This window comes from Acinetobacter sp. YH1901141, from assembly GCF_013416935.1.
GTDB classification, from domain to species: Bacteria; Pseudomonadota; Gammaproteobacteria; order Pseudomonadales; family Moraxellaceae; genus Acinetobacter; species Acinetobacter towneri.
Genome location: NZ_VPEY01000011.1, coordinates 1 through 57671, shown reverse-complemented (window position 1 = coordinate 57671; position 57671 = coordinate 1). Strand labels below are relative to the sequence as shown.

Below are 57671 nucleotides of genomic sequence, written 5' to 3'. Positions count from 1 at the left end.
GCACGTACCTGTGACTGCTCAGGGCCATGATAATGTGGAGAAACATCACCCGCTGCGGCTTGGGCAAAAATTGCCACAGGATTTTTGACCCCACGTTGTTGCAGTGCACGCTCGGTACAAAGTGCGGCATAACCTTTGTTATCACCATCATGAGCGCTTAAACGACTGCTTAAACAGGTAGCATGCACCCCAAATAAAGAAAAAACTGCCTGTAAATTACCTTCGCGATAAAAACCAAGCAATTGCATATCACTATCTAAGGCCAAATGTGCCTGTTCCAGCGTTCTACGAGATACATCAGGATTACGGTTATACGCTGTTAAAGAGCGATTCCATGCCACTGGCGTTTCTTCTGCAAAACGACCATTGCTCATATAAATATCGGTTTTTTCTGGGTCGCCAAAGCTTTGAGCACACTGCCCACAATCGCATCGACCACTGCATTTAAATGTTCAGGCACAAAACCAGGTGTGGGCATATTGTACAACGCTTCATGTGCACAACCGCCAGGTGCAGAATGAGTATGCGTTGCCATCAATACCAAACGCTGCGGCTGAAAACGCTCCCCCAGTTTACGCTGTAAACGCTGTATCGCTAAATGACGCATGGCATAGGTCACACACCCCATATCCAGACAGCAAAAAATTAATAAGTCATTGTCTAAGGTTTGAATACAAATACTGCGGGCAAATAAAGCTGTTCGTTGTTCATAGGCACGATGTTTCCAGTTGCCATAACCAAACATGGCAAGCCCTTTTGGCTGAATATGAATTTCCTGTTTATCCCAACCCACCAAATACATTGCAATCGTATTCCTTTTCATCTATACAATCAGTCATGACGCTGATCAACGCCATTAAACAAAATTGCATCACGGCAAATAAGGGTCAAAGCGACAATGGCATGGGGGGATAATCGGACTTATGTCAGCAACTTCAAACTACTTGCTGCAGCACGTGCCGCCTGCCTTATTGTCAGGTCTGATTCATTACGCCAAAGAACAACAGATCCCCTATCAACCATGGTTTCAGGGAATTTCTCAAGATCTTGATCAAATCGTCCAAGGCAATGGTTTTGTTTCATTTCAAGATATTTGCAAAGTGGTGACACGCGCCCTGCAAGACACTCAATGTGCACATTTAGGCTTAGAAATTGGACGTGACAAGGGGCTGATTTCCATGGGCATGCTCGGTTTTGCCATGGTGTCCAGTCAAAATGTTGTAGAAGCCTCACAGACAGGACTGCAGTACCATCCCATTTCAGGCAGTGTGATGGATTTGGAGTACGATTTTTCCTCGACCTCTCCTACACTGGTGATGAAAGAGCGTTATCCCACGGGGAACTTACTGCGCTTTTTTTGCGATGAAGTCCTCTCCAGTATTGTTAGCTGCTTAGACGTCATGCTTGGCAATCATCAAGATTTGGTCGAAGTGCATTTTAGTTTTGCCCAACCCGACTATTTAGAGGCTTATCAGGTGCATTATCAATGTCCTCTGCACTTTTCATCATACATGAATGCTTTGGTGTTCCGACCAGAGATTTTAGGACGCCAAATTAAAACCTCTAGTGCCGCCAATTACAGCACCGCCCTGCGTGTCTGCCAACAAGCGTATCAGGATATGCAGGCGATTAATCAACAGCAATATGCACACGTGTTGAGTTATCTAATCGAACAGCATTTACCTCAGCACTTTGATATGCACCAAGCGGCACAACATTTTCAAATGAGCGAAAGACATTTACGCAGACAATTACTTGCCGAAGGCTGCAACTTCCAAAACCTGCGCCAACACGTTTTGGAAAATAAAGCCAAACAACTGCTACAACAGCCTTTGAGCATGACTGAAATTAGCCAACAACTTGGCTTTAGTGAATTACGCGAATTTCGACGTGCATTTAAGCGTTGGACAGGTCTCAGCCCATCACTCTATAAAAGCCAAATGACAGAATAAGTTAATATTTTCCAATAAGCTACTATTTTTATTGAATAAAAAATAGCTGCTAAATTTTACTTAAACTATTTTTTAAATTTACTTACAAGCGATTCAAAACAAAAACAACAGATTTTCGACTAAAGCATAACTGCAAAGCTGCCATAAAATCCCTATCTTTTTAAGTTGGATAAAATAACGACACATATTATGGAGAATAACAATGGTCAGCGCATACGATGAATTACCGCGTACCCCTGCGAACTTTGTCGCCTTGTCCCCATTACGTTACTTAGAACGGGCAGCTTATATTTACCCTCACCAAAACGCAATTATTCACGGTTCCCGTCAAATTACCTGGCGCGAAACTTATTTGCGCTGCTGCCAATTTGCGCATCAACTTCAAAATTTAGGCATCAGCAAAAATGATACTGTTTCGGTGCTGCTCCCTAATGTTCCCGCCATGCTAGAAGCACACTTTGCCGTACCAATGGCAGGTGCAGTGCTGAATACCTTAAATACTCGTCTAGATGCTAAAACACTGGCATTTATGCTTGATCACGCAGAATCCAAAGTGCTTTTGGTGGACCCTGAATTTGCAGCTTTAGCACAAGAAGCGTTGGAGATGGTCAATCATGAAATTTATGTGATTGATGTCAACGATACAGAATATGAACATGCCGCCAACGCTCTCAGCATCGGACAGATTGAATATGAAACTTGGCTGGCTGCAGGTGACCCCAATTTTGAATGGCATTTACCTAAAGATGAATGGGATGCAATTAGCCTGAACTATACGTCTGGCACGACAGGCAACCCGAAAGGCGTGGTCTATCATCATCGCGGTGCTTACATTAATGCAGCCAGCAATATTATTGCCTGCGGGATGACACCCCGTGCGACCTACTTATGGACACTGCCCCTATTTCACTGTAATGGCTGGTGTTTTGCATGGACGATGGCAGCCAACGGTGGCACCAATATCTGCTTGCGTAAAGTCGACCCTGAACTGATTTTTAAATTAATCGCAGAGCACAAAGTCGATTATTTCTGCGGTGCGCCAATTGTCTTGTCGATGCTCATCAACACCCCTGAGGAGAAAAAGACCCAGTTTGATCACCGTGTTGAAGTGATGGTTGCGGGTGCTGCACCGCCAGCAGCAATTATTGAAGGTATGCGCAATATTGGCATTAACGTAACTCACGTTTATGGCTTAACTGAAACCTATGGCCCATCTGCGCTGTGTGCTTCTCAAGCAGGCTGGAGCGACCTATCCATTCAAGAACAAGCACAATTACATTCGCGTCAAGGCGTGCCTTATCCGCTGCAAGATGGCATGAAAGTTTTAGACCCAGAAACCATGCAACCTGTACCAAAAGACGGCAAAACCATGGGCGAAATTATGTTCCGTGGCAATATCGTGATGAAAGGTTATTTGAAAAACCCAGAAGCCACCGCAGAAGCATTTGCAGGTGGCTGGTTCCATACGGGCGATTTAGCTGTCTGCCAACCCGATGGCTACGCCAAAATTACTGACCGCTCTAAAGATGTGATTATTTCAGGTGGTGAAAATATTTCTTCACTCGAAGTGGAAGAGGTGTTGTATCAACATCCTGCAATTTTGACTGCTGCAGTGGTGGCAAAACCAGATCCACGTTGGCAGGAAGTCCCGTGTGCCTTTATTGAACTGAAAGAAGGCAAGCAGGTCAGCCCTGAAGAAATTATTGCCTATTGCAGTCAACATTTGGCGCGTTTTAAAGTACCAAAGGATGTGGTGATTACTGAAATTCCAAAAACATCGACAGGTAAATTACAAAAATTTGTACTGCGTGAATGGGCCAAAGAGCGTTCAGTCGGTGAGTTCGGCTAAAATTTGAAAATCCTTACACATAAAAGACAATAAAAAACGACTCGTTATGAGTCGTTTTTTATTGCAATCAGACAAGCTCGCGTTTGATCACTTGGTTCTCTGATAGCTTAGTTTTCTGACAGCAAAGCCACTTGCTGCACATAGTTAAACAACTTGAGCTTAGATGCTTCAAGTTCTTCCGCAGACACTTCCTGTTTCATATCACGGTGGATACGCAACACATGCTGACGCAGCGTATGACGCTCAGCTGCTTTATAGGTTTTACTAAAATCATTAATCACAGGGTCGCCGTCTTTAATAATTCGCTCTACCCAACGCTGTAACTGTGCGGTTTTTTTCGCACCTTGTTGCGGTGTCAAATAAGACAAAATTACGCTTTCATCTTCATTACGCAACAATTTACCAATACGCTGACACTGACGACGACGTGCTTCATGTGAAGTAATGCTTTGCAATTCCAGTAAAGCATCAATTAAACGCTCTTCTACTGGAAGTTTCTGAATTTGTTTGGCGCTTAACTGCGCCAATTGTTCGCCCAGTGCAGCCATACGTTGTACGGCTTTTTTCTGTTCGGTTTTACTTGCACGCCCTTCTAAAGATTCAAAGTCATCTTCGGTAAAACGTTGCGGTCGACGTGCCACGATTAATCTGCCTCGTAAAATTTTGCTGCAAACAGTGCTTGAATATCAGATAAAGCTTTTTCTTCATCTGCACCATCAATCACCAAGCGTAAAGTAGTTCCCTTGCCTGCACCTAACATGAGCAAGGACATAATATTTTTGGCATCAACCAATTTGTCGCCTTTACCAATTTGGATTGACGAACGGAATTTGGTGGTCACTTCAATCAGTTTCCCAGATGCCCGTGCATGTAAACCTAGTTTATTAATTACGTCAACAGTTGTGTCAATCATGACCAGTGCTTCATTTCTCGGTGTAAGACTTGAATAGACCATTTTGCCTCAAGTGCTTTTTTTAGTCTATCTACGATATAAACGGAACGGTGTTGCCCACCCGTACAGCCAATTGAAATGGTGATGTAGTGACGATGCCCTTCGGCAAAGGCTGGCAACCATTTTTCTAAAAACTGGTGGATGTCCTGAAACATTTCATGGGTTTGCGGACTTTGTTGCAAGAATTCCTGCACAGGTGCATCTAAGCCTGAATGTTTTCTTAGCTCCAAATCCCAATGGGGATTGGGCAAATGACGCACATCAAACACATAATCGGCATCTAAGGGAATTCCGTGCTTATAGCCAAAGGATTGTAAAATCACAATCAGGTTGTCGGTTTGCCCAAGTTTAGACAACAACACATGTTTTAAATCATGCACGCTTTTGTCCGTGGTATCAATATGCACCGTAGAGCGGAACTGAATCGGCATCAACAAGTTTTTTTCTTCTTGAATACATTCATTCAAGCTTTTAAAACGGCTAGAGAGTGGATGCGGACGGCGTGATGCGCTAAAACGGGCAATCAATTCCTGATCTTGCGTGGTCAGATAAATAATATCGACTGAACCATGCTTTTGCAGTTGCTCAAATACCAAATCAAACTCTTGCAAGTCGGCACGGGTGCTGCGTACATCTACCCCCAATGCCAACTGTTCCAAGTTATTTTCCTGATCCAGTTTATCCACAATTTCGGGAAGCAATGCCAAAGGTAAATTATCAATACAGTAATAACCCAAATCTTCCAACACTTGTAATGCCGAAGATTTTCCTGAACCCGATTGACCTGTCACGATCAAAATACGTTTCATGGCATGCAACCCTTCTATTGCCAGCTATGCAGAATGTTTGACCTGCAAATTATCAATTAAACGTGTATTGCCCAATTTTGCTGCAACGAACAACACCAGATCTTCACTAAATGCTTCAATTTTCTGCAATTCTGTTGTACGCGCCTCTACATAGTCCACAACAAAGCCTGCTGCTGTCAATGTTGCTTTAATATTCGCTAACACTTGTGACAAAGTTTCACCTTGCTGTAATGCTTGTGCAGCGGCCTTTAAACTTTGATAGATTGTCGGTGCAATTTGACGCTGTTCAGCGCTCAAATACCCATTGCGTGAACTAAGTGCCAAACCATCTGCTGCACGTACAATTGGCACACCAATCACTTCTAGCGGAATATTCAAGTCACGTACAAACTGACGAATGACTGCCAGTTGTTGATAGTCTTTTTCACCAAAGAAAGCATAGTTTGGCTGTACCATATTGAATAACTTGGTCACGACCACCGCAACACCATCAAAGTGTCCAGGACGCTGCAAGCCACATAAGTCTGCCGTAATCTCGCTCACTGAAATATTGGTCAAACGTGGTTTGCTGCCATACATTTGCTCAACTGAAGGCGCAAAAATAATGTCACAACCGACTTCTGCCAACAATTGACTGTCTTGGTCTAAAGTTCGCGGATAACTGTCAAAGTCTTCATTAGGGCCAAATTGAATTGGATTGACAAAAATACTGACCACCACCACATCACATATTTTTTTCGCTTCGCGCACCAAGGTCAAATGCCCTTCGTGCAAATTGCCCATGGTCGGAACAAAACCAATGGTTTTACGCGCAGCGCGTGCAGGCTGTAATGAAGCCGCTAAGCCTTGAATTGTGGTTTCAGTTTTCATATTACAACTCGACTTGGAAAGTTTGTTCACGTGCAGGGAAAGAACCATCTTGAACTGCAGCATGATAGTCTTTAAATGCATCCAAAATGGCAGTTTCACCCGCTTGTTCTTTCATAAAGTTACGTACAAATTTTGCGACACGACCAAAAGTCAGCCCCAGCATGTCTTGCACCACTAGTACCTGACCGTCAGTGTCTGCACCTGCACCAATCCCAATCACTGGAATTTCAGGGAACAAGGCAGAAATTTCTTGACCTAGCTGTGCTGGCACACATTCTAGTAACAGAATCGCCGCGCCTGCTTCTACCACAGCTTTACAGTCAGCAATCAGTTTATCTGCAGCTTCGCGGGTACGTGCCTGTAATTTATAACCGCCAAATACATGCACCGATTGTGGCGTTAAACCTAAATGTACACAGACAGGAATACCATTACGGGTCAGTGTTGCAACGGTTTCGCTGAGCCATGCACCACCTTCCATTTTGACCATTTGTGCACCCGCTTGCATCACCTCTTTCGAGCTTTGCAATGCATCATTTAAGGTGGCATAACTCATAAATGGCAAGTCAGTCAAAATAAAAGCATGTTGATTACCACGACGCACCGCCGCAGTATGATAAGCCATATCCGCCACGCTGACAGGCAAGGTTGAGTCACGCCCCTGAATGGACATCCCCAAAGAATCGCCAATTAAAATCGTATCAATTTCAGCAATTTCCATTGCTTTCGCCATGCTTGCATCATAGCAAGTCAGGCAGGAGAATTTTCGACCTTCCGCTTTAAATTTTCTTAGGTCACTTAAACTAATCATGAAAATATTCCTCTATGGAAAAAGCATCACGCATGCTTAATTTAAAACTTTATAGCCCTGCCCAATTGCTGGCATCTACAACAGTTAAGCTCGGATGTTCAAGCAATGGCGAGTGTTTTAATAATTGTCCCTTAACGCTTAAGTTAGCATCCAAATCTAACAACGGGATGACGACAAAATCACGTTCTAACACCCCCACATGCGGTACAGTCAGACGTTCATTTTGAATGTTGGCATCAGCATAAATCAACAAGTCTAAATCTAGCGTACGCTCACCCCAATGACGTAAACGCACCCGACCCGACTCTTGTTCAAAACGCTGTAATTCATCTAACAATGCCAAGGCTTCAAGTTCGGTATCTAAACGTACCACAGCATTCAAATAATTAGGCTGATCTTGTGGCCCCATTGGTGGGCTTTGATACAGTTTAGAAGTCTGCACTTGCCCCAAAGTTGCCAGTTTTTGCACCGCTTCAGTCAAAATTTGACGCGAATCGCCCAAATTACTGCCTAAACCAATATAGGTGATGTTGCTCATTGTGTTGGCCCAAAAATCACTTGGCTTAAATCACGTTGCACACGTTTACGTTTTAAAATCGGATGATCTGCACCAATACCTGAACCGTTTGCTGTAGCAGTCAATTGCGCCCGATTTTCTTCATACTGTTTGGCTTTACGCGCACGTCGACTACGAGGCTCAGGCTCATTCACCAAGGGTTCAATCTGCATATCGGCAGCATGTGTTGCTGGTGCCACATCAACAGGTTCTTGCGCTGTTTTACGGCGGCTCTTGGCACGTAATCGGTTATATTGGGCAATCGCACGTTCTTTTTCATCGGTGCTCATAAGCTGGTAGGCATCCCACCACTGACCCATTCCTAAAGTCGAGCTATCGCCTGCTTTTTCACGCAGTAATAAAAAGTCAAAACCTGCACGGAAACGCGCATGCCCAGACAATGCTTCAATTTGCTGTGGTTTCGGTTGCAATAAACGGGTTTGCATTTCCCAAACTTCACGAATAAAAGTTTCAGCAAAACGAGGAATAATGGTACGTGTCGCCTGACGTTTCAGTACATCTAAACCTGCTTGGGCTCGCGCTTCGGCTGCCACCACACCTTTAGAAAGATAAAAGTCACAACGCTCTAAAAACGGTTGCCACAACAGCACCGCATAGAAAAATGCAGGGTTGATGGTTTTACCAATCGCAATCCGTTGATCGGTATTTTTTGCTGCACGTTCAATAAATGAGTTGATGTCTGGCTTGATGTCGGCAAATAACTGACGCCAAATACCAAACTCAATCAACATCGGCAGGACTTTATTTAAATGTCCCATCGTAAAGAGTTTTTGCGACTCATCATATAAACGGTGTGGCGATACATCACGCAATAACTGCGTCATTTCAGGCGTAAAAATTTTAAGAATTTTTGGATCAATATTGAAATTTAATTTGGCAGCAAAACGCAAAGTACGCAGCATACGCACTGGGTCTTCTTCAAAACGTAAAGTTGGATCGCCCAATAAACGCAAGTTTCTGTGCTTTATATCATCTACGGCATTGCAAAAATCTAACACGATGCCTTTGCGTGGCTGGTAATACAACGCATTGATTGAAAAGTCACGACGGGCAAAATCTTGCTCGATTGTGCCCCAGTTATTATCGCGCAGAATCATCCCCGCCGCAGAAGTCACAGCTTTTTTCGGTGGCGCACGGAAAGTGGCCACTTCAATTAGTTCACGCCCTGCATAGACATGCGCCAGCTCAAAACGTCGTCCAATAATTCGGCAACGTCGTCCGAAAACTTCTTTCACTTGTGAGGGTGTGGCATTGGTTACGGCATCAAAATCCTTCGGATTTAGCCCTAACATTAAGTCACGAACTCCACCACCGACGATATAAGCTTCATAGCCTGCTTTGGTTAAAGCATCTAGAATATCTAAAATGGAAGAAGGTAATTGAGCGGTAGATAAACCACATTTTGACGCGCGCAAAGTTTGCAAAAGACGCTGTCTCCTACGTCTGAACGTAAAACAGATAAGATGTCGCTAATCATATCTCTAACACAATCAAAGGGCAATTTGATTCACATGCTAATTTTGCAATGTGCAGTGCTAAAATTCTGCTTGCAGCTACAATGCCAACTTGTGTTTATTCTTGGCAAATAAGGCAGACCCAATCCCTTTGACTTGCTGAAGTTCTTCAATACTTTGGAATTTTCCATTTTGTTTTCGATATTCCACAATCGCTTGTGCTTTTTTCATGCCCACCCCAGACAATTGCTGCAATTGTTCTAGTGAAGCGCTATTTAAACGCACTTGATTTGTATGCGCACTTTGCTGAGTAGGACGTGCTAAATAATGTTCTGCGCTTGATGATGTGGTTTGAGCCGCACTTAAACGCTGATCTTGCGCGGCTTGCTGCGCTTTCCATTTTAAATAGTTTTGATCATAGCTGTGCCCACCCACCTGCGCAGGCTTAGATTGCACATTTTGTGCTGTAGTCCATACACTGATACTGCATAACAGCAATGCAAGCCAGTACTGCCATCCGAAAGAAAAAAAGCGAAAAGAAACTTTTAATTGCTGCGATATATTCATGTTGCCGCAAAACCTGTCATTTTAATTGTTGTTTTGCCTGCTCCCAAAGTTGATCCATTTCTTCTAAAGTCATATCTTCTATTGTTTTTTGTTGTAATTCGGCCTGATCTTCAATGTAAGCAAAGCGTGTTCTAAATTTATGAATTGTGCCCAATAATGCCAACTCACTGGACACGCCAAGTTTACGCCCAACATTGATTAAAGAAAACAAACAATCCCCTAACTCATCCTGTATTTCATCGGATTGTTGCTGTTGAATCGCCTGTTGTAATTCTTGCAATTCTTCTTCTAACTTGCCATACGCACCTTGCACGGTATGAAAGTCAAAGCCCAATTGTGCCGCATGTTGTTGAATTTGTTGTGCTTGCACCAAGGCGGGTGCATGTTTCACCTCATCTAAACGTGACTTTGCTTTACCCTGTTTTTCTTGTTGTTTGATGGTTTTCCATAAAGCAGCGACATCTTCTGCGCTGAGCTGCGCAAACTGTTCTGCCTGAAACACATGTGGATGCCGACGAATCAATTTATCGCAAATGGCTTGCACCACATCCTGAAAATCAAATGCGCCTTGTTCGCTATACATTTGTGCCTGAAACACCACTTGCAACAACAAATCACCCAGTTCATCACGTACATCATCCACCTTGCCTGAACGCACTGCTGCTTCAACTTCATAAGCTTCTTCAATTGCGTATTGAGTCAAACTTTCTGGGGTTTGTTTTTGATCCCACGGGCATTGTTGACGTAACTGTTGCATGATTGAAAGCAATTGCTGCATGGGTTGTTCCTTATTTCAATTTATTGCACGAATGCACCATTTTTTTGTTATGCTCAGACGGCAAGGACGATATGCACAACAAAAATAACATCAGGGAGCAAGTTCAAATGCACAGTATCTTGATTAGTGGCGCTGCACAAGGCATTGGTGCGGCAATCGCACAATTGTTTTATCGGCAAGGTTACCGTGTCGGTATTTATGATATTCATCTCACACAAGCACAGCAATTGGCAGAACAATTGGGTGAGCGTGCGCATGCAGGTTTGCTTGATGTAGCAGACTATGCCAGTTGGCAAGCTGCATTATCCGATTTTTGCCAATGGGCAGGTGAATTGAATATTTTGGTGAATAATGCAGGAATTCTCTACTCAGGCGCATTTGAAGACACACCCATAGAAGCGCATCATCGGACTATGGCAGTGAATGTGAATGGTGTATTAAACGGTTGTCATGCGGCTTTGCCTTATTTAAAACAAGCAAGTTTTGCACGGGTGATTAACCTGTCTTCGGCATCTGCGATTTATGGACAAGCCGATTTAATTTCTTATTCTGCTTCCAAATTTGCAGTACGTGGCATTACGGAAGGTTTAGATATAGAGTGGCAAAAATACGGCACTCGGGTCTTAGATGTGATGCCGCTATTTGTACAAACTGCAATGGTGAAAGATATGGATGCAGCCACCATTCAAAACATGGGCGTGCATTTATCGACAGAAGATGTCGCCCAGGTGGTGTATCAACAAGCGACGGTTAAAGATTCGATTCTGACCAATACGCATCGTGCGGTCGGTTTAAAAGCCAAAACCCTAATGCAACTTTCGAGTATTAGCCCACAATGGTTAAATCGTCTGTCGAATAGCTTGTTGGCGAAGCGTCATTAATTCTACATCTATCTATATTTAAATTAAGTTGCTCAAAAAAAATCCCGAATTCACATTCGGGATTTTTTAATCAAACGCGTCAAAATTTAAGCCTTAGCCTCGCTTAAACTTCTTCTCGGCTTTCTTAAACTTCTGCACATAACGACGACGACGTGCCGCAGTACGCTCATCCACTTGTGACTTACGCCCTTCAAATGGGTTTTCAGAGGTTTTAAATTCAATTTTTACAGGTGTACCTTCCAGCTTATAGACTTTACGGAACACGTTTTCTAAATAGCGACGGTAATCTGCAGGAGTTTTATCGACCTTATTACCATGAATCACGATGGTTGGCGGGTTCTGTCCACCCATGTGTGCATAACGCATTTTAATAGCACGACCTTGCACTTTAGGTGGATGGTGTGCATCTGTTGCGTCATTCAAAATTTGCGTCAATTTGGCAGGTGACACTTTTAAGTGTGATGATTCATAAGCACGATGAATAGAAGGATATAAATCGCCCACGCCTGTACCATGCAAGGCAGAAATTAGGTGGATTTTTGCCCATGGAATAAAGTCAAAACGACGCTCAACATCTAACTTACATTGTTTGCGATCATATTCGGACATATTGTCCCATTTGTTAATCGCAATCACCATGGCACGCCCTGCTTCAAGTGCGTAACCAATCAAGTGTAAATCTTGCTCGACAATACCATCACGTGCATCGACTACAATCACCACCACGTGTGCATCTTTCATGGCTTGCAAGGTTTTCACAATCGAGAATTTCTCGATCATTTCATCGACCTTACCTTTACGACGCACACCTGCAGTATCAATTAAGGTGTATTTACGTTCGTTGCGCTCAAACGGAATATAGACAGAGTCACGTGTCGTACCCGGCTGATCGTATGCCACCACACGTTCTTCGCCCAATAAACGGTTAACCAGTGTCGATTTACCCACGTTTGGACGTCCAATGATGGCTAAACGCAAACCTGTGTCTTGATCATGTGCATCTGGGTTTTCATCTTCAGGAACATCCGCCAAAACGTCTTCCAGCATTTGCTGAACGCCTCGACCATGACTGGCAGCCACTTGCAATGGCTCGCCCATACCTAGTTTAAAGAACTCAACCAAAGCGGCTTCGGCATGTACGCCATCTACTTTGTTCGCCACCAAGAATACTTTTTTGCCCAAAGTACGCAATTCACGCGCAATTTGCTCATCCGATGCCAACAAGCCTGCACGTGCATCGACCACAAAAATGATCATATCGGCTTCATGGATGGCTGTTTTAGATTGTTCAGCCATGTAAGAGTCGATGCCACCTTCACTTTCGCCAATACCGCCAGTATCGACCACAATGAAAGATTTATTTTGATAGGTTGCATCACCATATTTGCGGTCACGTGTCAGACCTGCAAAGTCAGCAACAAGTGCATCACGGCTCTTGGTAATCTGGTTAAACAGCGTTGATTTTCCGACGTTCGGACGACCAATGAGCGCAATTACGGGTTTCATAGATTAACCTTTATTCAAGATCAGTCAGTTTCAATGGTCTGTACATCCGAAACTGTGGAAGAAAGAACAGAGTATGGATGTTGGGTTCAGCGTTGCGACCACGCAAACGACAGAGAGAACATCGACCACTCTATTAAATAAAAACACGGGGCATTGATGATTCAATTACCCCGCGTAAAAATACGGACAACTATTTTAGCATAAAAGTCAGAACAAAATTAGCGGTTCTGCCAAACGCTTAATGCGCCCTTTTGCGTTGCGACATAGAGTTGATTGTCAATTACACGCAATGAACGGACTTCGCCATTGGTTTTTGAACGTCCAACCAGTTGCCCTGAGCTTGGATCAATGAGGTGTAAAACACCATCTAAATCACCGACCACTAAATATTGTCCAAACAACACAGGATTAGATAAACGACGGTTGAGCAAACTGTCATTTTCCCAAAGTGCTTGTCCTGATGTGATTTCGTAAGCTGCAATTTTACCATCTGCAGTGCTGACAAATACACCATTCCCCGCAACTTCTGGACGTTTGGTACTGCTTGCATCTTCACTCCAAATCACTTGTTGTGAAGCCAAGTCCAATACGGTGACCTGACCTTGGTAGCTTGTGGTCACCAAGAATTGACCAGCAACCACTGGGTCGCCATCAATGTCATTTAAGCGTTGAATGTCTGAACGGCCTTCACTAATGGCAACGCGGCGCTGCATACGTGGTACGCCTGTAACAATATCCAGTGCATAGACATAGGCATTTGCAGAAGCAATCAGTACAGTACGTGAATCGAGCGCCACAGGTGCAGCCATACCACGCAAACTAAATTGCACGTTTGGCAAGTTGTAAGTCCACACCAACTGACCTGTTTCGGCATTGTGTGCATATACCGTGCCGTCATTACTTACAGTCACCACACGACCCGCCTGAATTAACGATGGCGCAAGAATTGCACCTGTTAACTGTGCAACCCACTTTTGCTCACCTGTTTGCTGATCTAAAGCAAACAATTGTCCTTTACTGTTTCCTGCAACCACAATGCCATCAGCAGCATTGACACCTGCAGTTAAGCCTTGCTTAGACACTTGTTTTTGCCAAAGACGTTGCTTGCCTTGATAGGCTGCCATCTCACCTTTAGGATCAACAGTATAAATTACCCCGTTTTCGGCATCTAATTGCAGGCGTAGTGGATCGGCTGATGTAGTCGATGCAACGCTTTGTGAAAATACAGGAACTAGACTTTGTGCTTGCTCAAGTTTTGGCAGTGGATTTGGCTTAACTTCTGCAACTTTAATTTTATTGGTAGAACACCCCACTAAAGCGAGGGTTAAAACGGTCAGTGCAAACGGTATTTTATACTTTCTATTCATTAGCTCTCATCCACTTGTGTTTCTAATACTGGGCGTTCAATTTCAGGATCATCCACCAAAACACCAACACTTTCGAGTTTTATTTGTAAAATTTGACGTTCTTGTTTACGTTCCACCAAAGTATCCCATGCACTTTGATAGGCTTTTTTGGCATTTTCACGGTCATTTTTCGCGACATAAACATCGCCACGCGCTTCATCTGCAGTCGCTTTAAATGCAGGATCAGTCACCGCGGCCAAACTTTGAATAGCTTCATCGTATTTCTTTTGCGCCAACTGTGCATAAGCCAAACGCAACTTAACCAATTGCACTAAGCCTTGGTCTTTTACTTTAGAGTTTTCAACTTTCTTTAAGGCTTTTTCTGCGGCAGCAAAATCTTGCTGATCGTAAGCGAGTTTAGCCATTAAGAATTGAGTTTGAATAGCTTGCGCAGAATCAGGGGCTTCTTTCACAATTTTATCGGCAGTTGCAGACAATTGACTGAAGGCATCTGGATTGCCTTCTGCTGTACGTGCATCATCCATCAGTTGTTGCACTTTAGCAGTATTCATTTGCTGCTCTGCCAAGGTTTTTTTCTGCCAATATTGCCATCCGAAAAAGGCAATCAACGCAATTAAAATCCCGCTAATCATGGCTGAACCATATTTTTTCGCAAACGATTTTAAACTATCAAGTTGTTCGTCATCACTCAATGCGCTCATTGGATTACCCTTTTCCTTATGTTATTTGGCTTATTGTGAAGAAAATTTTTCAATGATGAAAGGCACAATTTTGGTCACTGCAACAGTCGTTTGCTCAGCAGTTGCCAAGGTTTTCACTGCCAATTGCTGTGCTTCCGCTTCGCGCTCACCAAAAATCAAGGCATAGATTGCACCTGATTGATCGGCTTTTTTCATTTGGCTTTTCATTGAGCCTTGTGAACCAACTTTTAAGCGAATCTGGCTGCCCGCTTGTTCGAATTGGTCACGAATTTGCTCAGCTAAAACCAACGCCTTGCCTTGAGTTGTTGGATCTGCCAACAAGAATACTTCACAATCACGTACAGGCGTATTGTCTTCGACTTGTTCAAGCAACAACAATAAACGCTCAATGCCCATGGCGAAGCCCACGGCAGGTACGGACTGATCTGCCTTACCCTTCAACTGCCCAACCAAACCATCATAGCGCCCGCCTGCACAAACTGTGCCTTGCGAACCTAAATGCGTGGTTGTCCATTCAAAAACGGTTTTATTGTAATAATCTAAACCACGTACCAGTTTTTGATTAATCACAAACTCAATGCCTGCATCGGTTAAATATTGCTGTAATTGGGCAAAGTGATTCAGCGTATCTTCGCCCATAAAATCATGCAATTTTGGTGCATTTTCTAGGATGCTTTGTGTTTTAGCATCTTTCGAGTCCAAAATACGCAGTGGATTGGTACTTAAACGACGCTGTGAATCTTCGTCTAAATCGGCTTTGTGCGCTTCCAAAAACTCAACCAAAGCGGCACGATACGCTGCGCGCTCATCCGACTCACCTAAGGTATTCAACTCTAAGCGGACTTTATCGGCAACGCCCATACGTTTCCATAAACGCGCAGTCATTAAAATAAGTTCGGCATCCATATCTGGTGTTGCAACACCAAAAGTTTCCACACCAAATTGATGGAATTGACGATAACGACCTTTTTGCGGTTTTTCATAACGGAACATTGGTCCGATATACCACACGCGCGGTGTCGCACCACGTAGCAAATTGTGCTCTAACATGGCACGTACACAACCTGCAGTTCCTTCAGGACGCAAAGTCAAAGACTCAGGCGGATTGCCCTTGTCTAAGAATGTGTACATTTCTTTTTCGACGATATCGGTCGCATCACCAATTGAACGCTTAAACAAATTGGTTTGCTCAACCATTGGCAAACGAATTTGTTGATAACCATAAGCATCCATTAAAGATGCTAAATGTTGCTCTAGACGTCTCCACGCAGGTGTTTGCGTTGGAAGAATGTCATTAAAACCTTTAATTGCAACAATTGAACTCATGACTTACTCAGAAAAATTTGTACGAATAATCTCTTTAGATTTAGCTTCTTCAAGCTCTGTAACACGCTGACGAACCATGCTTTCGATTTCATCAACGAGTTGATTGGTATCAATTAAATGGCTCTTTTCACCATTACGATAAACCAATGAACGCGGACTTGCGCCCACCACACCAATATCTGCTTCTTTGGCTTCGCCTGGACCATTTACCTTACAACCAATGACCGATACATCCATTGGAGTACGAATATCTTCTAAACGCTCCTCCAATGCCTGCATTACAGAAATGACGTTAAATTCCTGACGTGAACAGCTTGGGCAGGCAATAAAGTTAATCCCGTTAGAGCGTAAACCTAAAGATTTTAGAATATCAAAACCGATTTTAACTTCATCTTCAGGTTCTGCCGCAAGTGAAATACGCATGGTATCGCCAATGCCTTCCATGAGCAGACCGCCCAAAGCAATTGCAGATTTTACGGTACCTGTACGGTAAATACCTGCTTCAGTTACGCCCAAATGTAATGGATTATCAATTTGTTGTGATAACAAACGATAAGCATCCATGGTTAAAAACACATTCGATGCTTTGACTGAAACTTTAAATTCCTGAAAATCTAGACGGTCTAAAATATCAATATGACGCATGGCAGATTCCAGCAATGCTGCGCCTGTCGGCTCGCCATATTTTTTCTGAATATCTTTTTCTAGCGATCCCGCATTCACACCAATCCGCATAGAAATATCATGATGTTTGGCAGCAGCTACGACTTCACGAATTTTAGCTTCCGAACCAATATTACCCGGGTTAATCCGCAAACAGTCTGCACCCGCATCAGCAACTGCCAACGCAATTTTATAGTCAAAGTGAATGTCTGCCACCAACGGCACAGATACTTGCTTACGAATTTCACCAAATGCAGCTGCGGCTTCCATGGTCGGTACAGAAACACGCATGATGTCTACGCCCGCATCTACACAACGCTGAATTTGCGCCACGGTTGCAGCAACATCGCAGGTTTCCGTATTGGTCATACTTTGGATGCTAATGGGCGCATCACCACCCACATAGACAGAACCCACACGAATTTTACGGGTCGGACGGCGTTGAATTGGATTTACAATCATGATATCGCTCTACCTTGCTGCATTATCGAGATAAACGGAATTCTGCTTTTCCGTTCACAGTATATGGCGATAATGAAATCGACTCATTGTTCAAACTTAATGACACAGCAGTCGCATCATCTAAGCGAATTTGAAATGGGGCTTCGCCTTGTAAATTTAAAGTAGAGGCTTGACGTCCTGTCGCTAAAACATTGCCAGCAGAGTCAACAATATGCACTGAAGTTGGACGAGCAAATTGCAAATTCAGCTGATCGCCCGAAGCAAGTGCAGGCGTGCTGCCTGTCGCATTGTCAGAAATGATTTGCACATCGGATTGCAGTACTGCAATTTCAGGTTCTGCACCCTCTTGACCAGACGACATCCAGTTTTGAATTAGCGCGACCAATGCCCACAACAACAGCAATACCGCCACAATCACAGCGATACGTGTGAGCCACTTTTTATTGCGATCGCGGTTAGAGCCTGGCAGTTTTCCCATAATTTTGATGGGTGAATTGTTCAAGGCGTGATTTGGCAACAACCCTGTATCGTTGGCATAAATTTCATCAAAACGCTGAATAATGGCTGAAGCATCGACCTGTAAATATTTGGCATAGGTACGATAATAACCTTTAATAAAGGTCGCTTCAGGCAAAGCGGTATATTCGTCTTGCTCTAGCGCCATCAGCGTTTTTAATGGAATTTTCAAATCTTTTGAAACATCATCCAGTTCGCGTTTTTGATTGACGCGAATTTGACGAAGGTACTCACCTGGACGTTGAACATTTCCTAATGCATGGGGTACAGGCGTTGTCCCCTGTGTGGGTTGCGGTGAATTAGGATTTACTTCCATACGGCCTCAGTACTGTACTGTAATTGCAAATAACGTTGGTATTCTTGGCTATTGGGAAATAATGCACGCAGCTGGTTCACTAAAACCTGAGTTCCCAATTGATCGCCATTGGCACGTGCTAAACGAATCCCAATCCATAAGGCACGCGCACCCTGATTTTTTTGCCCCACAGCACGTACAAATTGTTCATACAATTGTCGCGCGGGTGCAAATTGTTGTCTTAAATATAAAATTTCCGACAACTCTAACATTGAAACATAAGAATCGCGATTGGCTTGCAAGGCTTGTTTGAATGACTTTTCGGCATTCTCTATATCGCCTAATTTCAAGTAAATACGACCTACATTTTCCAATGCTCTAAAGCGTTGATCATAACCCAGTGTTGCACCTGCAATACTGAGCTGCTCAATCGCATCATTATAGCGTTCTACTTGATATAAATACGTACCATAGTTGTTACGCGCTTGTGCATTTTTTGGGTCAGCGGCAATGGCACGCTTAAAATACGCATCGGCTTTTTCTAAATTCAGCTTGCTGCCTTCTTGTTGCAGCAACACGCCCATCATCATATTAGCGGTGGAATCACGTGAATCGCTTTCCAAAGCTTGATCAAGTGCGCGTTTGGCTGAGTCTAAATCGCCATTTTTTAAGTATTCTGCTGCCAACTGCGTACGTACTTGCACCGCTTTTTCAGGGTCTTTTTGCCCTAAGGTTGGAGCTGTGGTTTGACAAGCTGCAGCAAAAATTGCCGAAATACAAACAGTTGTAATTTGTGCGATTTTAAATACAGGCTTATTCAATGGACATCCCCTTTGCGTCTTCGTTCGATGCAAGTTAGTTATCTATACAAGTCATTATCCTTGCGAGCGTATGATTTCATTTTGCGCTGCAACTTTCTTTTTCCACTGTTCGGCACGGCGGGTGCGGTCTGCCACTTGTCCGACCAATTGCCCACACGCGGCATCAATATCATCACCACGTGTCTGACGAATCGTACACACAAAACCTGCATCAGACAAAGTTTTTTGGAAAGAAATAATTCGATTTCGGCTTGAACGTCCATACGGCGCGTGCGGAAATGGGTTAAATGGAATCAAATTAATCTTGCTTGGCAGGTTCTTGAGTAGCTTAATCATTTGCTGCGCATGTTCAGGATGGTCATTTACACCATCTAACATGACATATTCAATGGTCACGTGTTTACGCGCACTTTCGTTGCCATCTTTGCCAATATAACGCTGACAAGCTGCGATTAATTGTTCCAATGGATATTTTTTATTGATTGGAACAAGTTCATCACGCAGTTCGTTATTGGTGGCGTGCAAAGAAATTGCCAAAGCCACATCAATATCTTGTGCCAATTGGTCAATTTTAGGTACAACACCCGAAGTCGATAAAGTCACACGACGCTTAGACATGCCATAAGCAAAGTCATCTAGCATAATGCGCATGGCGTTCAAGACGGCATCGTAATTCAACAACGGTTCGCCCATACCCATCATCACCACGTTGGTCACAGAACGCTCACGTTCAATCACAGGCACATCTTCCATATAGGAATAGTTTGCCATCCACAACTGACCAATAATTTCGGCTTGGGTTAGGTCACGCTGAAAACCTTGTTTACCCGTAGAACAAAATGAACAGTCCAGTGCACAACCTACTTGCGATGAAATACACAGGGTTTTACGTGAGCCAGTTTTGTCTTCGGCAGGAATCAGAACGGTTTCGACCAATGAGCCTTCACCATCACCGACACGGAATACCCACTTACGAGTACCGTCTTTAGAATAATTTTTATGCACCACTTCAGGCGCTTTAATTTCACAAATCTTTTCCAGTTTTTCACGTAACTTGCCTGAAATATTGGTCATTTCAGCAAAATCTGTAACAAAAAACTGGTGAATCCATTTCATCACCTGCCCTGCACGGAATTTCTTCTCGCCTAAATCTTCAAAGAATTTTTCCATTTGTGGACGTGACATGCCAAGGAGATTCACTTTCTCTGCAGTCGCAGACTGTGCAGGAGCGGACGCAGATGCTTGCTGAACATCTGTCGCAGATGCAGCGAGGACTTCTGTACTCATGTGTGTATACCTAAACCATGTCTAAAGATGAAAGGAGAAGCTCAAGAGGTGAGCAAAGGTTTATTCAGAAAATAAAAATCGGAGAATAAAAAACCAGATAAGCATAATAACACTTATCTGGTTTGAATACTGCGTATTAACGAGTACGTGGGCAAACTTCAGTTTGAGCAAAGAAGTAGTTTACTTCACGCTCTGCAGATGCAACTGAGTCTGAACCGTGAGCAGCGTTTTCATCGATGCTTACAGCGAAATCTGCACGGATTGTACCAGGTGCAGCTTCTTTAGGGTTTGTTGCACCTAAAATTTCACGGTGAGCAAGAACTGCGTTTTCACCTTCAAGAACTGAAACAACGACTGGACCAGAAGTCATGAACGCAACTAGGTCACCAAAGAAACCACGTTCTTTGTGCTCAGCGTAGAAGCCTTCAGCTTCAGCTTGAGAAAGGTGTTTCATTTTAGTCGCAACGATTTTAAGACCAGCTTTTTCGAAACGAGCAAAGATGTCACCGATGTGGTTTTTAGCAACTGCATCTGGTTTTACGATAGATAAAGTACGTTCAATAGCCATGATTGGCTCCTTAAGTCAATGTTGACGCGAAAATTTTGCCGCATTATACCGAATAATGGGCTATTTTCTGCTTTTGATGTGTAAAAAAATTGCTTTTTTCGATATGAAGCGCATTGTGCAGGACCTTGATCGGCAAATCAATCTTGCTTCACACCGCTAGATTAACGTGCTTCGTCAATCCACGCCATTTGAATGGCTTCTAAGATGCCTTCAGTCGATTTTTCGGGATCATCTTGAAACTCTGGCAAAGCACAGACCCAAGCGTGCAAATCGGTAAAACGAATCCATTGCGGATCGACATCGGGATGCGCCTCATATAACTCAATGGCAATGTCGATGCTGTCCGTCCAACGTAAACCCATGTGTATTCCCTATTCTAGTCAAGACAGCGACTACTTTAACAAATTTCGCATGGGCTGCCTGCCATTACTGCACTGAATTTTCGATTTGGTTTTATCCAAGCTTATAAAACAATATTTACATAAGGTGCAGCCAAAATAATCGCACTCGCCACTGAACCGCCAATCATCGCCCCGACTGCCACATCACTCGGATAGTGCAAGCCTAAAATCATACGGGAAACGGCCACCAAAATCGTAAAGGGCAACATCAACATCAACAATACTGGCTGGATATAACCCAAAACCGTTGTGGTCATGACTGCATGCAAAGTGTGACCTGATGGGAAGCTAAAATGATCTAAGGGACGTTCACCCAAACGGATCACTTGGTGTACCTGATACGGACGTGGACGGACGGTTTTTTGTTTTAAATATTTATAAATACCTGTGCCGACAGATCCGCCTAACAACAGATAAATAATTTGTAAACTATAACCAATGCCCTGCATCATCCATGCACTTGCGAGCATGACATACCAGAACACACCATCGCCCAAACGGCTAATAACTTTAAAAAATTGTGCCACCCGCTGAGAGTGGGAAAAATGGTTAAGATACAAACAGCCTTTTAAGTCGAGATCCAGCATTCTTATTTTTGCATTTTTAAACTTCATCAGTTCTCTCCTCTTTGGCGTATAGCTAAGATGGCATGTGTAGCTCCTTCGCCACCAGATATAACGCCTGCTCAAATTGTTGGACTGGATACTGCCAGCCAATATTTAAAGTCGCTTTGCGGGCGTGTTCGCCCATCTGTCTAAGGGTTGTAAGATCGGGAAGTCGGTGGATATGACCGACCAAATCTTCTGGCTGACCGAGTGGACTCAACCAGCCTGTTTCATTCGGTTTTAGATGTAAACGTGCGCAAGCATAGTCATAAGCAATGACAGGCAAGCCACTGGCCATAGCTTCTAACACGACATTGCCAAAGGTTTCGACCTGACTGGCAAAAGCAAACACATCGGCACTGGCATAGGCTTGTGCAAGTGCTGTGCCACTTAAACTACCTGTAAAAATGATATCTCCCTGAGCGTTCATGGCTTCTAAACGTTCACGGTCTGGCCCATCTCCAACAATCACCAATTTCACAGGCTGTTCGGTATTTTTTGGCATACGCTGATAGGCATCAATAATAAGATTGACTTCTTTTTCAGGTGATAAACGCCCGACATACAACATCACCCGCGTGTTTTCACTGGCACCCCAACTTGCTCGCAGTTGGGTCGAACGAAAATACGGGGAAAAATATTCAACATCGACACCACGCCCAACCACCACTAAAGGCCCTTGCACGCCAAACTGACGCAATGATTTTTCGGTGTGGCTACTTGGCACACAAGTCAGCAAGGTATTGTTATGAAACCATTTTAGATAGTGCTGAATTGGCTTGAGTAAAAATGCCAAATCGAAAAAACGGCTAAAATCTTGAAATGCAGAGTGAAAACCACTTGATACTGGAATATTTTTGGATTTTGCAATATGTAAACTAGCAAGCCCTAAAGGACCTTCAGTGACGATATGCACCACATCAGGTTGAAACTCATCTAAAGCCTGCGAAAGTTTAGACCACTGCGGCCAGCCAAATTGTAAATTATTATATTTAGGAATCGCTTGTGCTTTTACCAGACATTCTTGGTACGGTTGGAATTGAGTACAGGTTTGTTTTTGTTCAGGGCGAATCAATAAAATTTTGTGTCCAAGTTCCTGCAATCCTTTGCAAAGCTGCAACAGTGAACGTGCCACACCATTAATTTCAGGTGGCCAAGTTTCTGTTACAAGGGCAATTTTTAAACGTGGGCGGACAAGGTCTGAGAGTTCAGAGGTAGGCTGGCTGCTTTTTTGTTTTTGATCTTGTTTGAAATGAAATTTAAATGCATCGCTGTAACGCTCTAATTTACTGCTCTGCTTTGCCAATACATTGCTCATCGCCTTTTGCTCAATTCTTATTTTATGCTTGCTAGCATAGAGCAGCTGCATTGCAGTAATATGATGCTTTGGTGACACATTTGTCATTTTTTTAACAACTCGATGATCGCCTATACCTAGTTTTGCACACATAGTTTTATGTATGAAAAAAAAGCAGATATTGGATACCTGCTTGCTGAATATTTTTTTGGCTGAATACCTGATCTGCGGTGCATTTTGTCTGGATCTGCCGCACATCTAAGCCCTCTAAAAAAGTAAATTAATATACAACTCATCGGTATAACGACCTGCTGGCGTTGTCAAACTCGGTTGTTCATCCAAGCGTACCGCGACACTGTATTTATGTCCTGTCGTAGAAACATGCCCTGCGATGGGCGTATTCCACAGATTTGTTTTTGCTCCCATAATACTCATACTGGTGCGTAAACGGTGTGAACCATTATTCACAAAGCTGCTGCCATGTTTGTCACGTAAATTACGACTGCTGAACTGAATGCTATAACCACGGTCACAGCGCACATTAAAACTGGTTGCAGTCTGGCTACGGTATTGTGAGCTCATTTGCAATAAAGATTCACTGACCGAACCAATGGTGCAAGCCTGTGCAGGAAAACAAATCCAGCATCCACACAGCACTAGACTTAATTTTTTTACCATCCCTAATTTTTTCATATTCTCATCCTCAATCATCCTGCTGATATACTTACTGACAAATCAAATCTAACTGTCTGGTTTGTGGAACAGTGCCTGCTTTAACTTGAGGGACGTCAAGTGAACTATGGCAAATTTTTCCACCTTTGGTTTTGACTTTCAGCATATAACTGCCTGCTTTCACACCATATAAATGTACTTTTCCATCGCTGCCCACAGGTACAAATTCAGTTGCATCATCACTTAAATACACTTCACTGCCCTGCACAAAGGTCTGCTGATCGGGCGTAAGTAAACGCAATATAATCAAACCTGTACGCTGAACAGGGAAATTCACTTTATAGCCACGTTGATTCATACCAATCACTTTTTGGCTTGAATATTCAAAACTGTCATACAGATCTAACTGGTCCTGATCAAAAGACACGTCGTAATTGACGTAAGGCACAATGTCGTGCACAAACGCATAGCCGTGTTGATTGGTTTTACCAACAGGTGTTAAGGCGCGCTGCACTTCCACATTTGGAATATCACCAACATTCACCAAAGCAAAAGCATTGTCTACATATTTGGTCATGGCCCATTTACGGTCTAACCACACTACTGCACCCTGATAATTGGCTTGACTGTAGCTAAAGCGTTCACTTTCATCGTGGCTTAAATATAAATTACCCATCGGCATTTTCAGGGCGGTATAGGCATTTACCCCAATATCCCCTTCTGTTTGTTGGTGACGCACAGCAAGAGTGTAATCCACACCATTTTGCGTCAGGCTGCTCTGTGCATAACGCAACTGGGTTTGCTCATCAAAATTATGCGAAAGCTGCGCACTGCGGCGTTGGTCAAATTGATAATTCAGTGTTAAATATGCCCCGTCACTATCCTGCACTTTCAAATCTTTATAATAAGAAAACGACAGTGAAGTTTGACGCCCAAACATACGAGAAAAACCAACTGTAAGCATTTGGCTATCTGCAAAGCTATTATTTGCATTGGGATGATAACGGCGCTCTAGATAGTTCACATTTAAGGTATTGATTAAAGGAATATTGAAAATACTGACATAAGCTAAGTTGTCGTATTCCACTGTTTGTGTCATATCGCTATAACCCAAACCACGATATTCAGGACTGTAGTATTTATGACTTGCACCAAGTGCAAGCCGACTTCCATTACGGCTTAACGAAGCGCCAAAGGTATAACCATCGCCCCAATCACTGTGGCTAGACGCAGCATGCGTATCTAACAAGGCATATTTGCTGAGAGATTGCGTCCATAGCAACCCGACATTCTGCACATCTTTGCTATAACTTAAATTGGTTCCTAAAGTCGTGCTGTCTGTAATTCCACGTCTGAAATAAAGGTTGCCAAAAAACTCCCGATAATCATCCGACACGTAGTCGTAGTCATAACGCAGCTTTCCTGCAGAAAAGTTGTATTCGTTCAGTCCTGGTTTGAGTAGTTGCGTGGTGACATAAACTGGAAAAGATTGCACGGTACGATTTCCCAATACATCTTCCACGACCACTTGCGCCTCGCCCGACTGCTGAATATTGGCACCCGTATTTAAGGTATAGTGCCCAGGCGTCACTTGTTGCTGATATAAATTGATGCCATTAATGTATAAATCGACGGTAGATGGCAGTACGGCACTGCCTCTTAAAGTCGGCACATTCCAATAAATAAAGTCTGGATAACTACTAAAATTTGACCCAAAAGACACACCGCCAAATCTAAAGCTATCTAATAATGGATTATAAACACTGGTGTTATCGCCCAAAGTTAAACGCTGATAACGAGATGGAAATTCTATTTCAAAACTGGTATTCAAACGCAGCAGCTTATCTTGATCTTGTTCTGCCTCTTTGCGATACATCATGCCATTTTTAAAAATCCAGTAATCTTTAAAAATACCAAGCTCCGCCAAGCCATTTAATTCATTGTAATTATCATAACGTGCATACAGCACATCATAATTTAAAAAACCGCCCAACTCTGCTTTAGACGGAATCGCATGCGTTTGGGTAAATTGTGCATCTATAAAATAGCTGGCAGGTACAGTTAATTTAATCGCTTGCAGCGCAAAATCTTGCTCAGACTGAATTTCATTGGTGGTTACAGAACAGAACTGAGTTTGTGCGCTGTGTTTTTGCAAACGGTCTTGCTGTAAACCGAGTTGTTGCAAGACCTCACATTCCATATAGCGTTGCCCATCCTGTTGCAACACCAGACTTTCAATGACACGATCTACGCCATTTAGCCAGACACTATTTAATACCATTTCAGGCTGAGCAGCAGCGGCTTGCAATGGTATCCCCCACAGGACACTTTGCAGCGCAAAAAACAGTCGAGTTCTATGCATGATTTAGCCCTTCATTTTCAACTCAATGGCTTGCTCACTTTTATCTGTTTCAAGTTTGAGTATGTAATTTTTCAAATCACTGAGTTTGATTTGCCCCATATCAAAGCTGTGCTTTTGTTGATTCAACAAATATTTCATTTCACGTGTGGTTGCGATGGGTTGTTTTTGTTGGTTTAAAATGCTGATTGAAGAAATTTGCACATGCGATGCAGCATGATTTTCTATCTCTAAAAATAAATGGTCGTTTTGATAACGCGGGGTTGCAGTCACCTGAATGGCATCTTGCTTACCCACAAATAAAGGAACAGAAATCGTAAATAAAAATTGGAGAGCGTCTTCTTCCACCACAGGGGCAATTTCTTTAAAAACAATACGCCAAGTTTTTTCTTGCGCCATTTCTTCCTTAGAAAGTGGTCGGCTAAAACCTACGCGTATCACTTGTTGTGCATTCGGTTGTAAAACAAAGTTTTTAGGATTAATTAAGATGTCTTGTTCTGGTTCTAGCACATCTTCACCCTGTGCATTTTGCGACCATTTGTAGGCAGACATTTCAAAGCTTTTCGGTTCAGTAAGGTCTGTGGCTTCCATGACCACCGTTGCACTGCGTTGTCGTGCTTTATCGCCCAAATACATTTGAGTCGGTGAAATCACCAAATTTGCATAAACTGCCTCTGCACATAAACAACTTGCGACCAGCACATATTTCAATAATTTTTTCATGCATCCCCCAACAATGTCTGATTACGCTTGTCTTTAGACTAAAAAGTTGACTCCACCCTGTCGGTAAAGCCAACTGATTCAGATTGCGTTCAAGTGAATTAGAATGACACTCGAATGTTGTATTTATCGGTATAGGTACCCGCTGGTTTAGAAATACCTACACCGTCACTTTTAACCAAGACATTGTAAGTACTCCAGCCATTGTTGCCTGGCGCAATATTGGTTTGCTGATCGTTTAACTGAATCAAAGATGGTGAACCCGCACGTTTGGTTTCAACCGTTAAGCCCACTGCATGATTACCTGATTTGGCTGCAGATTTGGTTGTTTTGCCTCCACCAACACGGTTGTCGGTATCGACCAATAAGTTGTAGTTTGCATTCGCCCCAACCATAAATTGACCAGAAGCTTCTGCACCATCTTTTAATGAGATACTTGGTGTTTTCACTTTCAGCTCACAGCGCTTAGGCACAATCACTTGAATTGGAATACTTCCTGTACATGGCCCTTCGTTACATACTGGGGTTGGCTTAGGGTCTGGTTTAGGATGATGATTACCACCTGCCATTGTTACCGTTGAAAAAGCTCCGAAAACCATCAAAGCAGCAGCAGTTTTAATAAATTTAGACATGTCACTTCTCCATAACTCTTATAAAAAACCATTTTTTAATCATTCACTCACTTGAGATATCGTTAGAATTATTGAAACTCAATCCTTAGCAAGCTTCTTCATTTTAGGTATTTTTCACAAGAAACCATCTATGCGCCCTATTTCACGCAATATTAAATAAACCTTGGATTTCAGAAAATTAGGAGATTAAAGTACTGTTTTAAATGACATCGCAAAAAACTAGGGAGCAGCTCACTCCCCAAAATTTGTGATCCAAATTTTAGGGATAATGAAAAATATATATTTATTTACATCTAGAATAAGTTTTTGTTTTTAATTAATTTTCATTGTATTTTTATTTTAACTTTTGTTACATTTTAGATGGGTTTATTTTTGAAAGAATGGTCAAAAATAAAATTTTATCTCTTTTTTTAATCCACTTTTCACGTATTTGATTCACTATCCCCTATCACATTCAACAGACTGAGCGTTTTTTTACATCAAATCTCACCAATTACAGGGATTGCCCTTCGCTATAAAAACCCATGCTTTAAACGACTGAATTTATCCAAAAGATCAAATTTTTACATCACCAACTCAACGAAGAAACAGTTGATCATTCATCTATGTCTGTAAAGTGAGAAATAAACCTCGCAAGAAGTTTAGCCGTTCAATAACGCAATAGCAGACAAAATAAAACCCCATTCAAGCCACTGCCTGAATGGGGTCATCACACCTGAGTCAGTAATATAGACTCAGGTACACACGCGTGACTTATTTAACGTAAGTCAACCAATGTGCATATTTGTCATTCTTGCCTTGAACTGCGTCAAAGAAAGTTTTTTGAATTTCAGTGGTAATTGGGCCACGTGAACCACAGCCAATCACACGGTCATCGTATTCACGAATTGGGGTAACTTCTGCTGCTGTACCTGTAAAGAAGGCTTCATCGGCAATGTAGAATTCATCACGCGTAATACGGCGTTCAACTACCTCATATCCCAAGTCTTTAGCAATGGTGATCACCGTTTGACGCGTAATACCATCTAAAGCACCGCCTGCGATGTCTGGTGTATGTAAAACGCCATCTTTAATTAAGAATACGTTTTCGCCAGAACCTTGACATACATAACCTTGTGGATCCATCAACATCGCTTCGTCATAGCCTGCTTGCGCTACTTCTTGGTGTGCAAGAATAGACAAAGTGTAGTTACCAGAAGCTTTAGCTTTACACATGGTCACGTTTGGATGATGATGCGTAAACGATGAAGTTTTAACGCGAATACCTTTAGCCATCGCTTCTTCACCCAAGTATGCACCCCAACCCCAAGCCGCAACAGCAGCATGAATGGTGTTATTGGTTGCAGCAATACCCAGTTTTTCAGAACCAATCCAAATTAATGGACGTAAATAGCACGATGAAAGTTTGTTTTCACGTACCACATCAATTTGCGCCTGTTCTAAAGCTGCTTGATCAAATGGTACTTTCATTTGATAGATTTTTGCAGAGTTTAACAAACGCTTAGTATGGTCCTGAAGACGGAAAATCGCAGTTCCGTTTGGCGTTTCATAAGCGCGGACACCCTCAAACACACCCATACTGTAGTGTAAGGTATGCGTTAAGACGTGAATTTTTGCATCACGCCAGTCAACCAATTGTCCATCTTGCCAAATAAAACCATCACGATCAGCCAAATTCATGGCACACACTCCAAATGTTTATACAATAGTCATTTTAATCCAACGCAGACATTGCAGTCGGATCAATTAATCTTTGCCATAACTTGCAAACGACCTCACGGGTATCGTACCAGTCCGCAGCATTGACTTGCATGGATTGATTTGCAAGGGCTAAGCGGTGGCTTTCGGCTCGTTCACGGAGATAAGCTTGAATCAATGCTGTCGCATCGTCGCTGGATAAGCAACCTGTTTTTGCGGCATCTTCAAGGATTCTTACGTTGTCGGAATAATGGGCGAGATCAGGATTCGACCCACTCCAGGCTAATACCGCATACTGTGCCATAAATTCGATATCAACGATACCACCTGCATCCTGTTTTAAATGAAAAATTCCATCTTTTTTTTGCTCTTTAGATGAACCCAAATGATCTTTCATTTTTTGACGCATTTTCAGCACTTCACTGCGGACATAAGCTTCATCTCGCGGCTGGGTTAAAATCTGACAACGCAACACTTCAAACTTGTCACGTAAACATTGCTCACCCGCAATACTGCGCGCACGCACTAAAGCCTGATGCTCCCACAGCCACGCACTTTTCAGTTGATATTGCTCAAAGGCCCGTAAACTGGTCACCAATAAACCCGCATCTCCCGAAGGACGTAAACGGGTATCGACATCATAAACTCGACCATCTAAAGTTTGCGTGGTCATTAAAGATACAAATTTGCGTGCCACCCGCATGGCAAACTCAAAGCCACTGATCGGTTTAATGCCATCGGTATCGGCTTGTTCATCCATGTTGTGAATAAAAACCACGTCTAAATCTGAGCCGTAACCCAGTTCGATGCCACCCACTTTGCCATAACCAATAATGGCAAAAGCGTTATGCTCCAAACCACAGCGCTGTCCTTCACTGTCTAGCGGATAACCATGTTTTTTGACAATCATCTGATAGGCCAGTTGTAGGGCTGCATTTGCGGTCACTTCGGCAATATCAGTTAACGCATCTGACACTTTCATTAAGTGACTTTCTGCCAGTACATCGCTGGCCGCAACTGTTAATACGTTGGATTTTTTGAATAAACGTAGCACCCGCATGAGGTCTTCAACTTCATCCAGTTCAATGCGCAGCAATTGTTGGCGCAAAGAATCTTCCAAATCGCTGCGTTTTGGCAATTCAAAATCCATGGATAAAAACTCATCTAACAACACAGGATATTGCGTTAATTCTTCACAAATCCACGGGCTGACTGTGGCCATTTTTACCAAGCGTTGCAGTGCCCCCTTGCTTTCAATCAGCATGACCAAATACACGGTACGACGCAGAACAGATTCGACCAGTGGCATTAAACGCATCAATGCCATTTGTGGATTTTCTGACTGCAACACTGCTTCAATCAAGTGTGGCCAAAAGGTTTTTAAACGCTGTAAAGCTTTGGCGGTGAGTTTTTTAATGGCATGTCCATACCAGAACTCATGCACTAAATTTTTCGCTTGATCGTCTAGTACCGCATCGAGCTGTTTTTCTAGCTGACTGTAATTTTCCAGCAAAGAATCGGGTTCATTTTCTTTAATTAAATGCTCAAACTGATAAATGACTTTGACACGCTTTTCATTTAGGGTCTGCATAAAGCTGTCCCAATCGGCAAAGCCCAAAGTATCGCTAATGCGTGCGCGTAACTCAGGTTCAGTCGGTAAAGCTTGGCTTTGCTGATCATTCAAGGCTTGAATGGCATGTTCTACTCGACGCAGGAATAAATAGGCATCTTCCAAATCCAGTACGGCTTGTGGCTCTAGCAATTCAGCTTCACCCAAATGGCGCAAACTCACCAAACACTGGCGGTCTTGTAATTCTAGTTTTGAACCACCGTAAATCAGCTGAAAAACCTGCACAATAAATTCAACTTCACGAATACCGCCCGCGCCCAATTTAATATTGTCTTCAATATTACGACGCTGCACTTCGCGCTCAATCATGGCTTTCATTTCGCGCATGGCTTCAAAGGCGGTGTAATCGACATATTTGCGGAATACGAAAGGTCGGGTCATTTCCAGCAGTTCATAACCTTCTTGCCCACCTGTGATAATACGTGCCTTAATCCAAGCATAGCGTTCCCATTCGCGTCCATGCTGGCTTAAATATTTTTCCAGTGCGACATGGCTAATCGCCAAAGCCGAACCATCACCCCACGGACGTAAACGCATATCGACACGGAAAACAAAACCATCGGCGGTGATATGATCTAATAGATAGATCAGTTTTTGTCCCCATAAAATGCAGAATTGCTGCACTTCAATACACTTGCGTCCATTGGTTTCGCCTTGTTCATCAAAGGCAAAAATCAGGTCGATGTCGCTGGATAAATTCAGTTCCTGCGCACCATGTTTACCCATGGCGACCACAATCAGGTCTTGGACTTTGCCGTTATATCCCATCGGTTCGCCATGCTTGGCAACCAACGGAATCCGCGCAAAATCTTTGGCAACTTGCACACAAATATCGGCAAAGTCTGAAAGTTCCTGTGTCAACGTCACCACATCGGTGAGTTGGTTGGCATCTTGCCAAATCCAGCGGAACATTAAACGCGCGCGTAAAATTCGCAGGGTTTTCATCCACAAGGTTTCATCTTGAATGTCTTGTAAAGTCGAAATCACCAGTTGATGAATGTAGTCTGCGCTCAGCGGTTTTAGGAATTGGTCAATTGCATAATCCTGCTGTAACAGGCTTTCGTGATTTGCCAAGACTTGTTCTGCATATTGACTGGCATGTAACGTTTTTTGCAATTGTTCCGCATTCATTTTTAAGACCTAAAACCCAGTTTTATTTTGAAATATTGTCAACTCATCTATTTATAGCAGCAGATGCGCCAAAGAAGAAAATAAAATTACAGCAATCTGCAAAATACCTCTTGCTTAAAATGCAGCGATAAAAAAACCGAAGCCTAAACTTCGGTTTTATCTGCTTGATGCAATGCTTATTCAGCATCTAGCATTAATTCTGCGCTCATACCAACCGTGTTAAAACCTGCATCGACATACAGAATTTCACCAGTAATACCATTCGCCCATGGTGAGCAAAGGAATAATGCCGCATTACCAACATCTTCAATGGTCACGTTGCGTTTTAAAGGTGCAACTTTTTCATTGAGGTCTAACATTTTACGGAATGATTTAATGCCTGATGCGGCAAGCGTACGAATTGGGCCTGCAGAAATTGCATTCACGCGAATACCGTCAGCACCCAAGCTTGAAGCCAAGTAGCGTACACCTGCTTCTAAAGATGCTTTCGCCATACCCATGACGTTGTAGTTTGGCATCACACGCTCAGAACCTTGATAAGTCAAAGTCAATAAGCAACCTTGGCGTGCTTGTAATAATGGTTTTGCAGCACGTGCCATCGCAATAAAGCTATAAGCACTAATGTCATGCGCAACTTTGAAACCATCACGATCTGTAACATCGGTAAAGTCACCATCTAAAGTATGCGCAGGCGCAAAACCAATCGAGTGAACCAAACCATCCAAACCATCCCAGTGCTTTGCCAAGTCAGCAAAAGCTTGCTCAATTTCTGCATCTACGCCTACATCGCAAGGCAATACAATGCTTGAGCCAAATTGTGCAGCGAAGTCATCAACACGTTTTTTGAGTTTTTCATTCGGATAAGTAAATGCTAATTCTGCACCTTCACGATGCAATGCTTCTGCAATACCAAATGCGATAGATAATTTACTTGCAATACCAGCAATTAAAAAACGCTTACCCGCCAAAAGACCTTGTGCCATGTGAAACTCACCTTGATATATTTCGCAATATCATGCCAATTCTGAACGCATAGTGAAATTGCATAATGCGCCTTTTTTTGCCGTTTATGTAAAAACTCAATGGCGATTCAAGTGAGTGATAGATGACGTCACATGATGATCTGCAAGTGGTGACGTACAATCTTGGTTAAAAACTTGCCCTACCACTTGGCATAATGCTGTTCAAGCAAGCCGTATTCGTTTAACAAAATAATTTCGGTATCGTCTTGTTGAATAGTACCACTAATTTTAGCTTGCCATTGGCTGAACTGACTGCCGACTAGACGCAAATTCAGGTTTTCATAACGGCGCCAACCTGTGCTGACAGTTAAATTCAAACGATGATCCAGTGAGCGAATGCTCCACGAGCCATCATCCTCAGGTTGGAACAACACATCTGTTAAGGGATACAGCACGCCATTAATCCACAAACAGTTTTCGTTGCCAAAACTTTCATTCACACCAGAAGCCAGATTCAAGCCTACACGACGGTCTTCGGTATCCCAAAAGTTGCACGACAACCAAAACCATGCTGTTTCAGGGCGTAAAAAACCGCAGGTATCATCTAAAGAAGCAAAGGTGCGTTCATGGAATTGAATGGTTTGTCCTGTTTTATTAACAAAATAGCCTTCACAGCCGAGTGTGGTCAGTTTTTGGGTGTAAGTCCAACCATTAATACCTGTTGGGCTACACATACTTAGCGGGTCTGTGCCTGCACAAAATATCCGCGCACTGAGTTTAATTTCACCATATTTGGTCACGCGGATATAACGCACACCATTGGCATGTTGAATTTCAATTTGAAATGGCGATTTTTCAAAAAAACTTTGATTAAATAACGGTTGCTCATCTAAAACCGTATTACGCGATAAAAAATTAATCGCATTCCATTCCTGCACTTCGCCCGTCATGTGATTATAAATATAGACAAAACCGTGCCCTGCCCAAGCAATATCGGCAATCGCAAGCCCAATGGTATAGTGTTCGTGCTGAATACTACAAAATTTAAACTTTTTATATTTTAAGCGTTTACGCCAACCCGACAATACTTCACCATACGGTGATTTATATTGATAAGCCTGATAATCAATTTTTTTGGGAAGTTCACTAAAACGTCCATAATGCGGTTGTCCATTCGCCTGAATTAAATCCATTGAAGACATTCCCTATTGTCTAAAAACAATTCATCTTTGGTCGTATTATGCCTACAAATGCATGTACAAAAAACCCGCAGCTTATGATTTTGTTCAAAAAATTATAAAAGCATAGATTGTTTTACTATTTTAAGGCTTGAGCGTTCACTAAATATACAAAATATAAATTAATAGATATCTTCCCCTCAATATTCTGAAGGTATTTAAGCATCAGCATTCAAAGTCAGATAGGTATTTTCCCAACGATTGCCTGAAAATGAGCCTTCAACCAATTGCACATAGCGACCATGCACCTGATCTATCGCAATACAATCATCTACCTCTAAGACCCGATCGGTATGTTGTTTTTGCCAGTGCTTAGCAAAATAGGTTTTACCACGCTGTTTTGCCACCATTGGATTTTGCGCCACCACCAGTACATAACGATGTAACTCGCCAAACTCACGCGGATCATATCCACCTAAATTAATTAAATTCAGTCGGTTTTCTGCCTGATTCGGCTGCGCATCGGTAAATTTTAAATAGTAGGATTTACCTTCAAACTCAACACCATTAATTTGCGCCCATGCGTCAATATGCAAACCTTTCGGTTCTGCAAACCAAGCCTGCTTGAGTTGCGGATAGGTCTGTTCTAAAGAATCACCTACCGCAAGTACCACATCATGCACTTCGGTATTGGCTCGCGCATGACGTCCGCCTAACATCACGATAAATAAACTGGGCATATCCGACTCCTGCGCAAATATCCTAAGCTTGATGGCTTTTATGGTTGATGATTTTTAAGCATGATTGTTTAAAGTAGCGAGAATTTTTCAATCCTCCAAATAAAAAATCGTGCCGAATTGCTTCAGCACGATTGAATTGAAATGTAGCATACTTTATTTCAAGCAGCTTACGATTTACATATCCACCATTTCCACGCCATCAATGCGGGCAACAGTCATTAAGTCTTTATCACCACGACCTGAAACAGTCGCAATAATGATTTGGTCTTTATCCATCGTTGGTGCAAGCTTGCTCACATAAGCCATAGCATGCGAGCTTTCTAAAGCAGGAATAATCCCTTCGATACGGGTTAAATCACGGAAACCTTGCAAGGCTTCTTGGTCATTGATTGGCATGTAATCGACACGGTGCATATCTTTCAGGAAGCTGTGCTCTGGTCCTACACCTGGATAATCCAGACCTGCAGAAATAGAGTGGGTTTCAATGATCTGACCTTGTGCATCCGACATTAAATAAGTACGGTTACCGTGTAATACGCCCACGTGTCCTGCATTCAATGGTGCAGAGTGTTTGCCTGTTTCAATGCCTAAACCTGCAGCTTCGACACCGTACATTTTCACTTCGGCATCGTTCAAGAATGGATAGAACAAGCCCATGGCATTAGAACCACCGCCTACACAAGCTACTAATGCATCAGGTAAACGACCTGCCTGCTCTTGAATTTGGCGACGCGCTTCACGACCAATAATCGACTGGAAATCACGTACCAATTGTGGATATGGGTGTGGGCCAGCGACCGTACCAATCACGTAATATGTAGAGTCAACATTGGTGACCCAGTCACGCATGGCTTCGTTCATGGCATCTTTTAAGGTTTTTGAGCCACTTTCTACAGGTACAACAGTTGCACCAAGTAAACGCATACGGTACACGTTCATGGCCTGACGCTTCACGTCTTCTGCACCCATGAACACCACACATTCCAAGCCTAAACGAGCGGCAATGGTCGCGGTTGCTACACCGTGCTGACCTGCACCTGTTTCGGCAATAATGCGTTTTTTACCAGACAGTTTTGCCAACAGTGCCTGACCAATGGTGTTGTTCACTTTATGTGAGCCAGTATGGTTCAAATCTTCACGTTTTAAGTAAATTTGTGCACCACCCAACTCTTTTGACCATCGCTCAGCATAATACAAAGGACTAGGACGACCTACATAGTAGGCGAGATCGCGGTCGAATTCTGCCAAAAACTGCGGATCATCTTTCATGCGGAAATACAATTTTTCCAAATCTTGTAAAGCCGCCATCAGCGTTTCTGACACAAAACGTCCGCCATGGATCCCAAAATGCCCTTTTGCATCTGGGAATTGGGTATAGTCAATCACTGGGTTATTGTGATTTGTACTTTGCTGATCCACGTTGGACTCCTTGCATGAAGTTTTCTATGAGTTGTTGGTCTTTAATACCTTTTGCAGACTCAACTCCGCCACTGACATCAACGGCATAGGCTTGAGTCGTCTGAATTGCATCTTCAATATTTTCAGGGTTTAAACCACCCGCCAAAATTAAAGGAATATCGAGTTTGGGGAATTTTGACCAGTCAAAACTGTGTCCTGTTCCACCTTTGAGTTCAGGATGCCACGCGTCTAATAATACTGCGCTTGCACCTGCTTGTTGATAGCTTTTTATCGCATCTAACACATTTAAATCAGGTTTGACCTGAATGGCTTTGTACCATCGACGTCCAACTTGCTGTGCTATTTGCTGACATTGCAAGGGTGTTTCATCACCATGAAATTGCAGAATATCTAAAGGTACTTGTTTCAGTACAGCGGCTATTTCTTCTGCCGTTGCATTGACAAATAAACCAACCACTTGCACATAAGCGGGAATGTGTTGCAGCAAGCCTTGTGCTTGCTCAATGCTCACATTGCGTGGACTTGGAGGATAAAACACCAAGCCAATTGCATCTGCACCCGCATGCACAACACTGTTTATATCTTGAATTCGCGTGATTCCGCAAATTTTGGCACGGGTACGCATCGTTTTGGACTCTAATCCTGATTTTCAATCTTCATTTTGCTGATCTTGCTGTGCGTGACTTTTAAATTGTCTGTTCACACTAACAAAATCAGATATTGGGGCGAATCATTGTAATGCAATTTTAAGGGGTTGGGTGCAATTCCAACATCTTTTCACCTCTAAATGTAAACGACCCTGAATAATTATCAGGGTCGTTTATTTTAACTTTATTTCATCGCATAGCGTAAAGTTATCCAAGCAGCACGACCATCTTGATTGAACAATGTTCCATTGGTATAACCAGTGAAATATTCTTTATCAAACATATTTGTTAATTTTGTTTGAATCGAAAATTCAGGCGTCGCTTGATAAGTTATACGGGTATCCACAGTTGCAAATGCACCTAATTCCATTGTGTTTTCTGCATTGGCAAAACGTTTATCTTCAGCATGTACAGAAGCTCCAAGAGTCCATTTATCCAATGTATAGTCTGCAGAAAAATTAAATAATTGCTTAGCTCTCAAAAGCAATTGTTTTCCTTGGTTGACTGTAGACTCATTCTTCGGATCTTGATATGTATAATTCATAGACCAATTAAAATCATTTATTTGTTGCGTCAACGAAAATTCAATACCTTTAATTTTCGCTTTTTCGACATTACTTGGTGCCCAACGATACGGATCACTTGCTATTGGCGCTTCAGCCCATGCAATCATATTATCGATTTCATTATGAAAACCATTTAGTTCCCAATTGACACTATTCATTTGGCCTTTTAAACCAATTTCATAGTTTTGAGATTCTTCTGGTACAAGATTTGGGCTTTCACTACCTGGCCAGTATAAATCGTTAAACGTTGGCGCCTTAAAAGCTGTGCCATAACTAAGATAACTTTGTACCGCATCATTAAAACGATATCCTAAAGTTGCGTTACCAGTTGTGTGAGAACCAAATTGCTCATTATCATCTAAACGGATTGCACCTTGTACATCAAAAATACCAAATGAGCCCAAATATTGTGTGAAATAAGCTTTATTATCTCTCTCTTTCACAGCATAGGTTTTGCTTCCAGAAATTTCATCTTTCTGATAATCCATACCTAATATTAGAGTATTTGATGCATCAAAATTTAATGTATTTAGCCAAGACAAGCTATCTCGCTGCGTATTAATCACTGTTGGGGTTGCGTCACGATTATCAGACTTATCTTCTGAACGACCTAATTTTAGTTGTGTGGTCCATGCATCGAATGGCTTATAAGTTGCACCCAAACTGTAAACATTTTGCTCTATCTTGGTATGTACATTTGTTGCATCAATATAATTTGGACTCCATCTGCTATCATAACTGTCATATTCAGACTCCCCATTTACAACCAATACACTCGCATCTACCGTCAATTGATCAGTGAATTTATGACCCATGCGCAAAGATGCAGACTTATTTTCATACCCATCTTTATCTAAGTCATTCGTTTCATTCAGTGTTGTTGAGTTAAAACCTTGAGTTTTTACTCCAGCAAGACTTAAAGTAGCCCAAGTTCTATCTTGCTTGATATTTATCCCAACATTGCCTTGATAAGTTTCATGTGAGCCATAACCTAATGATACAAATGGCGTAACACCGTCCCGTGAACCTTTACGGGTATAAATTTGAATCACGCCGCCAATAGCTTCAGAACCATATAAACTTGAGCGTGGCCCACGCAAAACTTCCACACGCTCAATTTGATCAATTGGGAAATGTTCAAAGGACATTTCTCCTAATGTAGCCGAACCTACTTTTTGCCCATCCACCAACACCAACACATGACGATTATTGGTACCACGAATTGAAATACCAGTAACTTTCCCTAAACCACCCTGATTTGTATAGGTGACACCTGGAATAGTTCTTAATAAATCTTGTAAAGATGTAAGTTGCTGACGTTCAATTTCTTCACGATTAATAACAGTAACAGCAGCCAGTGTTTTACTCGTTTCTTGCTCCACAAGGTTAGCAACAGTATTAATTGTCGGTAATACCACTTCTTTCTCAGCAGCCATAGCATTTGAGAGTGGAGATAAAACAAAGAAAGTTCCAAGAAAGGTTCTATAAATTGAATACATGATTTCTTTTCCTAACGCACCGCCCGTGCGAATCAAAAATATGGATAATGCATAAGCGGTTGTAGGAATAAGCACCATAATAAAATTATGCTATCCAGTTATAACGCCCACCGCATTAAATTAGGTCTGCAGCAGGCCGGTCTCCGGACTTAAGTTATATAACTATTCACCGTTGCGGGGGCAGTGTTAGCTTCAAATCATGATTTTGACTAACTTCCCAGTTTCACTTTTTTAAAAAGCACCTGAAGCGCCCGAAGAGTAAATTTCAAGCAGTAATAAGTCAAGTTCAAATTCCCTTCTTCACCTCATATTTCTTTTGCTATCTAAATACTTTAGGGTATCAATCATTAATTTACGAGGAACAAAACCATGGGCCACCGTTTAAGCAAAATCTACACCCGCACAGGCGACTCAGGCACAACTGGACTCGGCGATGGCTCACGTGTCGCCAAAGACGATTTACGCATTCATGCACTGGGCGATGTCGATGAACTCAATGCCTGCATAGGCGTATTGCGCTCACAAATTACACATAGCAACATTCAAGACAAAAACACTTGGGACAAATCGCTTAGCCTGATTCAGCACTGGTTATTCGATTTAGGCGGTGAAGTCTGTATTCCCAATTACCATCTCGTCCAACCACTTGCGATTGAGTTCCTAGAACAAGACATTGACCGCATGAATGAAAGCCTGCCAATGCTCAAAGAGTTTATTTTGCCTGCAGGTACATTGGCGTGTAGTTATGCACATCAAGCTCGTGCCGTATGTCGTCGTGCAGAACGTAGTTTAATGACCGTACACAACCGTGATCAAAATATTCAGGCACCATCTTTGCAATTACTGAACCGACTGTCTGACTGGCTATTTGTGGCATCTCGCAGCTTGCAACGTGCCGAAAGAGGCAGCGAAGTGTTATGGCAAAAGAACATCAATGACAGTATTGGTAACTGACATCACACTCTAGAATCGGAAACTAAAATAAAGCCCTGATTTTGCATCTAAAAAATCACGTCGGATGCTGCTTGAAATTTCACATCATCCGACCAAAATAAGAGATGTCATCTCTTTGTCACGTCGTACTTGCAAAATGAAAGCAAACTTTCAATTCATGGGCACATTATGCGCATAATTGGTCATCGTGGTGCGCGTGGCGAAGCGCCTGAAAACACGCTTGGTGGTTTTGAATACATTCAAAATATTGGCATTCGTGCGGTTGAGTTTGATGTGCGTCAACTCAAAGACAATGCCTTGGTGGTTATGCATGATGATCAATTCATCCGCACGACAGGACAAGACAAAGCGTTGTATGAATGTAGTCTGGAAGATTTAAACCATTATAACCATGCGGTGATGTGGTCGGACTGGAATAAAGTCGAAACCACCCCCCTACTCAATCAAACCATGACCATTATTCAAAATTTTGATCATATTGAAGTTGAAGTCAAAGCGGTCAACTCGCATGCCGATGCCGAAAAAATTACCCAAAGTTTAGAGCAACATTTACAGGGTTTTGAGCACAACGCCATTATCACCAGTTTTGATCCGAAAATTCACTGGGCTTTACAACAACAAAAATCACGCTTTAAACGCGGTTTATTGGTTGAAGATGATCTGCAATATCAAGCCATTGATCAGGCTTTAGAATTAGGTTGTTGCCAAATTGGTTGGATGAACGAACTCGCAACCGGTGCGCTCATTCAAGCCACACAACAGGCCAAACTGAATATCAGCGTTTGGACAGTCAACCAGATTGAACGCGCCAAACAGCTTAAAGATTTAGGGATTCAGGGTTTAATTACCGATTATCCTAAACTGATGATGCAACACTTGTAAGCGGTAACCTTAAGCATATTGATGAATAAATAAATGATTTATCGTGCTTGTTTGGCTACCGTATATCATATTTCCGTAAAATCTCGCAGATACCATTATATTCTGTTACCACCCAGTACAATACAACTGTACAATAATGCTGTGATCGTGAATACGCTCATGCTAATATGCGAAAAAATTAATCCCTAAAAATTTTAATACTATGATTTCAATCTATAGATCGGTCATAGCGTTATAACGGATTAAGCGTCCATTTATACCTCCCAAGGTTCTAGGAGTGCTGTTGGAGATGAATGCTCCCTTACCCAAAGCCCCAATCAACTGGATTGCCATCTTTGCACTGGTTTTCTTACCTATTGTTGCAGTGATCGCGATTCCTTGGTATGCCTATCACCATGATTTTAGCTTAGCCGCTTGGATCAGCATGTTTGTATTACTTGGCGTAAGTAGCTTGGGTATTACAGCAGGTTATCACCGTTTATGGGCACACCGTGCTTATGAAGCTACCCTTCCCTTGAAAATCATTTTAATGATTATGGGAACATTTGCCGTTCAGAACAGTATTTTGTTCTGGGGTTCAGGTCACCGCACCCATCACCGCCATGTTGATGATGTCGAAAAAGACCCATATTCAATTAATAATGGTTTTTGGTTTGCGCACATGGGCTGGATGCTACGTGACTACCCTGCCGCAGAGCCAAACTTTAAAAATGCGCCAGATTTGTTAAATGACAAACTGGTGATGTTCCAACACAAATACTATATTCCGCTTGTGATTGCGGTTCACGTTGGCATTTTAGTGCCAATTGGTTGGGCTGTAGGCGATATGTGGGGCGTGTTGTTATTGGGCGGTTTAATGCGTCTGATTTTAAGCCACCATGTTACCTTCTTTATTAACTCGCTGTGCCACATGTGGGGTTCGCGTCCGTATACTGACGAAAACACCGCGTGTGATAACTTCTGGTTAGCAATTGCCACTTGGGGCGAGGGCTATCATAACTATCACCATATTTTCCAGTACGATTATCGTAATGGCGTAAAATGGTGGCAATATGACCCAACCAAATGGTTAATTTGGACATGCTCAAAGTTGGGCTTAGCGAAAAACTTGCGTCGTATTCCAAGCTTTAATATTAAAAAAGCAGAATTGGCGATGCGTTTTAAATATGCAGAGCAAGACTTGGCAGTTTATGGTCACAATGTAAATGATGACATTGGTCAAGTTAAAAGCCGTCTTGCGCAAGAATATGATGCCTTTACCCAAACCCTGAACGATTGGGCAAAGTTAAAAGAGCAAGAAATTCAGGCGAAAAAAGCGTCTGTAGCTGAAAAAATTCACCAAATGGATGACAAATTAAAAGTTGAATTCCAGTTGGTTGAACAGCGTCTTTCACACCATCGTGAAACATTGAACTTGCTGATGCGTAACCTAAAAAAGAACCCTGTATCTGAATAAACCTCTGTTCTGATGCACTGCGAAAGCCCTGACCTGTTCAGGGCTTTCTGCATTGTTAGGCTACAGTTTTTAAAGTCCAAGTTTGCTATAGTGAAACTCACTTTGTGCCAAGCGCTTCATCATCATGCAATTTAATCCACGTTATCCGACCCTGCCCGCCCGTCTTTATCACATGCAGCAGCCTTTACCTTTAAAAGGTGCAAAAGCAGGACACTTTAATGCTGCATTGGCAAAAGAACTGCAATGGACAGCAGAGGAACAACAACAATGGGTTGAAATTTGCAGCGGACAAACCACGTTTAAAGAATTTCCTGCTTTGGCAATGGTCTATGCAGGACATCAATTTGGTCAGTGGGCAGGTCAATTGGGAGATGGACGCGGTTTACTCATTGCGCAAGTTTTGGACACACATCAACGTACCATCGATCTACATTTAAAAGGTGCAGGTGCAACGCCTTATTCACGTATGGGAGATGGACGTGCAGTATTACGTTCAGTGATTCGTGAATATTTGGCAGGTCATGCTTTAAATGCGCTGGGTGTGCCATCAAGCAATGCCGTTGGATTTACCTCATCTACTCAAGGCGTACAACGTGAAAAATTAGAACTTGGTGCAATGCTATTACGCACATCAGACTGTCATATTCGCTTGGGACATTTTGAATGGATCAATCATTATCAACCTGAATTACTGCCTGAATTTGTGCAAAAGTGTATTGAATGGCACTACCCAGAATGCTTGGCAACCGAACAGCCGATACTCGCTTTTGCTACGAAAGTCATTCAACGTACCGCTGTCATGATTGCAAAGTGGCAACTGGTCGGTTTTGCGCATGGCGTGATGAACACCGACAATTTAAATATCACAGGTTCAACACTCGATTTCGGTCCTTATGGCTTTATGGAGCGTTTTCGTCCCAATTGGATCAACAATCATTCGGACTATCAAGGACGTTATACCTACCAACAACAACCCAGCGTAGCACACTGGAATTTATGGGTCTGGTTAAATAATTTAATTCCACTTGAGCAAAACCCAGATCAGAAAGAACACTGGAAACAAGCACTGGCAGCATGTTTAGAGCATTTTGAACCGACTTTTTTAGAGCATTACAAACTTGGTTTATGTGAAAAAATGGGACTACCAAGTTTCCACAAAGACAGTTTTGACTGCGCTACCAACTTCTTACGCATTTTGCAAAGTGAGCAACTGGATTACACCCAAAGCTTTATCCGCCTACAAAATAAACAATACACAGAAATACTGGATGATTGTTTGGATCGTCGTCAGTGGGAAAGCTTTTTAGCGCAGTATTTACAGATTCGTGAATATCAAGACACCGATGATTTAGATGCTGCAATGCAACAGGTAAACCCTCACTATATTTTGCGCAATCACATGGCACAAAAGGCGATTGAGCAAGCAGAGCGTGATGATTTTTCAGAAGTTGAGCGTTTATTTAACTTACTCAGCCAGCCATATATTCAGCAAACAGCATTGGAAACACCTGAAGATTTAGCGCCTTTGCCAAGTGATGTGCCAGAAGTGATGGTGAGTTGTTCATCTTAATACTGATGCACTCGCCAAAGGACGTTTAGAATTCCAGCAAAGTTATACACATTTTCTGTGGAAAAAGCTGTGGTTATCCACAGGATAAACTTTTAAGGTAAAGATGAATGGCACAAACACAGAAATCACTGCATCAACTTGCTGCCAATACCGCAGAAAAATTACCTGAAGTGAGCTTAAGCGAACCTTTTGGCGATGGCTGTTTGGTGCATAAGGTGGTTGATAAAGTGTTTATGCTGAGTTTGTATTTAAATGGTCATGCCATCATCAATCTAAAAGTGCAGCCTGAACATGGTGCCATGCTACGCGATTTTTATCCGTATATCCGAACAGGTTGGCACATGAACAAACAGCACTGGATTTCAATTTTTGCAGATGAGGACTTAGATGCACAACTGGTGCAAGATTTGGTCTTAAATTCTTATGAGCTGGTAGTCGCAAAATTAAAGAAAGTAGAAAGACAACGGATTGAGCTTTTGCGTAGTGCAACTTGAGTCAATAAAAATTTTTTAAAGCTATTTGCTCTGCACTTTTTCAACATAATATCTAACTAAGAAAACAAAAGCGAATCTTCCAAGATTCGCTTTTTCTATACCTGAGACTTACTCTTCTGGATACTCAAAGCGATAGCCTACACCATACACTGCTTGAATCCATTCATGCCGATTACCTGTTTCGGCAGCGTCAGAAATTTTACGGCGTAAGTTTTTAATGTGGCTATCAATCACACGGTCAGCTACTTCAAAACTGTCAGGGTTAATATGATCTAGCAATTGCGCTCTTGAATACACCTGCCCCACATGCTCTAAAAACAATTCCAATAAACGAAATTCGGTCGGGGTCAAATTCAAGGTTTTTTGCTGATACCAAATACGCTGCTGCGCTTTATCCATGCGGAATAAATCATTGCTTTCAGGCTCAACTTTGCGTTCTAAGCGACGCAAAACCGCTTGCACGCGCGCGACCAATTCTTTTGGACTAAAAGGCTTACAAACATAATCGTCTGCCCCCATGTTTAAACCCAGCACCCGATCAATTTCTTCTGTTCGGGCGGTGACCATAATAATTGGCACATCGGACTGTTCACGTACTTTGCGGCAAATGGTCAGGCCGTCCATGCGTGGTACCATCAAATCCAAAATCATCAGGCTTGGTTTACGCTGCAAAAAGCTGTCATAAGCTTCTTGCCCATCATGAAACATACTGACTTCAAAACCAGCAGCTTCTAAATAATCTCGTACCAATTGGGCCAGTTCAATTTCATCTTCAACCAGCAAGATATGTTTCATGCACGATTCCTTAAAGTCCTTCAAGATTTGATTGTTTTTGGAAAGCTTAATTTGCAGCGTAAACCACCCAATGGTGAATGAGCAAAACTTAACTCTCCGCCCAATGCTTTGGCAATTTTGACCGATAAGGCCAAACCTAAACCTGTCCCGCCTGTGGCACGTGTACGTGAATCATCGGCACGATAAAAACGCTCACCCAAACGTGCCAATTGTTCATCACTTAAACCAAACGGACTGTCATCTACATACACTGTCCATTCTGTTGCACTTTGACTGGTGTGAATATGCACCTGCCCACCCGCTTCGGTATAACGAATACTATTACTGAGCAAGTTGAGCATAATTTGTTTAAAACGGTCTATATCCAATTGTAATTGCGTGCCTTCACCCGACACGATCAAGTCCAACTGCGCCTGTTCAAATTTCGGCTTAAAGCTTTCGATTTCCTGCTCAATCACTTGCCATGGATCAATGCTCGAGAAATAGCATTTCAGCTGCATGGCTTCGGCTTGCGCCAAGTCCGATAAATCCTGTGTCAGTTTTTTCAGATTATTGACCTGATGCATCATCGCAGCCAAATGCTCTGGTGTGGCTTTGCGGATACCATCTTGCATGGCTTCAATTTGCGCCTGCAACACCGCCAATGGCGTTTTTAATTCATGCGAAGTATCTGCCACCCACTGACGACGTGAAGTTTCATGTTGATCTAAAATCACCGCCAAATGATTCAATTCGGTAGATAAATCACCCAACTCATCATTACGATTGACCTTGACCTGATGCTGATAATGGCCTTTGGTTAATTCACGTGTGCCATTTAATAAACGCTGAATCGGCTTTTTAAAATAGGTCGCCAACAACAATGCAGCAATCAAGCTCGCCAAAATACTTAAAGCATAAACCAATAATAAATAACGAGTTTGTTTACTAAAAAAGTTAATACTTAAAGCATCTTCCTGATCTAACACAGGTTTTAAGCCCAAATAGCCCACGACTTTTTCATTGACCATAATTGGACGATAGGAAATTTGAGTTTCAGCAGGCTCTCCCACTACAAATTGCCGCTGTGCATCATATAAAGATAAGCGTGAACTCAAGCCTAAACGGTCAGGCATCGAAATAAATTGTTTTTTTCCAGATGATTCTGTCGCGTTTTGGTGTCCTTCATTTTTACGATCAGGACGGAAAGCATTCTGATTGGCACTCAAAGGAAATACTAAACCTTCAAATGGCTGAAATTGTGAAGGTAAATTCAGCTCTAACCAGCGAAGTTCTTCCGCATTGGCTTGTCGTTTGCCTGGCTCAGGCTCGACTACACTTGAGTTGACATTGGCGAGGGTGTGTTCCTGAAAATAACGCTGCTGCAAAGCAATGTCATACTGACGACGCAACCACCACCGCGATAAACGGTCATAATCATCGGGCGCAGCTTCACCTTCAATTTGGAGAATTTGCGCCTGAATGGCATTGCCCCAATCGTGATATACCGCATAGACTTCTGCCAAGTTTTGAGTGAGCAAGTCCAGCTTTTGCATTTCGACATCGGCCACATATTTGCTGAAGTTTCGCTGCATATTGACATGCAATACCCCCAAGCTGACCGTGGTAATCAGAAAGGTCGTCAGCAGCACTGTTAAGAACAGGCGTAATGCGATGGGTATACGGCGAATTTTCAAAAGCGCAATCTCAGCTTTTTTTGTCGATTTTGAGCATTGTAACCAACAGTGCTAGAAAAAACTCTCCATTGTTTCTACATCTTTATTATTTAATCTTTAATCATCCAAAATCACATGCTCTTGTATGGGGGAATTTAGAATGAATAAGATGACAAAAATTGCTTTAGCCACTGCCAGCGTTTTATCTGTAGGTGCGTTGACTGCCTGTCAATCCACCCAAGCACCAAAAGATATGAAGCAGTCGCAATATATGCATGGTCATTATCAGAAAGACCGTCACATGACGCCTGAACAACGCAAACAATTTGAAAAAATGCGTACTGAACGTAAACAAGTCATGCAAGACATAAAAAAAGCCTGCGATGGCAAAGCGGTGGGTTCAGCAGTCCAAGTCAAAGCAGGTGAGCAAACACTAGAAGGCACATGTGCGATTACATTTAAACCGAACCGTGATGAAATGAAACGTGGTGAACATCACCCAATGCGTGCCGATAAAGCCGATCGTGGTCAATTCCGTGGCATGCATATGCATCGTGGCGAACCACTAACCGATGCGAAACGTGCTGAGTTAACCCAGCAATACGATCAACGTTTAGCTGAACGTCAAGCGCGTCAACAAGCTGCGACCAAAGCCTGCCAAGGTCAAACCGATGGTAAAGCCGTGCAGCTAAAAGTCGGCATACAAACAATAGATGGCAAATGTATCGTTCACTTCCAGCCTAAAGCACCTGTTTCAGCACTGGATAAGGCTGCTTAAGCCACTCTAAAAAGCATAAATAGATAAAAAAGGCGCAAATTGCGCCTTTTTTATTGGACATATCTCTTTACGGTTTTGACTATTTGTATCATTTCAAATTCAGCAAAACTATTTACACTCAAACAACTTAGCCATTTCAAGGTAAAAATCTTTGACTTTACAGTCACCAAGAAATGCTATGCAAATGCTTGTACCGAATTAGAAGATGTTGCACGATTACAACCAATGCAACACGGCATGTCTAATAAGGCATGCGCTGAAATCCATTTAAAATATAACGCTGGTCAAACCAGTATTGAGGAAACCGATATGCCACAATACAAAGCGCCTTTACGTGATATGCAATTTGTTTTGCATGAATTATTAAATGCCGAAGATCACTATTCAAAATTACCTGCATTCCAAGAAAACGTAAGCCGTGAATTGGTTGACCAATATTTGGAAGCTGCAGCAGATTTCTGTGAAAATGAACTTTCTCCAATCAACCAAAGCGGTGACCGTGAAGGTTGTACTTGGAATGATGGCGTGGTGACTACACCAACGGGCTTTAAAGAAGCGTATCAAAAATATATCGAACTTGGCTTCCCGTCTCTTTCTGCTGAAGAACAATACGGCGGTCAAGGTCTACCTGTTTCTCTAGGAAACGTGATTTCAGAAATGGTCGGTACAGCAAACTGGGCATGGGGCATGTACCCAGGTCTTTCTCATGGTGCTGTACGTACTTTAGAACACCACGGTTCAGATGAACAAAAAGCAACCTATCTGCCAAAGCTTGTTTCAGGTGAGTGGACAGGTACCATGTGTTTAACCGAATCTCATGCAGGTTCTGACTTGGGTATTATCCGTACTAAAGCTGAACCTCAGGCCGACGGAAGCTATGCAATCTCGGGCGAGAAAATCTTTATCTCTGCTGGTGAACATGACATGGCAGAGAATATCGTGCACATCGTATTGGCACGTTTACCTGGTGCACCTAAAGGAACTAAAGGTATTTCTCTGTTCATCGTTCCTAAGTTCAACCTGAATGCAGATGGTTCTTTAGGGGAGCGTAATGGTGTACGTTGTGGTTCAATCGAACACAAAATGGGTATTCATGGCAATGCAACTTGCGTCATCAACTTTGATAATGCGAAAGGTTTCTTGATTGGCCCTGAAAACCGTGGTCTAAACTGCATGTTCACGTTCATGAACACTGCACGTATCGGTACAGCGGTACAAGGTCTTGCAGCATCTGAAGGTTCTTTCCAAGGTGCGTTGACTTATGCCAAAGACCGTTTAGCAATGCGCTCACTTTCTGGTCCGAAAGCTCCTGAAAAAGAAGCAGATCCAATTATTGTGCATCCTGCTGTACGCAATATGCTATTGACTCAAAAAGCGTTTGCTGAAGGTGGTCGCGCACTAGTGTATCTGTTGTCTCTACACGCAGATATCGTTGAACAAGGTGCAACTGAAGAAGAACGTAAGTTCTCTGACAACATCTTGTCTTTATTGACGCCTATTGCAAAAGCATTCTTAACTGAAACAGGTTCTGAATCTGCAAAACATGGTGTGCAAGTCTTCGGCGGTCATGGCTTCATTTCTGAGCATGGCATGGAACAAATTGTGCGTGATACACGTATTTCATGCTTGTACGAAGGTACAACTGAAATTCAAGCAATCGATTTGTTAGGTCGTAAAGTTTTGGGTACACAAGGTGCAATGTTGAAAGACTTCACCAAAATCATCCATAAATTTGCAGAAGCCAACAAAGACAACGCAGCAATGCAAGAATTTGTTGAACCGCTCGCAGCGCTCAATAAAGAATGGGGCGATTTGACCATGCAAATTGGTATGCGTGCAATGCAAAACCCTGAGGAAGTAGGTGCTGCAGCAGTAGACTACATGTACTTCTCTGGTTATGTAACACTAGCTTACCTATGGGCACGTATGGCATTGGTCGCTCAAGAAGCACTTGCAGCAGGCACAACCGATGTAGACTTCTACAATGCTAAAGTGACGACTGCACGTTTCTACTTCAAGAAAATCTTGCCACGTGTTCGCTCACACGTAGACGTGATTGCAACAGGTGTAGAGCCACTATTTGCATTAGATGCTGAACACTTTGCTTTCTAAGCGAAAATTGAAACTCGCTAAATATTGAACATATTTAGCGGGATATTCAAAATGTTGTACTCTTGAGTACAGAAATTGAGAAAGGACGGTCATAGCATTGACAGTCCTTTTTCTTTATAAATAAAGCATTCTTTCGCTTTAGTGGTCTACAACATTCACAATTGTAGATTACACTGAACTCAACGAATCAAGATTCAAACAATAAACAGGTGAACTCACATGCCAATTTATAATGCCCCACTTGCCGATATGAAATTCATCTTAAATGATGTATTCAATGCAGAACAATTCTGGCAAAACAATGAAAACCTCGCTCACCTTGATGCTGCAACGGCTGAAGCAATTTTGGAAGAAATGGCAAAATTTGCCCAAAATGTGACGTTGCCTATTAACCGTAGCGGTGATGAAGAAGGCGCGACCTATAACAATGGCGAAGTCACCACACCTGCTGGATTTAAAGAAGCATTTAAACAATATGCCGAAGGCGGCTGGATTGGTTTAGGCGCAGATGAAGAATGGGGTGGTCAAGGCATGCCAAAAATGCTGACAGTATTGTCAGATGAAATGCTGTTTGCCACCAACCCATCCTTCATGTTGTATCCACTGCTATCTGTCGGTGCAGGCATGGCGTTAAGCAGTTATGCATCACAAGAACAGAAAGAAACGTATTTACCTAAAATCTACTCTGGCGAATGGTCAGGCACCATGTGCTTAACTGAACCGCATGCAGGTACAGATTTAGGGATTATTAAAACTAAAGCTGAACGCAACGAAGATGGTACTTATAACATTACAGGTACTAAGATCTTCATTACAGGTGGTGATCACGACCTCGCAGAAAACATCATTCACTTAGTTTTAGCGAAAACACCAGACGCTCCTGCAGGTTCACGCGGTATTTCTTTATTCATCGTGCCAAAATTCCTGGTGAATGAAGATGGTTCATTGGGCGAACGTAACCCTGTAGGCCCAGGTTCAATCGAACACAAAATGGGCATTAAAGCCTCTGCAACATGTGTGATGAACTTTGATGGTGCCAAAGGCTACTTAGTGGGTAAAGAAAACGAAGGCTTGGCTGCCATGTTCATCATGATGAACTACGAACGCCTGTCTATGGGGATTCAAGGTTTAGGCGCATCAGAATTTGCCTATCAAAATGCTGCACAATATGCGACTGACCGTATTCAAGGCCGTAGTGCATCGGGTGTAAAATCACCAAACAAAGCTGCAGACAGCATTTTGGTACATGGCGATGTACGTCGTATGTTACTTAATGCACGTGCCAATAATGAAGCTTCGCGTGCATTTGCGGTATATGTGGGTCAACAATTGGATATCACTAAATTCTCTACCGATGCAGAAGTTGTGAAAAAAGCCAATGACCGTGTTGCATTGTTAACTCCAATTGCCAAAGCCTACTTAACCGATACTGCATTTAACGCTGTAATTGATTCACAAATGGTCTTCGGTGGTCATGGTTATATCCGTGAATGGGGTATGGAGCAATGTGTTCGTGATTTACGTATCGCCCAAATTTATGAAGGCACCAACGGCGTACAATCGCAAGACTTGATTGGTCGTAAAACCATTAAATGTAATGGCGAATTTATTGCAGAATACATTGCAGAAATCCGTGATTTCACCAATGGTTTAGATGCAGACCTCAACTTCATTAAAGATGCAACTTTAGATGCAGCGACTGAAGTTGAATCCGTGACTCAATACGTTTTAAATGCAGCCAAAGAAAATGTAGATTTCCCGAACGCAGCAGCGGTTGATTATTTACATGCGGTAGGTTTGCTCAGCTTCTCATATATGTTTGCGCGCATTGCCAATGCAGCCAAGCAAAAAGAGGGTGAGTTCTATCAAAACAAATTGTCATTGGCACTGTACTTTGTACAACGTATTTTGCCAGAACTGGCTTTACGCATTACCAAAGTGAAAGCGGGTGCAGAAGTGGTGATGAACTTCAGTGAAGATTACTTCACTAACCAGTCTTAATTAATACATTATCGCAAAAACGCCTGAATCATCAGGCGTTTTTTTGTACTAAATTTTATATCCCTATTCTAAATTGTGCATGAAATTTGCATCACCTTTGTTGAAGTCTGAATATCCATACTTAAACAGGAGGTGAAAATGGCAGTACGTCGTTCAAAAATAGATAAAAATATTCAAGCAGTTGAAAGCCTATTAGACAAATATGGCAATTGGGCTGTAGAAAGTTTTCATTATCTTGCGCTCTTTATCATTGGCTGTATGGTCATTTGGTCTGCTGGACATACGGTAATTGATATTTTCACCATCAAACAATATGCCACTATTGATGACATCTTATTGCTTTTTATCTATTTAGAACTAGGAGCAATGGTTGGTATTTATTTTAAAACCAATCACATGCCTGTACGTTTTTTAATTTATATTGCCATTACCGCACTAACCCGTTTGCTAATTTCAGATATTCAACACGACCATAAAGCTGATCTCGATTTAGTGATTATTACTGGTTCAATTTTAATTTTAGCCGCTGCAATTTTAGTGGTGCGTTTTGCATCTTGGCATTACCCTTCCGTTATTCGAGACAAGCACAGTGAAAAGCCTTTAGCACAAGGCAAAACCCCTCGCCCAGAAGATGATGAATTGGCGTAAAAATCTAAAATAGGTCAAAAAAATGCTTCTAGATACTCAATATCTAGAAGCATTGATGTCTATGATTTCACTTTTTTCTCAACGATTTGCCACCAACACATAACGCCCATGTTCAAAAATCCAATACATGCCTCGTGGCGGAGCAGGTAAACCCAAGTGCTGCCAGTCGGTCACCACACGATAGGTCGAACTTTCAATATGTGCGCTACTTGGCTCACCATTTACCCAACTGTAACTTTGGTGGTTATATTGCACAGTACTTGGCGCATTGTATTGAATATTGATGCCACTACGAATCGTGGGCTGCCCCCACTGCGGCACAGGTCGTTGATGGTATGGATAATGTGGTGGATAGGAATAGGGTTGCTGTGAATGATAAGGTCGATGCTGCGGATAAGCAGGACGATGTTGTGGCGAATAAGGACGATGCTGATCACGCTGTGTATTGACGCCTGTATATCCTGCCCAACGATTGGTTTCGGCCAAGCTCTGCATCGACACACCTAAAAATAGCATGCCACTCAATGCAGTTAAAATCGCCACTTTCATATCTAGCACTCCTATTTTCATATTTTTATTCTAAGCTCAAATTAAGGATAAACAATGAATAAAAAATCAGCAATTTTAAACTTTCGTCTCCGCAGATTTCACCGACACGGCTCGCCATTTATGAAATATCTATAGCCCCTATGCTAAGATACATTTTTTTTGAAATTGGATGAAACCTCGTGCCTGAATTAAATTTTGACCGCCTTCATCAGTTTTTCTGCAAAGTTCCGAGTGTACAGCAAGCCCGTGTAGACGCTTATGGTTCAGACGGTCAGCATGCATGGTGGTTCAAATTTCAAATTGATGTAGAACATCCGTTAGCATGGCAAACTGTGCAGGAATTGGGACATGTGCTGAATTATATTTCCAGAGATGAGCGCTTGCCGACTCAATTCTTACCTGTTTCACCGCCACCGTATATGAATGGTGAAGCCAAAGATTTTTTATCGTGGGTAATTCAATGCAACCATCCAGAATTTAGCCCAGATGTGGTTTGTGATTGGTTAGAAGCGCGTTTACCGAATCCTGTGGATGATGAAGCACAATGGAAAATCAAAACCGATATTGCCGAGTTAGATCAAATGAGTGATAAAGATTTGGATGAAATGGTGCCGCCAAATCCTGTAAAGTAATATTCGGCTCAAAAAAATCCCTCTTTCAATAAGAGGGATTTTTGAGTTCAAGGCATACAATTAAAAAATCAAAAGGTCGATAAACCACTCCATTCCATAAAGCGATACAGCGCATATTTCCACTTCGACTCATCGGCATAAACCGCATAATCCACACTCATATTTTTACCCTCAAGGTTTGACCATGCGGTATTAAAATAGTGTTGAGCATCCTGAAATACAGGGTCTTGCACCTGTCCGACCACACGCAAGTTGCTTTCTAAATTATAGTTTTTTAAATTACGTGCGGTGAAATTAGCAGAACCTAAAATCAACTCAGCCTGTGTGGCATTCGATTTCATCAGCATTTTATTGTGGCATTGCTCGCCTTGGGTATTACACCAACGTATCTTCACCCCTGCAGCATGTAATTCTGCCGCTACTTGTCGGTTTGGAATGCCATTTTTTTCACGTCCAAAAGCATCTTTATTCGGATCTAACAACACCCGTACCTGTACACCACGTTGTTGTGCAGCAATCAGTGCCTTGATGATTTGTCGCTCCGATAAATAGAACATTGCCAAATCCAGATGTTCTTGCGCTTTGGTCTGCCGAATCAGTGTCAAACTGGCCTCTAAAATGGCTTGTTCAGTGATGACTTGCACTTGAGGATAAGACGAATCTGCCTCAAACTCCCCCACAATCACCCCAGACAGATTACCCTGCGACATACGCGCGACGGCTTGTTCTGTTTGCAACACATCTACTGCAGTATTGCCCGTCACCAATAACGCGCTGTTAGAATGACGTGAACTGCCATCATGTGGATTAAACGACGTGACCAATGCTTTCCAGCCTTCGGCGGTATCGACCACCATGGTTTTACGATGATTAGCTTTAAAATTGAACAAGCTGAAATAACTGCGCAAGGTAATTTTATCTTTACCGAAAGGACTGGGTAGCCAACCCTTTTCGGCATTATTTGGAATGCCCTGACAGCAGAGATACCAAAACCCCGACCACAGCGGATTCGATGCGCGCAGCGGGGTTAAATCTGTTTCAATCACATCAATACCTGCCTGACGCAATTGACGATAATGTTCAGGTGCAATGCCACCATATACCGAATTAATGGGATCAGTAATGACTTTGATTTCAATATTTGGCTGCAGCTGACGTTTATGAATTAAAGCATCGGTGAGTTGCTGTGTCAGTGGTTGATGCTGCTGTTTAGATGTTCCCACTTCAGGATTAAACAAGAACATATCCAATACAATGGTGCTTTGTGCTGCATCAACCAGCTCTAAAATTTCATTAAAAATTTGATGCTGTTGTTGCTGAACACCTTGCGCGTCGATATAGGTCTGATCGGCAATAAATTTAATAGGCGCATGACGTAACTTTCCAGTGTAATTCAGCCCTTCGGGCAATGGTTTTAAGCTGTGGTAGGTCGCAGACGCCAAATAACCTAAAGCCAGAAAACTTATAATAAGTCCCACATACGCCCGAGGCGACCAATTCAATTTTTGATGAATTCGCTGAAAAATACGCATAACAAAAAACCTAGTCCGATGCGCTCAGACTAGGTTTTATTGTTTGGATTTTCAAGAGGATTTCTGTGTTTTCACGCAGACATCCCATAAAGCTTAAATTGTATTTTAGAAACCAAATTCAACGCCCACAGTAAAGTTACGACCTACTTGTGGAATATGCGACAAGAAAGATGCATGTGAATAGACTTCATCATCTAACAAGTTGTTGGCTTTAAAATACACACGGTAATCTTGTTTATTGGCATAGTTTCCTGCATAAGCTACGCCAACATTGACCATGTTATAGCCTTCTGTTTCTTGTTCATACGCTGCAATTTTGTCTTGCTTAAATACACGATAGTATTCCGCCATACCCGACCAACCATCGGCAAAGTTAGCATCTACTTTAGTTCCCAAACGGCCTGCAGGTACACGTGGTGCATTTTGGTTATCTATTTCGCCACGAACATAATCACCAAACACACTGAGTTTATAATCTGGGCTCAGCTGATAGCCTAACTTGGCTTCTGTACCGTAGAATTTGGCTTTGTCTTGAGTATATTCAAGTTCTAAGAATCCTTCCTCATTTCTCGCCCCTTGAGCCTGTCCATAAATATAGTTGTCAAACCAGTTATGGTAAACATGCAGCGAATAATCAAATTTGTCGGCTTCATAGTGTAAACCTAGCTCTAAATTATTCGATTTTTCTGGACTCAGATTCACATTACCATGCTCAATAGTTTTTGTGGCGTAGTGTTTACCTTGCGCATATAACTCTTGTGCCAACGGTAAACGTTGCTGGTGTGAACCTGTAAGCGACAATTTATAGTTGGGTGCAAACTGCCAATTGGCTGCAGCAGACGCAGACACACCTGTATCTGAATAGTCTTTTAGATCAGCATCAACATCAATTTTTTGATGTTCAACCCGTGCACCAAGTTCAACATGTACATCACCAAATTGTTTATGCTCTAAACCAAATAAGCTATATTTTTCAGTTTTCGTATTTGGCATAAGTACGGCATGATCATGTCCGTCATGTTCATCTTCAGCATGATCATGCGCGGCAGCAGTAATAATATCTAATTGTTGTTGACTATATTGTGTACCAAATACACCTTCCCAACCTGCAACGGGTTTGTGCACCAATTCCAAACGTGCATCATAACCTTTGTTTTTAAAATTACTAACAACCTCATGACCTTCAATTTCATCATGTTCATAGTCAGTAAAACTGGCATGCGCACGCAGTTTATCAAAGCCTGCAAAGGGCTGATCAAGCTCGGTACGCAAATCATAACGATGTGATTCTAAATCCACCCATGGGCCAGCGGTATGTTCGTGTGTATGATCGCCATCTTCATCACCATGAGAACCATGCCCTGGCAATCCATATTTATCCTGACGGTTACTGTATGACACGCCCACAAAACCACGGTCATGTATCCATGAGCCACCAATATTCACCGTTTGCCCTTCGGCAAAGGTATTCTCTACACGACGTGCTTTATCAAAATGCGTGCCTTCATCATCATGATCATGTGCAGGGTCATGATGTCCGTGATCATGGTCGTCATGTCCTGCTTCATCATTATGATGTTCTACCCAATAGTTTGGGGTAATGTAATCATTAGCCTTACGCTTAGAACCTTCTATACGCAGCGCAAACTGATCACCAATTGCTGCGGTCACACCTGCGCTGGCCAGTTTTTCATCACTGCCTGTGTTATAACGCAGACCGACTTGTCCTTCTAAACCATTATTTGGCATTTGCGTTGGAATTTTTTGGTCAGTGACATTGACCAAACCACCTACGGTACCCGCACTATAAAGTAAGGTTGATGGCCCACGAATAATTTCAACTTGCTTGGCTAAAATTGGATCTACCGTTACCGCATGGTCGGGTGAAAGTGTAGAAACATCTGCCGTTTCTGAAGCATGTTGCAGCACTTTAACACGTGGGCCATCTTGCCCACGAATGACAGGTCGGCTAGAGCCTGAACCATATTGGTTAGAATAGACACCTAGCTCATCTGCCATTGCATCACCAATAGTGGTGCTACGCTCTGCCAACGTTTTCTGATCAATTACATGATCTGCTACAGCGAAATCTGCTGCAGTTTGTACCAAAGGATGTGCTTGTAGCTGAATCGTTTCCAGTTGTGTATTGGTAGCATCCGTATTGGCAAATGCTGCTGGACTAAGTACTGCAAAAATTGAAACTGTTATTAAATTCTTATGGAACGCCATGACTATTTCACTCAGCCCAAAACAAAAACAACATGTTATAACATAACAAAAGAGAATAGAAGAATAATTTGATTACTATCAATTGAAATCGCAGATTCAAATCCCAAGTGCAACACATTTGTAGTTAGTTGAAAAAGTTAGGTGTATTCATAGAATCATTAGACTTTTTCAACTCGCAATTGGAAAGCACACAATGAAGAAATACACCCAACTTTC

At 42.4% G+C, this 57671-nt stretch carries 51 protein-coding genes, 1 pseudogene and 1 riboswitch (1 of these 53 running past the window's edge); of the genes and pseudogenes, 13 read left to right on the top strand and 39 right to left on the bottom strand.

Annotated elements, in window-relative coordinates:
- A pseudogene (locus FTV52_RS07960) lies at window positions 1–802 on the bottom strand (neutral/alkaline non-lysosomal ceramidase N-terminal domain-containing protein) (it extends 916 nt beyond the left edge of the window).
- A gap of 121 nt (window positions 803–923) precedes the next feature.
- Between FTV52_RS07960 and FTV52_RS07955 the strand changes: the two are divergent.
- Both FTV52_RS07955 and FTV52_RS07950 read left to right on the top strand, forming a co-directional pair.
- The gene (locus FTV52_RS07955; protein WP_179990505.1) at window positions 924–1952 is read left to right on the top strand and encodes an AraC family transcriptional regulator; all 1029 of its coding nucleotides are present in this window, start codon (window positions 924–926) and stop codon (window positions 1950–1952) included.
- Between the two features lie 202 nt (window positions 1953–2154).
- Window positions 2155–3801 carry an acyl-CoA synthetase gene (locus tag FTV52_RS07950; RefSeq protein ID WP_179990502.1) on the top strand — a complete coding sequence of 549 codons (1647 nt, stop codon included), beginning with the start codon at window positions 2155–2157 and terminating at the stop codon, window positions 3799–3801.
- A gap of 107 nt (window positions 3802–3908) precedes the next feature.
- Here FTV52_RS07950 and yjgA read toward each other — a convergent pair whose 3' ends face one another.
- The 9 genes from yjgA to mazG form a co-directional block, all read right to left on the bottom strand.
- A complete protein-coding gene (gene yjgA / locus FTV52_RS07945; protein ID WP_131260753.1) occupies window positions 3909–4442 on the bottom strand; it encodes a ribosome biogenesis factor YjgA in 534 nt (177 codons plus the stop codon).
- A 2-nt stretch (window positions 4443–4444) separates the two neighbouring features.
- Complete coding sequence (locus tag FTV52_RS07940; protein WP_026438354.1) at window positions 4445–4714, bottom strand: HPr family phosphocarrier protein; 270 nt, start codon at window positions 4712–4714, stop codon at window positions 4445–4447.
- A complete protein-coding gene (gene rapZ / locus FTV52_RS07935) occupies window positions 4711–5562 on the bottom strand; it encodes an RNase adapter RapZ (protein WP_004975124.1) in 852 nt (283 codons plus the stop codon). The genes FTV52_RS07940 and rapZ overlap by 4 nt, the downstream gene beginning before the upstream one ends.
- A gap of 24 nt (window positions 5563–5586) precedes the next feature.
- Window positions 5587–6432: a pantoate--beta-alanine ligase gene (gene panC / locus FTV52_RS07930; RefSeq protein WP_004975122.1), complete on the bottom strand. Its 846-nt coding sequence runs from the start codon at window positions 6430–6432 to the stop codon at window positions 5587–5589.
- 1 nt (window position 6433) lies between these two features.
- On the bottom strand, window positions 6434–7243 hold the full coding sequence (panB, locus tag FTV52_RS07925; RefSeq protein WP_096901515.1) for a 3-methyl-2-oxobutanoate hydroxymethyltransferase: 810 nt from the start codon (window positions 7241–7243) through the stop codon (window positions 6434–6436).
- A 49-nt stretch (window positions 7244–7292) separates the two neighbouring features.
- On the bottom strand, window positions 7293–7781 hold the full coding sequence (gene folK / locus FTV52_RS07920) for a 2-amino-4-hydroxy-6-hydroxymethyldihydropteridine diphosphokinase (protein WP_004975118.1): 489 nt from the start codon (window positions 7779–7781) through the stop codon (window positions 7293–7295).
- On the bottom strand, window positions 7778–9244 hold the full coding sequence (gene pcnB / locus FTV52_RS07915; protein WP_179990501.1) for a polynucleotide adenylyltransferase PcnB: 1467 nt from the start codon (window positions 9242–9244) through the stop codon (window positions 7778–7780). The genes folK and pcnB overlap by 4 nt, the downstream gene beginning before the upstream one ends.
- Window positions 9245–9373: 129 nt before the next feature.
- The gene (locus FTV52_RS07910) at window positions 9374–9841 is read right to left on the bottom strand and encodes a ComEA family DNA-binding protein (RefSeq protein ID WP_096901517.1); all 468 of its coding nucleotides are present in this window, start codon (window positions 9839–9841) and stop codon (window positions 9374–9376) included.
- A gap of 16 nt (window positions 9842–9857) precedes the next feature.
- Complete coding sequence (gene mazG / locus FTV52_RS07905; RefSeq protein WP_179990499.1) at window positions 9858–10619, bottom strand: nucleoside triphosphate pyrophosphohydrolase; 762 nt, start codon at window positions 10617–10619, stop codon at window positions 9858–9860.
- 107 nt (window positions 10620–10726) lie between these two features.
- Here mazG and FTV52_RS07900 point away from each other — a divergent pair, with 107 nt between their 5' ends.
- On the top strand, window positions 10727–11500 hold the full coding sequence (locus tag FTV52_RS07900; RefSeq protein WP_004975109.1) for an SDR family oxidoreductase: 774 nt from the start codon (window positions 10727–10729) through the stop codon (window positions 11498–11500).
- Between the two features lie 93 nt (window positions 11501–11593).
- Here FTV52_RS07900 and der read toward each other — a convergent pair whose 3' ends face one another.
- The 24 genes from der to FTV52_RS07780 form a co-directional block, all read right to left on the bottom strand.
- Window positions 11594–13006, bottom strand: coding sequence for a ribosome biogenesis GTPase Der (der, locus tag FTV52_RS07895; RefSeq protein WP_004975107.1), 1413 nt, complete (start codon window positions 13004–13006; stop codon window positions 11594–11596).
- A 218-nt stretch (window positions 13007–13224) separates the two neighbouring features.
- Entirely contained in the window at window positions 13225–14373 is a 1149-nt protein-coding gene (bamB, locus tag FTV52_RS07890; protein ID WP_096901518.1) for an outer membrane protein assembly factor BamB, read from the bottom strand.
- Window positions 14373–15074 carry a tetratricopeptide repeat protein gene (locus FTV52_RS07885; protein ID WP_131260757.1) on the bottom strand — a complete coding sequence of 234 codons (702 nt, stop codon included), beginning with the start codon at window positions 15072–15074 and terminating at the stop codon, window positions 14373–14375. Before FTV52_RS07885 ends, bamB begins: the two co-directional genes overlap by 1 nt.
- A 30-nt stretch (window positions 15075–15104) precedes the next feature.
- Window positions 15105–16400: a histidine--tRNA ligase gene (gene hisS, locus FTV52_RS07880; protein WP_004975101.1), complete on the bottom strand. Its 1296-nt coding sequence runs from the start codon at window positions 16398–16400 to the stop codon at window positions 15105–15107.
- A 3-nt stretch (window positions 16401–16403) separates the two neighbouring features.
- Window positions 16404–17525, bottom strand: coding sequence for a flavodoxin-dependent (E)-4-hydroxy-3-methylbut-2-enyl-diphosphate synthase (gene ispG / locus FTV52_RS07875; RefSeq protein ID WP_131260758.1), 1122 nt, complete (start codon window positions 17523–17525; stop codon window positions 16404–16406).
- Between the two features lie 22 nt (window positions 17526–17547).
- A complete protein-coding gene (locus tag FTV52_RS07870; RefSeq protein ID WP_004975098.1) occupies window positions 17548–18357 on the bottom strand; it encodes a RodZ domain-containing protein in 810 nt (269 codons plus the stop codon).
- Complete coding sequence (gene pilW / locus FTV52_RS07865; protein WP_371971077.1) at window positions 18348–19136, bottom strand: type IV pilus biogenesis/stability protein PilW; 789 nt, start codon at window positions 19134–19136, stop codon at window positions 18348–18350. Before pilW ends, FTV52_RS07870 begins: the two co-directional genes overlap by 10 nt.
- 75 nt (window positions 19137–19211) lie before the next feature.
- On the bottom strand, window positions 19212–20444 hold the full coding sequence (gene rlmN / locus FTV52_RS07860) for a 23S rRNA (adenine(2503)-C(2))-methyltransferase RlmN (protein ID WP_004975094.1): 1233 nt from the start codon (window positions 20442–20444) through the stop codon (window positions 19212–19214).
- Window positions 20445–20580: 136 nt separating this feature from the next.
- The gene (gene ndk, locus FTV52_RS07855) at window positions 20581–21012 is read right to left on the bottom strand and encodes a nucleoside-diphosphate kinase (RefSeq protein ID WP_004975092.1); all 432 of its coding nucleotides are present in this window, start codon (window positions 21010–21012) and stop codon (window positions 20581–20583) included.
- A 161-nt stretch (window positions 21013–21173) separates the two neighbouring features.
- The gene (iscX, locus tag FTV52_RS07850; RefSeq protein ID WP_004975089.1) at window positions 21174–21374 is read right to left on the bottom strand and encodes a Fe-S cluster assembly protein IscX; all 201 of its coding nucleotides are present in this window, start codon (window positions 21372–21374) and stop codon (window positions 21174–21176) included.
- Between the two features lie 101 nt (window positions 21375–21475).
- Window positions 21476–22027, bottom strand: a complete 552-nt coding sequence (locus FTV52_RS07845; protein ID WP_004975087.1) for a phosphatase PAP2 family protein — start codon at window positions 22025–22027, stop codon at window positions 21476–21478.
- 25 nt (window positions 22028–22052) lie between these two features.
- Window positions 22053–23336, bottom strand: coding sequence for a glycosyltransferase family 1 protein (locus tag FTV52_RS07840; protein WP_179990497.1), 1284 nt, complete (start codon window positions 23334–23336; stop codon window positions 22053–22055).
- A gap of 246 nt (window positions 23337–23582) precedes the next feature.
- Window positions 23583–24008, bottom strand: coding sequence for a hypothetical protein (locus tag FTV52_RS07835; RefSeq protein ID WP_179990495.1), 426 nt, complete (start codon window positions 24006–24008; stop codon window positions 23583–23585).
- Between the two features lie 31 nt (window positions 24009–24039).
- On the bottom strand, window positions 24040–26349 hold the full coding sequence (locus FTV52_RS07830; protein ID WP_179990493.1) for a fimbria/pilus outer membrane usher protein: 2310 nt from the start codon (window positions 26347–26349) through the stop codon (window positions 24040–24042).
- A 3-nt stretch (window positions 26350–26352) separates the two neighbouring features.
- Window positions 26353–27069 (bottom strand): molecular chaperone, encoded by a 717-nt coding sequence (locus tag FTV52_RS07825; protein WP_104852477.1) that lies wholly within the window; start codon window positions 27067–27069, stop codon window positions 26353–26355.
- Between the two features lie 98 nt (window positions 27070–27167).
- Window positions 27168–27698, bottom strand: coding sequence for a hypothetical protein (locus FTV52_RS07820; protein ID WP_131260765.1), 531 nt, complete (start codon window positions 27696–27698; stop codon window positions 27168–27170).
- A 753-nt stretch (window positions 27699–28451) separates the two neighbouring features.
- Window positions 28452–29378: a branched-chain amino acid transaminase gene (locus FTV52_RS07815; RefSeq protein WP_004975074.1), complete on the bottom strand. Its 927-nt coding sequence runs from the start codon at window positions 29376–29378 to the stop codon at window positions 28452–28454.
- A 34-nt stretch (window positions 29379–29412) separates the two neighbouring features.
- Window positions 29413–32157: a bifunctional [glutamate--ammonia ligase]-adenylyl-L-tyrosine phosphorylase/[glutamate--ammonia-ligase] adenylyltransferase gene (glnE, locus tag FTV52_RS07810; RefSeq protein ID WP_096901524.1), complete on the bottom strand. Its 2745-nt coding sequence runs from the start codon at window positions 32155–32157 to the stop codon at window positions 29413–29415.
- 176 nt (window positions 32158–32333) lie between these two features.
- On the bottom strand, window positions 32334–33140 hold the full coding sequence (locus FTV52_RS07805; RefSeq protein ID WP_004975071.1) for an enoyl-ACP reductase: 807 nt from the start codon (window positions 33138–33140) through the stop codon (window positions 32334–32336).
- Between the two features lie 179 nt (window positions 33141–33319).
- Entirely contained in the window at window positions 33320–34312 is a 993-nt protein-coding gene (locus FTV52_RS07800) for a DUF2804 domain-containing protein (protein WP_004975070.1), read from the bottom strand.
- A gap of 203 nt (window positions 34313–34515) precedes the next feature.
- On the bottom strand, window positions 34516–35037 hold the full coding sequence (locus tag FTV52_RS07795) for a DUF1543 domain-containing protein (protein WP_179990492.1): 522 nt from the start codon (window positions 35035–35037) through the stop codon (window positions 34516–34518).
- A 174-nt stretch (window positions 35038–35211) separates the two neighbouring features.
- A complete protein-coding gene (trpB, locus tag FTV52_RS07790; protein WP_179990490.1) occupies window positions 35212–36456 on the bottom strand; it encodes a tryptophan synthase subunit beta in 1245 nt (414 codons plus the stop codon).
- Complete coding sequence (locus FTV52_RS07785) at window positions 36428–37081, bottom strand: phosphoribosylanthranilate isomerase (protein WP_004975062.1); 654 nt, start codon at window positions 37079–37081, stop codon at window positions 36428–36430. Before FTV52_RS07785 ends, trpB begins: the two co-directional genes overlap by 29 nt.
- A 206-nt stretch (window positions 37082–37287) precedes the next feature.
- Window positions 37288–39246, bottom strand: coding sequence for a TonB-dependent receptor domain-containing protein (locus FTV52_RS07780; protein ID WP_257221693.1), 1959 nt, complete (start codon window positions 39244–39246; stop codon window positions 37288–37290).
- Between the two features lie 38 nt (window positions 39247–39284).
- Window positions 39285–39429: riboswitch (cobalamin riboswitch) on the bottom strand.
- 108 nt (window positions 39430–39537) lie between these two features.
- Between FTV52_RS07780 and FTV52_RS07775 the strand changes: the two genes are divergently transcribed.
- The 5 genes from FTV52_RS07775 (at window position 39538) to FTV52_RS07755 (ending at window position 44524) form a co-directional block, all read left to right on the top strand.
- Window positions 39538–40122 carry a cob(I)yrinic acid a,c-diamide adenosyltransferase gene (locus FTV52_RS07775; protein WP_004975056.1) on the top strand — a complete coding sequence of 195 codons (585 nt, stop codon included), beginning with the start codon at window positions 39538–39540 and terminating at the stop codon, window positions 40120–40122.
- A gap of 168 nt (window positions 40123–40290) precedes the next feature.
- Window positions 40291–41004, top strand: coding sequence for a glycerophosphodiester phosphodiesterase (locus tag FTV52_RS07770; RefSeq protein ID WP_179990488.1), 714 nt, complete (start codon window positions 40291–40293; stop codon window positions 41002–41004).
- A gap of 289 nt (window positions 41005–41293) precedes the next feature.
- Window positions 41294–42460, top strand: coding sequence for an acyl-CoA desaturase (locus FTV52_RS07765; RefSeq protein WP_179990486.1), 1167 nt, complete (start codon window positions 41294–41296; stop codon window positions 42458–42460).
- Between the two features lie 124 nt (window positions 42461–42584).
- The gene (locus FTV52_RS07760; RefSeq protein WP_179990484.1) at window positions 42585–44030 is read left to right on the top strand and encodes a YdiU family protein; all 1446 of its coding nucleotides are present in this window, start codon (window positions 42585–42587) and stop codon (window positions 44028–44030) included.
- A gap of 107 nt (window positions 44031–44137) precedes the next feature.
- Entirely contained in the window at window positions 44138–44524 is a 387-nt protein-coding gene (locus FTV52_RS07755) for an MmcQ/YjbR family DNA-binding protein (RefSeq protein WP_168461631.1), read from the top strand.
- Window positions 44525–44632: 108 nt separating this feature from the next.
- On the opposite strand, the gene FTV52_RS07750 is transcribed toward FTV52_RS07755, so the two are convergent.
- Entirely contained in the window at window positions 44633–45319 is a 687-nt protein-coding gene (locus FTV52_RS07750; RefSeq protein WP_168418565.1) for a response regulator, read from the bottom strand.
- A gap of 20 nt (window positions 45320–45339) precedes the next feature.
- Entirely contained in the window at window positions 45340–46995 is a 1656-nt protein-coding gene (gene baeS, locus FTV52_RS07745) for a sensor histidine kinase efflux regulator BaeS (RefSeq protein ID WP_179990482.1), read from the bottom strand.
- Window positions 46996–47134: 139 nt separating this feature from the next.
- Between baeS and FTV52_RS07740 the strand changes: the two genes are divergently transcribed.
- The 4 genes from FTV52_RS07740 to FTV52_RS07725 all read left to right on the top strand — a co-directional run bounded on the left by FTV52_RS07740 (window position 47135) and on the right by FTV52_RS07725 (window position 52513).
- Complete coding sequence (locus FTV52_RS07740; RefSeq protein ID WP_179990481.1) at window positions 47135–47752, top strand: hypothetical protein; 618 nt, start codon at window positions 47135–47137, stop codon at window positions 47750–47752.
- A 309-nt stretch (window positions 47753–48061) separates the two neighbouring features.
- On the top strand, window positions 48062–49864 hold the full coding sequence (locus tag FTV52_RS07735) for an acyl-CoA dehydrogenase C-terminal domain-containing protein (RefSeq protein ID WP_179990523.1): 1803 nt from the start codon (window positions 48062–48064) through the stop codon (window positions 49862–49864).
- A 219-nt stretch (window positions 49865–50083) separates the two neighbouring features.
- The gene (locus FTV52_RS07730; RefSeq protein ID WP_179990479.1) at window positions 50084–51865 is read left to right on the top strand and encodes an acyl-CoA dehydrogenase C-terminal domain-containing protein; all 1782 of its coding nucleotides are present in this window, start codon (window positions 50084–50086) and stop codon (window positions 51863–51865) included.
- A gap of 138 nt (window positions 51866–52003) precedes the next feature.
- A complete protein-coding gene (locus FTV52_RS07725) occupies window positions 52004–52513 on the top strand; it encodes a phosphate-starvation-inducible protein PsiE (RefSeq protein ID WP_004975036.1) in 510 nt (169 codons plus the stop codon).
- A gap of 78 nt (window positions 52514–52591) precedes the next feature.
- Here the strand turns inward: FTV52_RS07725 and FTV52_RS07720 are convergent, their stop codons facing one another.
- A complete protein-coding gene (locus FTV52_RS07720; RefSeq protein WP_004975035.1) occupies window positions 52592–53062 on the bottom strand; it encodes an RcnB family protein in 471 nt (156 codons plus the stop codon).
- A 179-nt stretch (window positions 53063–53241) separates the two neighbouring features.
- On the opposite strand from FTV52_RS07720, the gene FTV52_RS07715 reads away from it, so the two are divergent.
- Window positions 53242–53694 carry a hypothetical protein gene (locus FTV52_RS07715; RefSeq protein ID WP_004975032.1) on the top strand — a complete coding sequence of 151 codons (453 nt, stop codon included), beginning with the start codon at window positions 53242–53244 and terminating at the stop codon, window positions 53692–53694.
- Window positions 53695–53762: 68 nt separating this feature from the next.
- Here the strand turns inward: FTV52_RS07715 and FTV52_RS07710 are convergent, their stop codons facing one another.
- Both FTV52_RS07710 and znuD read right to left on the bottom strand, forming a co-directional pair.
- On the bottom strand, window positions 53763–55226 hold the full coding sequence (locus FTV52_RS07710) for a phospholipase D family protein (protein WP_179990477.1): 1464 nt from the start codon (window positions 55224–55226) through the stop codon (window positions 53763–53765).
- A 105-nt stretch (window positions 55227–55331) separates the two neighbouring features.
- Window positions 55332–57455 carry a zinc piracy TonB-dependent receptor ZnuD gene (znuD, locus tag FTV52_RS07705; protein ID WP_179990475.1) on the bottom strand — a complete coding sequence of 708 codons (2124 nt, stop codon included), beginning with the start codon at window positions 57453–57455 and terminating at the stop codon, window positions 55332–55334.
- Between the last annotated feature and the right edge of the window lie 216 nt (window positions 57456–57671).

Excerpts from the sequence above, each read along its gene's own strand:
- FTV52_RS07830 (WP_179990493.1), bottom strand. The coding sequence starts at position 26,349 with ATGCATAGAACTCGACTGTTTTTTGCGCTGCAAAGTGTCCTGTGGGGG.
- FTV52_RS07835 (WP_179990495.1), bottom strand. The coding sequence starts at position 24,008 with ATGAAAAAATTAGGGATGGTAAAAAAATTAAGTCTAGTGCTGTGTGGA.
- mazG (WP_179990499.1), bottom strand. The coding sequence starts at position 10,619 with ATGCAGCAATTGCTTTCAATCATGCAACAGTTACGTCAACAATGCCCG.
- panB (WP_096901515.1), bottom strand. The coding sequence starts at position 7,243 with ATGATTAGTTTAAGTGACCTAAGAAAATTTAAAGCGGAAGGTCGAAAA.
- rapZ (WP_004975124.1), bottom strand. The coding sequence starts at position 5,562 with ATGAAACGTATTTTGATCGTGACAGGTCAATCGGGTTCAGGAAAATCT.
- FTV52_RS07815 (WP_004975074.1), bottom strand. The coding sequence starts at position 29,378 with ATGAATTTGGCTGATCGTGATGGTTTTATTTGGCAAGATGGACAATTG.
- FTV52_RS07755 (WP_168461631.1), top strand. The coding sequence starts at position 44,138 with ATGGCACAAACACAGAAATCACTGCATCAACTTGCTGCCAATACCGCA.
- FTV52_RS07910 (WP_096901517.1), bottom strand. The coding sequence starts at position 9,841 with ATGAATATATCGCAGCAATTAAAAGTTTCTTTTCGCTTTTTTTCTTTC.
- FTV52_RS07770 (WP_179990488.1), top strand. The coding sequence starts at position 40,291 with ATGCGCATAATTGGTCATCGTGGTGCGCGTGGCGAAGCGCCTGAAAAC.
- der (WP_004975107.1), bottom strand. The coding sequence starts at position 13,006 with ATGAAACCCGTAATTGCGCTCATTGGTCGTCCGAACGTCGGAAAATCA.
- FTV52_RS07805 (WP_004975071.1), bottom strand. The coding sequence starts at position 33,140 with ATGGCACAAGGTCTTTTGGCGGGTAAGCGTTTTTTAATTGCTGGTATT.
- FTV52_RS07825 (WP_104852477.1), bottom strand. The coding sequence starts at position 27,069 with ATGAAAAAATTATTGAAATATGTGCTGGTCGCAAGTTGTTTATGTGCA.
- panC (WP_004975122.1), bottom strand. The coding sequence starts at position 6,432 with ATGAAAACTGAAACCACAATTCAAGGCTTAGCGGCTTCATTACAGCCT.
- FTV52_RS07775 (WP_004975056.1), top strand. The coding sequence starts at position 39,538 with ATGGGCCACCGTTTAAGCAAAATCTACACCCGCACAGGCGACTCAGGC.
- FTV52_RS07735 (WP_179990523.1), top strand. The coding sequence starts at position 48,062 with ATGCCACAATACAAAGCGCCTTTACGTGATATGCAATTTGTTTTGCAT.
- ispG (WP_131260758.1), bottom strand. The coding sequence starts at position 17,525 with ATGATTGTAAATCCAATTCAACGCCGTCCGACCCGTAAAATTCGTGTG.
- FTV52_RS07730 (WP_179990479.1), top strand. The coding sequence starts at position 50,084 with ATGCCAATTTATAATGCCCCACTTGCCGATATGAAATTCATCTTAAAT.
- FTV52_RS07725 (WP_004975036.1), top strand. The coding sequence starts at position 52,004 with ATGGCAGTACGTCGTTCAAAAATAGATAAAAATATTCAAGCAGTTGAA.
- FTV52_RS07750 (WP_168418565.1), bottom strand. The coding sequence starts at position 45,319 with ATGAAACATATCTTGCTGGTTGAAGATGAAATTGAACTGGCCCAATTG.
- FTV52_RS07720 (WP_004975035.1), bottom strand. The coding sequence starts at position 53,062 with ATGAAAGTGGCGATTTTAACTGCATTGAGTGGCATGCTATTTTTAGGT.
- FTV52_RS07870 (WP_004975098.1), bottom strand. The coding sequence starts at position 18,357 with ATGGAAGTAAATCCTAATTCACCGCAACCCACACAGGGGACAACGCCT.
- FTV52_RS07885 (WP_131260757.1), bottom strand. The coding sequence starts at position 15,074 with ATGAGCGCATTGAGTGATGACGAACAACTTGATAGTTTAAAATCGTTT.
- FTV52_RS07710 (WP_179990477.1), bottom strand. The coding sequence starts at position 55,226 with ATGCGTATTTTTCAGCGAATTCATCAAAAATTGAATTGGTCGCCTCGG.
- FTV52_RS07820 (WP_131260765.1), bottom strand. The coding sequence starts at position 27,698 with ATGTCTAAATTTATTAAAACTGCTGCTGCTTTGATGGTTTTCGGAGCT.
- bamB (WP_096901518.1), bottom strand. The coding sequence starts at position 14,373 with ATGAATAGAAAGTATAAAATACCGTTTGCACTGACCGTTTTAACCCTC.
- FTV52_RS07740 (WP_179990481.1), top strand. The coding sequence starts at position 47,135 with ATGAATAAGATGACAAAAATTGCTTTAGCCACTGCCAGCGTTTTATCT.
- FTV52_RS07780 (WP_257221693.1), bottom strand. The coding sequence starts at position 39,246 with ATGGTGCTTATTCCTACAACCGCTTATGCATTATCCATATTTTTGATT.
- ndk (WP_004975092.1), bottom strand. The coding sequence starts at position 21,012 with ATGGCTATTGAACGTACTTTATCTATCGTAAAACCAGATGCAGTTGCT.
- FTV52_RS07845 (WP_004975087.1), bottom strand. The coding sequence starts at position 22,027 with ATGAAGTTTAAAAATGCAAAAATAAGAATGCTGGATCTCGACTTAAAA.
- FTV52_RS07900 (WP_004975109.1), top strand. The coding sequence starts at position 10,727 with ATGCACAGTATCTTGATTAGTGGCGCTGCACAAGGCATTGGTGCGGCA.
- FTV52_RS07765 (WP_179990486.1), top strand. The coding sequence starts at position 41,294 with ATGAATGCTCCCTTACCCAAAGCCCCAATCAACTGGATTGCCATCTTT.
- hisS (WP_004975101.1), bottom strand. The coding sequence starts at position 16,400 with ATGAGTTCAATTGTTGCAATTAAAGGTTTTAATGACATTCTTCCAACG.
- FTV52_RS07800 (WP_004975070.1), bottom strand. The coding sequence starts at position 34,312 with ATGGATTTAATTCAGGCGAATGGACAACCGCATTATGGACGTTTTAGT.
- FTV52_RS07795 (WP_179990492.1), bottom strand. The coding sequence starts at position 35,037 with ATGCCCAGTTTATTTATCGTGATGTTAGGCGGACGTCATGCGCGAGCC.
- FTV52_RS07950 (WP_179990502.1), top strand. The coding sequence starts at position 2,155 with ATGGTCAGCGCATACGATGAATTACCGCGTACCCCTGCGAACTTTGTC.
- folK (WP_004975118.1), bottom strand. The coding sequence starts at position 7,781 with ATGAGCAACATCACCTATATTGGTTTAGGCAGTAATTTGGGCGATTCG.
- rlmN (WP_004975094.1), bottom strand. The coding sequence starts at position 20,444 with ATGAGTACAGAAGTCCTCGCTGCATCTGCGACAGATGTTCAGCAAGCA.
- iscX (WP_004975089.1), bottom strand. The coding sequence starts at position 21,374 with ATGGGTTTACGTTGGACGGACAGCATCGACATTGCCATTGAGTTATAT.
- FTV52_RS07840 (WP_179990497.1), bottom strand. The coding sequence starts at position 23,336 with ATGAGCAATGTATTGGCAAAGCAGAGCAGTAAATTAGAGCGTTACAGC.
- glnE (WP_096901524.1), bottom strand. The coding sequence starts at position 32,157 with ATGAATGCGGAACAATTGCAAAAAACGTTACATGCCAGTCAATATGCA.
- znuD (WP_179990475.1), bottom strand. The coding sequence starts at position 57,455 with ATGGCGTTCCATAAGAATTTAATAACAGTTTCAATTTTTGCAGTACTT.
- FTV52_RS07760 (WP_179990484.1), top strand. The coding sequence starts at position 42,585 with ATGCAATTTAATCCACGTTATCCGACCCTGCCCGCCCGTCTTTATCAC.
- FTV52_RS07955 (WP_179990505.1), top strand. The coding sequence starts at position 924 with ATGTCAGCAACTTCAAACTACTTGCTGCAGCACGTGCCGCCTGCCTTA.
- FTV52_RS07785 (WP_004975062.1), bottom strand. The coding sequence starts at position 37,081 with ATGCGTACCCGTGCCAAAATTTGCGGAATCACGCGAATTCAAGATATA.
- FTV52_RS07940 (WP_026438354.1), bottom strand. The coding sequence starts at position 4,714 with ATGATTGACACAACTGTTGACGTAATTAATAAACTAGGTTTACATGCA.